The following is a 57,671-nucleotide window of genomic DNA, read 5'->3' as shown; positions in this document are numbered from 1 at the left end:
AAATTGTGCAGAAATCCTTCTGTCTTTTTAAGTAAGCTCTTTCTTTCACAGTATATTTAGGTATGTTGTATTTTTCAAATAAATTTTTAATGTTCCACCAATCAATATTTAATTTGCGGCCTATTTCTTCAAAAGATAGTAATTCTTCTCGATATAATTTAATCATATCTTCGAGATCATCTTCGTAATAGTCGGGCTTTGATCTAAAATCTTCGCCACCCCACTTAGGTTTTCCGGTTTGCATCGAATCAGAAACATAAATAATTACACACTCGCTTTGACAAGCGTATCAATAGCCTCTTTGCCAAAGTCTTTTTCCCCACCACGCGCCAGACTATAAGCCTCATCTACAAAAAGAATGCCACCCATAGCCTTTTTCACTAGTTCTCTAGTCTTCTAAGCCGTATGACCAATATTCTCTCCTACCAGATCCGCACGCTCTGCCTCTATAAAATGACCTTTACTCAATACTCCCATCCGTTGGAACATTTTTGCGACGATTCTTGCTACGGTTGTCTTCCCTGTTCCGGGATTACCTTTATAGATCATATGATACACTTGGGACCCCGCTTGCAGACCTGCTTCAGAACGCATCTGAGTCACTTGAAGCAAAGCAAAAATCTCATAGACCAGATCTTTAATATTGTCCAGCCCAATTAACTGGTCCAGTTCCTTTTGTATCTCTGCAAATACACCTTGCTGATGAACAATCGCCTTGGATGTGACCGCCGTATCAGCCTCAGGGATCGCTTGGGAAATCACCGGAGGTTCTGCACTACGAAGAATGACATTGATTTGTCTCGAAGGTCTATCTTCAGAACGGCCGCTTGTGGCCATAACACGCCCTTGCATGCGGCATCACCTCTTTTTAGAGTAAAAGAACTACTACTGTTAAGAGTGTATTCTATCTTAGGGCAGGTTATTAGAAGTTTTCCGTCAGTTTCCATTTGGTATAAGCAAGGATTTCCCGGCATCTATAATAGAATTGATTAATGACCTTGGATTCAATAAGCGATACTTGAGGATGTGTGTAATTCAAGTATGTAGCGATCTCTAAAGCTCTACGACCGTGAAACGTGTGTGTGATGATGATAGCTGTCTTGAATTGATGTGATTTCATAATCTGTTGACTATATTGTAAATTTTCTACTGTACTTGTAGAGCGATCTTCTAAGAGAACCCGCGCCGCCGGAACTCCTTTACTCTTCAGAAAATTAGCCATCCCCTGCGCTTCACTTACTGTATTCCCTGTATCATACCCTCCCGACACAATGAAATAGGTGAACGATCCCCGGTTATATTCATACAGCGCTTGATTCAGTCGTTCTGCTAGCCCGGGACTGGGTTGGTCTCCCCACAGCGCAGCTCCCAACACAATACCTACATCTGCTTTTTGTGGTATTTCAGAGGACGAAGGGATACTTTGCAGTCGATAGGCGACGAACCCGCACCACACTAGACCTAATATGATTAGTACGCCAATCCCAGATAATAAGCGAAATACGTTGCGATCACGAATCCGAAGGTTCATCGGTTACCTCCAAAAACCCATTTTTCCGATGTTCTAAAGACATCATGAAAAAGGGAAAGGTATGAGCATCTATGGCATGCAATACATCACGGGTAGTGGCCGAAGCCATCTCATAATCTCGAGCGGTAATTAAGCGCTGGTGGAGTGCATCATCTAGTTCATCTTGATCTAGCAGGAATACTTCACCATTCCTGAGTACCACAATATCAAGATAAAGATCATCAAACCAAGGCACGCCCTGATCGGTAATCCCTTGATTTTTACACACATCGATATACCACTCTATGATTTCCTTCTTATCATCAAACATAGCTGTCACAATATAGTGGGAGTTTTTGGGGTAGTATTGTAACCAGGAATATCCCTTATCTGCAATACGGAAGGTGTGTCCACCATAAGTTTTCCAAAGGGGTTCCCTTAATGCGTAAATGCTGTAAAGCGTAATATATCCCGTAAAAGCCTCACTCTCCACATACTTGGAAGTGAAATTCCTGCGGGTGACCCGGCGCCAATTGGCTCGGTCTCCAAATTTTCTTTTCATGAAAAATTACCCTCTCACTTTCATGTTATGTTCAGCTTACCATATTTTTTTAAGACACTCAAAATGAATGATTCACGGAGCAAACGTTGGCAAAGCTTTGAGCGTAAGGGATGAATCTATTTCAAATGGCAAAAAGACTGCTTTCACCGTCAGTTTTCCTGACAGCGATGCAGTCTTTTGCTGGGCGTTTAGGGTGAGGGAGTCGTTGTGGCCCCAATACCTTGCGTAGACTTCCCGGTAGTAGTTCCACCATTATCGGTGGTTCCACCAGGAGCTAGTGCACTCGGATCTTTAGGGGTAGTAGGTTCAGTTCCAGTTCCTTGACTATTTCCGGATCCATTGCTACCACTATTCCCCTGACCACCATTGGTGTTTCCACTGTTCCCATTTCCATTGGTGTTTCCTTGATTGTTATTACCGTTGTTGTTATTTCCTTGATTATTATTTCCGTTGTTATTTCCATTGTTGTTTCCTTGATTGTTGTTTCCATTGTCGGTATTTCCGTTATCTGTGTTCCCATTACCGTTGTTGCCGTTGTTATCGTTGTTTCCATTATTATCTTCATTTCCATTACCAGGTTCCGTTGTTCCTGTTCCGTTATCTCCGCCTTCAGGAGGTGTAGGATCTGGTTGTGGCTCTGGCTCCGTAACTGGAGGTTGCTTCACTAAAGTAGACACAGCAGCGGTTCCTGACCGCTCACTCTCAACCCCAGAATTCGTATCGAAGAACGTCACGGCGTACACATAATTAGCATTAGGAAGAACTGTAACATCTTCAGCAGAGGTCGATCCTGTAATTAATAACTGAGTAAAGTCAGCTTCTGAAGCTTCTTTACGATAGACGCGGTATTGAATTCCAGGTGTGTCTACCCCTGTCCAAGATAGTGCAACTGTCCCTGTGTTTTCATTAAATGTTCCTGAAAGACCAGTTACGGTCTTCGACGGTTCTTGAGGTTTCACTTGGGGTTCATCTTGAACTCCCTTAGGCACCGGGAACGGCTTCACAGGTACATTCTTCAATGCTTCATTCATAATTGTTGCGAATAAAGCTGCAGATTGACCACTACTTCCTTTAAGAAGATGATCTTTATCGACTTTGTCATATCCCATCCACACAGAAGCAGTCCACTCTGGTGTGTACCCTACAAACCAAGCATCTCGATTTCGGCTACTGTTCAGCCCTTTAATCCCGTGTTGAGTTGTACCCGTCTTTCCTGCTACGGGACGTGAATTGTCCAGCTTGGCCCGCTTACCTGTGCCACTGTTTACGACTTGTTCCATCATTTGTGTCATGTCATAAGCTGTTTTATCTTTCAATACTTTTTCTGATTTGGATGCATTATAGGTATATACCTCTTGGCCATCTGGACCTACAATACTCTTTATTGAATAGGCCTCATTATAGGACCCTCCGTTAGCGAATACACTGTAAGCTTCAGCCATCTCCAGTACATTTGTACCTTTTGTTAGTCCACCCAACGCTATGGCTAAATTCTGATCGCTAGGGTCCATAGTGATACCCATACGCTTCGCGTATTCAACACCTGTCTTTACGCCGACTTGATTCAACAGCCACACCGCAGGAATATTCGCGGATTCTTCAAGTGCAGATTGCATACTAATCGTCTTCGAATATCCGTGTAAGTTCTTCGGACAATAACTGCCGAAACATTGGGATTCATTGCTAAGCATAGAATTTTTGCTGAATTTGCCCGTATCCAGTGCTGGTGCATAATCTGCAATGGGCTTAAATGCTGAACCTGGTTGTCTGCGCGCTTCTACACGGCTGTACCCCTTACGCTCATAGTCACGTCCTCCGAGCAATGCAATCAAACTTCCGTTCTCATGATTCATAATGACCACAGATGCCTGAACTTGTTGGTCGTCCTTACTCTTCTCAAAATTATCATCATCTGCGAAAGCTTTTTCTACAGCGGTCTGAGCCTGTTTGTCCATGGTCGTATAGATCTTATATCCACCACGGTTTATCTGATCCTCGGACAGTCCCGTCTTATCCTCAGCCTCTTTCAATACATAATCTTTAAAAGCTAGGTACGCCTGACTCTTAGTAGGTGGAGTAAAGTCATAATCGACTTTCTTAGCCTCATCCCGCTGAGCTTCTGTAATATAACCCTGTTCAGACATCAGATCGAGTACTACGCCTCGGCGTTTCTTCGATAACTCTGGATTCGTTACAGGATTATAAGCGGATGGCCCCTTGGGTAAAGCAGCCAATGTGGCAATTTGCCAAACTTCTAGCTTTTTCAAATTACTTATGCCAAAATAACGAATCGATGCAGCTTTAATGCCATAGGAGCCTTGACCAAAGTAAATACGATTCAAGTACATCGTCAAAATCTGATCTTTCGTGTTGTTATTTTCGAGTGCCATGGCAATGGACACTTCGGTGGCTTTTCGGAAAAAAGTCTTATCTCTTGATAAGAAAATGTTCTTAGCCAATTGTTGGGTAATGGTGCTTCCGCCTTCGACCTTGGAGCGAGCAACGACATCCTTCACCGCTGCACGGCCGATCGACCACAGGTCAACCCCAGCGTGTTCATAAAATCGCTTGTCTTCCGTTGCTACAAAAGCTTCCTTCACAAGCTTAGGAATATCTTCGCTCTTTGCAGGTTCACTTTTCGTAATCGAAATTTCGCCCATCAAATTTGCCGAACGATCATATACCTTGGACGTCTCATAGATGGTCAGTTTATCTTGATTCTCGCTTAGAATCTTTTCACCATTAATGGAGATAAAAATGTACCCGCCGATGGCGCAAATTACGGCAAAGGCCATGGTGAAAAATAAGGTCCAGAGTACCTTTTTCGTCGTAACTTTTTTCTTTTTCTTCACAGGCGTGGGTTTATTCGTCTTCTTGTCCCCAGAAGGGGTCTGTGACCTTGAAAGCCTTGGTGATTTATTGTCTGTCGACATGGTTCTGTCCGACTCCCTTCAGATCTGTCTCTTCTCTATCTACGAATATCAAAAGAAAGAACAACCCTACGAATCAGGTTGTTCCCTCCTTCATCCTTATTACATTAAACGTTCATCTTTAATAAAAGTTTCAACATGAGGCTCTAGCCTTCCGTTGGGGGTTCCTGCATAAGCGACACGTTACGTTGCGGTTGAAATGTAGAAATCGCATGCTTGTACACCATTTGCTGACGTCCGTCACTATCAATAACGATGGTAAAGTTATCAAAGGCTTTGATTGTTCCACGAATCTGGAATCCGTTAGTTAAAAATACCGTTACAGGTATGTTTTCTTTGCGGAGTTGATTCAGAAATGTATCTTGGATGTTAATGGACTTGTTCATTTTTGCGGTACCCCCAATGAGTATCAATTAGTGTTCTAAACATTATAGTTCAAGATCAGGTATGAACTCTCCTTCTATTATAGCACGGATCTTCAGCAAATTCTCCGCGAAATCTTCATCACGGGTAACATCAATCCACTTAATATCATGCATATGTCGGAACCAAGACAACTGACGCTTGGCGAAATGCCGAGTATCTCGCTTGAGCTTAACTACAGCTTCTTCCATCGGAATCCCGTCTAGCAGGTGTTCTGCAATTTCCTTGTATCCTAATCCTTGCATAGATACCATCCCACGACTACAACCCGCGGATATCAATGATTCCACTTCTTCAACCAAACCTTGATTCATCATCTGATCGATTCGCGCTTCAATTCGGTTATATAGCAATTGACGGTCCATTGTCAAACCTATGATACATAGATCATATGGAGATTCCTTTTTCTGGGCAGCAAGCTGAGCCGACAAAGTAGTCCCTGTTAGGTGATAAATCTCTAATGCCCGAATAATACGCCGTTGATCATTGGGATGCAGACGTAATGCCGAAATAGGATCTATATTTTTTAATTTATCATGAAGAGCCTCATTACCAAATTGCTCAGCATAATCAAACTCTGCTTCCCGAAACGCTTCATCTGCCCCCGCCTCAGTGAACTGAAATTCGTAACAGACGGATTCTACATATAAGCCCGTGCCCCCTACGATAAAGGGAAGATGTCCCCTAGATGTAATTTGCGGAATCAATTCTCGGCAATACTCTTGAAACATCGCCACCGAAAAAGCTTCCTCAGGATTCAATATGTCGATGAGATGATGCGGAACCCCTTCCATGTCTTGTTCGTCAATCTTAGCAGTACCGATATCCATGCCTCTATATACCTGCATCGAATCTCCGGAAATAATCTCACAGGAGTATAATTTCGCCAAGGTTGTACTTAGCTTAGTTTTCCCTACGGCAGTAGGTCCAACCAAGACTAAAAGTTGTGGTTTCTCTTTAGTTGTCAAAGCGCGATCACTCCATAAGCAATTTTAGTATGGGATCTTTCATATACAGAGAATCCTAACCTGCTGAACTCTCCACTATCTCTTTTCTCCTTTAGTATAACCGTCTTGCGGGCAACTCTACAGGCTTCAGAGATCGAAAGTTCCATTAAGCTCTCTCCATTGGCAAATATGCGCATAGGAGATATGGAAGAAGATTCCATTACGGGATCGCGGAACATAGGGTCAAAATAAACAATATCCACACTTTTATCCGGAAGGGCTCGGAGTACATCCAAATGATTGGCATGCTGCACTTCAATCCGCCGGAGTGCTTCATCAAACTCTTTTACCCCAGAAGTGTAGGTCTTCAAACCCTCTTTCAATAATCCGTAGAGCGGCAAGGAACTTTCCACAGCAGTCACTCGACCTTCTTTCCCTGCGGCCAAAGAAAATACAATCGAATCGGACCCAAGGCCCGCTGTGCAATCTATAATCTGATCTCCCGCACTCACCTTAGCGATGTGTAACATTACATCTGACTCTCCTTTGAGGAGGCGTTTGGCTCGAACGAAAGACATACTCGGATGAAAGGCCATAGACGCATGGTCTGAAGTAATCAAGCGAATTCCTTGTTCCAAAATGACGAAGATAGCATCCGTCTGTTGTTGTGCAGCAAGTCTTGTAAGCGAAGTCCGGTTCCTGCGTACATAAGGAATGCCTAGTTCTACAGCCAGATGCTCAGCACGCCTCACTGCATCAGGAGCTTCGTGATCACCGGTTGTAATTATCAAATGTGTAACCCTCCGATCACATGACTCGTTTGAACATTTTTTCTAAATCGTAAGTTGAAAAGGAGACCACAATTGGTCGTCCATGGGGACAAGTGTAGGGCTGCTTAGAAGCGGAAAGCCGCTGAAGTAAAGTGGTAGCTTCTTCACTTGTTAGCTTTTGATTCGCTTTAATTGAAGCTTTGCAAGAACAAAGTATAGAAGAACGCTCTCTTAATTTGGCTAAATCTATCGCTCGTTCACTGAGCACCCAATCCGCCATCTCCTCCACAATAGAAGCTTCATCCCCTTCAGGGAACCAATAAGGATGAGATACAACGCGGAATGTGCCCCCGCCAAAATGTTCAAGAATGACTCCAGCGGTCTCGAACCAGTTAAGGCGAGTCTTCAGCTTCTCTGCATCTGCCGATGTGAATTCAAGTGTAATAGGAAAAAGCAACTCCTGCGATGCATCCGCTGGATTACCAAACTTCTCATAGTAATACTCATAATTAATTCGTTCATGAGCTGCATGTTGATCAATCAAAAACAAACTTTCTTGATTCTGTGCAATAAGATAAGTCCCGTGGTGCTGTCCTACATAATAAAGCTCAGGAAATGCAGGTAACTGCGCCTGCTGTCCTGCCGCTCCATATAGTGTCTCTGCCGGTATCACTGGATTGGGAATAGATCTTAGGTTAGAGTACATCGCTGAACCTTGGGCAGCCAAGGATGGTGGGCGTGCTGGGTTAGCATTTCGAAGAATGGATTCGTACCCCTTATCTTGCTGATTGTCTTGTTCTGCAGTTGGTTCTGTTCTTCGCTCACCTTGATTCGATGCAGCAGTGTGCGAGGTTCGTAGCAACGTAGTTGTATTTGGGATTTGTTCTGCTGGCATTCCAGCAGGATCAACGGATGGAATGTGCTGAGAGCCCAAAGAATTGTTAGATTTATTATTTTCATTAGTTTCAGTATTTTCATTTGTTACCATTGATTCATTGGTTTGAGTAAGCTTCAAATGAGAGAGATTTGAATCGTGTTTTGTTTTATCCTTCGCCTCAGGTCTGTACTTTGCACCATTATCTTCTCTAATGTGGTCTTGGGTAACTATCGGCACACTCAGAATAGACGAGCCTACATTCTCTTGCGGAGTACCTCCATTATTAAAATGAAACTGTTCTTGAATTAACGACGTGCTGTTTCCGCGCGTAGCGGATTGTTTCACTACATGAGGAATAAGTACTTGCTCTGCAAGCGCCCCACGAATACTCTCCTCTAAGAAGCTGTACAGCTCCTGTTCTTTGCTAAAGCGTACTTCGAGTTTGGCTGGATGGACATTCACATCGACTAGCGAAGGGTGCATGGACAACTGGAGAACAGCCAAAGGATACCGATTAATTGGTAACAATGTATGATACGCCCTTAACATTGCAGCTTGCAATCCAGCACTCCGAATATATCTTCCGTTCACAATCGTAGAAATGGCACTTCGATTCGATCTTGTTACATCAGGGCGAGCAATATATCCTTCGATCCGGTAGTCCAGATTCTCGGCTTCTATACGAATCATAGACTTGGCCGATTGAGTGCCATAGATGGAAGCAATGACTTGCAGCAAGTCGCCATTCCCTGGACTTTGTAGAAGAGAATTTCCATTGTGCTTTAAAGTAAATGCAATATTCGGATGCGCCAAAGCCTGCCGATACATCACATCTGAAATGTGACCTAGTTCCGTCTGAATAGTCTTCATATATTTCAGCCTTGCCGGCGTATTATAGAATAGCTCTCTGACCTGAATGTCTGTACCTAGTGGTGCAGTCGTCTCTTCGTTCTGCTTTAGTGATCCACCTTCGATCACAACCGTTCTACCCAGATTATGTTCTCCATGAGCGGAAATGAGTTCAACTTTAGCTACGGATGCGATGCTCGGAAGAGCCTCTCCGCGGAAGCCTAATGTACGAATTTGAAACAGGTCTCGGCTGCTGGAAAGCTTGCTTGTAGCATGTCGGTAAAAAGCAGTCTCGCAGTCATCCGGTTCCATCCCCATACCATTGTCTGTAACCCGTATTAACTGCAACCCACCCTCTTCTGTGGTCACTTCAATTTTTTTAGCGCCAGCATCTACCGCATTTTCTACTAATTCTTTGACGACGGATGCTGGTCGCTCCACCACTTCTCCTGCAGCGATCTGATTGGCAATATGATCGTCTAATATTTGAATTTGGCCCACGTACATCCCTCGCCCTCTTGAATTTATAGGTTAGATATCTTTCGCTTTCATTTTGAGTTCGTTAATAAGCTGCATTGCTTGTATCGGCGTCATATTCATGAGATCGGCTTGATGAATCATACTCATAATTTGTTTGGTTGCCTTGAGTAAAGTGTTCTGTTTCTCTTGTTGACAAGGCTCTTCTCCAAAGATTGAAAGCTGCACAACTTCCGCCCCTGACTCCGATCGATCCAGCTTTACGTCGCTAGAGATAGATTCCAGTTGCGAAACCGAAAAATCAGGTTCAGAAGAATCAGTATTTTGATAATCTGAGGACGGATGACCCTGCACTACCGCAAACTTTTGCTTTCCTGCAGCTTCTCTGTTCTTGATGCCTAAGTCAAAACCATAGTCAGATTCTATGTCCGTTTGCACCGAGTTGCTAAGGGTTATAGGCCCTTCTAGAGCACGCCCAGCCGCTGCAAGCGATACCCCTTGCTCTACTTCTTGTAGTAGATCATAGGCACGGTTAATAATACCGCTAGGTAGTCCAGCTAATCTCGCACAATAAATTCCATAACTTGTACTGGCAGCCCCTGGAATGAGCTTACGCAAAAAATGGACCTTATCCCCGCTCTCTTGCACAGCCATCGAATAGTTGCGTAGAGAAGACAAGCTGCTGTCCAAATGAGCTAGTTCATGGAAATGAGTGGATACCAGCGCTTTACAACCAATCTCATCGTGTACATATTCGATTACAGCTTGCGCAATCGACATGCCTTCTGTTGTCGAGGTTCCTCGTCCAAGTTCATCGATAATAATAAGACTCCGAACAGAAGCTTTCTCTGTCATTAGCTGAATATCGGCCATCTCTACCATGAAGGTACTTTGACCACCAATTAAATCATCCGCTGCACCAATCCGTGTAAAAATTCGGTCAATCAGAGGAATCTCTGCATGGGCCGCAGGTACAAAGCAACCGATTTGTGCCAAGATGACGATTAATGCTACCTGACGCATATACGTACTTTTGCCAGCCATGTTCGGTCCAGTAATAAGTAAGATACTAGCGTCTTCTTTGCTCAGATTCGTACCGTTCGCAATGAAACCTGTTCCTTCCATTACTGTCTCCACTACCGGATGACGTCCCTGTTCAACTACGAGATCATATCCATCCGTTAGCTTAGGCCTTACGAAGTTACCATCAGCACTTACAGCCGCTAAGGCGCGATAGACATCGATCTCAGCAATATATTCTGCGAGCTTTTGTAGTCGTGTAATTTGGTGATTCAATTGGTCTCTAAGTTCAGCGAATAAGGTATACTCTAGATCAACCATTTTCTCAGCGGCCTCTAGAATGAGTGCTTCCTTTTCTTTGAGCTCTGGTGTTACATATCTCTCGGCATTTGCCAGCGTCTGCTTCCGTTCGTATCGACCTTCAGGAAGCGAAGCCAGATTAGACTTCGTAATCTCTATATAATAGCCAAATATTTTGTTGTAACCGATCTTCAAAGATTTGATTCCGGTAGCGATACGCTCTTGGCTCTCCAGCTCTGCGATCCAGCGCTTCCCGTTCACACCCGCTTCGCGCAATGTGTCCAGATATTCATGATAACCCGCTTTGATGATTCCCCCATCTCGCACTGAAATTGGAGGCTCGTCTTCTATGGATGCATCAATTAAAGAGGCCAGATCTTGGCAATCATCCAATGCCTGTCCAATATGCTGAAGCGTAGTCGAACCTGAATCCAGACATAAATTTTTGAGGGAAGGAATTTGAAGTAGCGACTTCTTCAGAGCGATAAGATCCCGTCCATTTGCGCTTCCAAAGGCAATTCTGCCTACCAGCCTCTCCAAATCATAGATATCTTTGAGCAATACTTTGAGATCTTCACGTAATATGTAGGCTCCATGAAGTTGACCTACCGCTTCCAGCCGATCCTCAATTCGGGCCCGCTGGAGCAGCGGCTTATCGATCCATCTGCGCAGCATCCGTGATCCCATCGAGGTCTCTGTACGGTCAAGCAATGACAAGAGCGAACCTTTCTTAGAGCGTTCTCTCACAGTCTCTACTAGTTCAAGATTTCTACGGGTGAACGGGTCCAAAATCATATAATGATTGGGCTCATACACAGATATGCGCGTTAGTTGGCCCAGAGATCGCTTCTGTGTCTCTGACAAGTACCCCATCATTAAAGCCACAACATGACGCCGCTGCTCTTCAAGCCGGATCCATACGGCCTCGCCGAACTGCTTCCTAGCAAGCTCGTCTTTAGCTTTTTCCCACACAGTATAGACCGCTTGTACCCCTAAGTTAGCCGATTCCAGTTTCACAAATTCTAGCAAATCCGCATCGCCTAACACTTCAGCAGGACTGTACAGTGCAATCTCATCTCGCAGCCACTCACGGCTAGACGGTGATGATGTCACGTACAATTCCCCGGTAGAAAGATCACAGGTAGTAACCGCCATGATCCCCTCTTGCTCCGTCACACACAGAATGTAATTGTTAGCTTTCTCGCCAACGATCTTGCCATCCATGACTGTTCCCGGAGTAATGACTCTTACAATCTCACGGCGCACGATCCCCTTGGCTTCAGATGGATCTTCAACTTGTTCACAGATTGCGACTTTGAAGCCTTTTTCGATAAGCCTTTGTATATAATTATCCGCAGAATGATAGGGAACCCCGCACATTGGAATTTTATCCGCTGCACCCCCATCCCTTGCTGTAAGCGTAATCTCAAGTTCCTTCGAAGCTCGCTTCGCATCTTCAAAGAACATTTCATAAAAATCGCCTAGACGAAAAAATAGGAACGCGTCCTTCGCGCCCTCTTTAACTTTCAAATATTGTTCAATCATCGGCGTGTATTTAGCCATGACGTAACCTCCAACCCTTTTTCTACAGAATTCTATTATAGCAGAAAGAGGTGGATGCTTACGAGAGGGGGCCTAGATTCCAAAGAGCACGAATGTCTTTGCTTTCATCCCATGTTTTCCCCAGACGTACGGTCTCTAAAAAGGGTTCTAAGTATTTCTGATGTTCTATATAATCCGGCAAAGCACGAATCTCCCGATCCAAAGGAGCAAAAGCCTCGTTCAGCCTACGTTTGTTCCCTACATAGAATGCCTCATGGATGAGTCCTTGCTCCAAGGGACGTTGCTTAAGAATCCAATAATTGTTAGCAATACAAGTGGCCAAAGAAAGTGCGCCTTTGGTTACCCGCGGGGAGATGAGAAAACTCGGTAGTGTTCTATATTCAAATCCTCCATGACTTTGTCTGCGAAAATCGCCTAGAAAACCGTAACGAGGTCTTCTGAACCTACCTCGCTCATCTTCTATTAATGCCATTGGCAGAGCTAAGTAGTTATCTAGTGCTCGAAGTAAGTCTGAGGTTAAGGGTATGCCACTAAAATGAATATGTCCTCCTAAAGAGAACCCTTTGACCGGCATGGAACCGGCGAGCCATGTCCACTCTGCAGTCTGGGGAATCTGCCTTGCAGCAGCGCGAAGGGCATCCATTAGATGGATCACCAATTCTCTTGGACTGCTTGCAGGAAGGGGCCTTACCTCTGCTATAGGATAAATCGTGCGTTCGGAAGTACGAACCGCGTCACAACCTACAACACCTCCATGTTCCAAATATTTTGAAGCACTAATAATTTTTCCTTTTCCACGATCAACCACCAAAAACTCAGGGTCCATGCCAAGTAACATGGTCGATGGATGTTCACCTTGGAGCCATGCCAGCTCATTTTTTGCAAACCTTGCGAAGGATTCCAATGAATTTGTAGCTTCTGCTTTTGGGAGCGCAGAAATTGACGTAACCGTGAAGCCTGATCCCCCTAGCGAAGTAAGCACAACTTCCCCAAAATCGAGTCCTACTGTATAAAGAGCTCGAATCGCTATCCGCTCCAATCTTTTTTCCAAGGATGAGGAGATTAAGGGTTTTTCGTGATGATGAGTCTGCATGACTAAATGGCTCCCACTTAACTGCTCAATATCTACAGTTTTCAAATGAAATACTCGCACTAAGAAGCTCCGCACAAAACTAGACTTGGCTGGATGCCGCTCCATAAGATTGGCCCTAAGTCCTGCCCGCCGAAGCCTGCTTTCCACTTTCGCCAAGTGATCCAGCTTCATAGTGGCTTCGTGCGGATTGAGGATGATAACGCCAACTGCAGACCGCCTTCTAGTTGTCACGAACCCATCTGCTTGAACGGCTGTCATTGACCTGCGGAAGGGTTCACTACCTCTGTCTGGTTGAACATAAAGTTGATACTTCATTCGCTTGTCTCCCTCCTTCATCCTTGCAGTGCATCTGTGCTGCGGACAACCTTATCCAATTAAAACAAAAAAAAGAGGGCTTCCGCCCTCGTCGCTGCTCAGGCAGCCGCATAGTATACAGTATGAATTAGAGCTCATCATCCAGAAGATCAGGATCTAAATCCTCATAATCCCCGTTATCTCCGAAGTCAAAATCTTTGTCTTCGAAGTCGTTCCCACCCGGTACGACCAGCACGTTGATCTTGGTCTCAGCCACCAATTCAACAGCGAATTCGCGTTCAACTCGAATCAGAACACTGCCGTCTCCTGCAACACTGGCTTCGACTGTGCTAGGTTCCTGCGTCGCATCCGCAGAGACTTCCACCGTCGAAGACCGGTGCCGGGAATCTAAATAGGTAAGCGGCACATTTTCTACATAAGATACTTTTTCTTTCGCCACAGAAGTCTGTGAGTTTTTGTCGTACGAGTACCAGATGTTGATATCGTAAGTCCCAATAACTTCAATTCCGTCACCAGCAGCAACCGCCTCGTATTGGTGGTTAATGATCCAAGCCCCCAATATACTTGTCGGATTATTAGGCGGAGTCACGGTATGTGTTACGGTAGAGAACTTACGACCTTTGCCGCAGATCGCTTTCGTAATAATCTCTCTACTTTGATATTTCGATGACATTGTTTGAACCTCCTCCATACAATCATTCACTATCAAGTGTATGCAAGACATAGGCGAATGTTGATTACTTGGAGGCGTATATTTTTATATTTTTGCAAAAGTCCTTACGGACACTAGCTTTACTCACTCGGGACAACCCGCTCCACAATCGGATGACCGAACGCATTTTTGCTTTTTCGGGACGTTTGCAGATATAGACTCAGCTCTCGAAGCAGTTGTAAAATGGCAGATCGCACTTCGAATTCTTCGCGGCTGTGGGGCAGTTCCATCCGGGCATATTCCTTTTCTAGCTCCCCTAACATCTGCTCTGTGTTCCCCGTATAAATCTCTATCGTGACATCATGGGAGAGCTGATCGAACAAGACGGCCGCACTCTCTCCTTGAGGCATTTTCTGATAGACCTGAGAGATAAGCTGAAGCATACTTTCAATCCGGTGCAATTGCTCTTTCCTCATATAAAAATAGATCGTCCACGCTTCATTTGGGGAAATCAGCTGGTTATCTAAGGCTCGCTTCGCTGTGGATAATCCCGATTCAATCATTTCATTTGCTTGCGTAATTTCCTTCCCATCCCAGGCAAACGCCGGATTTCGTAATTGACAGGCAATACGGCTGAATATATCCGCAAATAGTCCATCTACGTTCCTTCTAATCTCGGTGAGCTTGTCCTCTTCTTTAGGCATATAGATCAGGTTCACCAGCATGGCACTACCTAGACCAATCAACAGCAGCATAACTTGCGTGAACATAATATTGAAGCTTAGCTCCGTGCCACCATAGACGCGGAATACAACGACAGAACTCGTAACGATACCTTCTTTGAAATTGGCTTTGGAGATGAGAGGGAAACCTACCAAAATATAGACGGCTAGCACCCAGATATGAAATCCAAATACATAAAATAGCACAAAGGACAATGACAACCCAAGTATAGAGGCAAAAAATCGAGAACTCACCGTAGTGATACTTCGCTTTCTCGTCACATCTACCCCTAAAATAGCGAGTAGCCCCGCAGACAACGGAGCCGAAATACCCAGCATATGGGCGATGAAGATAGATAGCACAGTTGCTACGGCAGTTTTAATTACTCTGAAGCCCATAATACACCTTCCATCTGTTAAAAATTCTGCTGTATCCTTATTTATCCTAAAGCATTTCCTGAAAAGCAACAAATCTCTCATCTCATGGCATACTAAAAAGGGAGCCCTAGCGCTCCCGAATTAATTTGCGTTCGATGTATACCACGAATTGATACATTCCTGTGGCAGCTAATGCGATTAAGACAAGACTTGCCAGCACTAACGTAAAGTTGAACACTTGGAAACCATAGATGATCAGATACCCAAGTCCAACTTTAGCTACTAAAAATTCACCCACGATAACCCCTACCCAAGCCATACCCACATTGACCTTGAGCGTAGATACAATAGCAGGAAATGAAGCGGGAAAAATGACGCTCCGAAAAACATCTCTCCGGCTCCCTCCAAAAGTACGAACGACCTTCACTAAGTTCGGGTCCACTTCGTGAAAAGCGCTATTGACAACTAGCGTTGTGATAATGACTGTAATCGATAACGTTGTCATGACGATCGCTGTGAATCCTCCGCCAAACAGCACGATGAATATAGGACCCAGTGCAACCTTGGGCATGCTGTTAAAGACAACCATATAAGGGTCCAAGACCTTAGAAAGGAATGGCGACCACCAAATAAGTATGGCTAGTAAGGTACCCACCAGCGTCCCGAGCAGGAAACCTACGGCCGTCTCGGTTAACGTCATCCATAAATGAGGCCATAGCTCTCCGCTGAGCATATCCTTCCCAATTTGCATGAATATTTTGGTGGGGTAGCTAAAGATCAGTACATCGATCCATTTGAAACGACCCGCAATTTCCCATATGAGCAGAAAGGTTAGCAAAATAGACATCTGCGTAGTGAGTACAATTCGTCTCTTCTTCTTCAATTGACGCCTGTGTTGCTGATGGATCATCTTCAGCCATGCTTGCTTCTCTTCTGGCCGCAGATGTCCTGAGTATTCAGCGGATGCTCCGGCTTTATTCATGTGAGCGTTCATTCCTTTCGCTCCGTGGCTTCAAGCTCTTTCCATATATGATGAAATAACTCATTGAAGCCTTCCTGTTCTCTTGCATAAAAGGGCTGAGATTCCCGGATATGCTCTGGCACTTCGAACGTTTTAGCGATGCGTCCCGGACTAGAGGCGAGGACAATCACTCGGTCGCTCACAGCAATCGCTTCGCCCAAATCATGCGTAACCAGCACGGCCGTTTTACGCTGAGCTTTCAGCGTCTCCGCAACCAAATCTTCAAGTTGAAGCTTCGTCTGATAGTCTAGTGCAGAAAAAGGCTCATCTAATAGCAGAAGCTGTGGCTCAGTTGCAAGGGTTCGAACAAGGGCCACGCGTTGACGCATTCCGCCTGAGAGTTGCGATGGATACAAGTCCATCGTCGCCCCAAGCCCCATACCTTCTAACAGATGAATCACGGTTTGCTTGCGCTCCTCTGTCAACGACTTCTGAAGTTCCAGACCAATTAGAGCATTGCTAAGTATCGTCCGCCAAGGGAACAAATAATCTTGCTGGAGCATATAACCTACCTCGGCATCAGGTCCGCTCACAGGACGTCCATGCAGCAAGACCTGACCTTTGGATGGAATCAACAACCCTGCCATCATGGAGAGGAGGGTCGTCTTCCCGCAACCACTGGGTCCAACAAGACTAATGAACTCCCCCGGATAGACGGAGAGATTCATCGATGCAATCGCAAGTGTGGCTTCGCGATCAGAGACGTAGACATGTTCAACTCCTTTTAATTCCATAACTGCATTCATTGGCACGCCTCCTCTCGGAGCTTAATGGGATTGCAACGCCTTGGTCGCGTAAGTGTTATCTACTAGCTGGGTTACGGGAATTCGCTGCTTAAGCTCTCCGGCTGAACTCATCACATTCAGTAAGTTATTCCATGAATCTTCGGAAAGAACTGGACTATCCGCATACGTACCTTGCTCTTTATAGCGCTTAATAGAACTGACGAGTATAGCTTGATCTGTATCTTTGAAAAAAGGTGCCACGGTCTTCGCAATCTCTTCTGGCGTATGGTCTTTCACCCATACCTGTGCTTTGCGAATCGCATTGGTGAACTTCTGCACCTGTTCACTATGTTCAGTCAAATAACTCTTTTTTGTCATATAGACCGTGTAAGGTAATTTACCACTTTCTGTTCCAAAGGAAGCGATCACATGGCCTTGACCTGTCTTTTCCAAAATGGAGGCTTGAGGTTCGAAGAGCTGCACATAATCCCCAGTTCCCGAGATGAAGGCAGCGGGAATATTAGCAAAATCAACATTCTGAATCAGCTCCAAGTCTTTATGAGGATCGATGCCGAACTTTTTAAGCGTGAATTCCCCGGCCATCTGGGGCATCCCGCCCTTTCTTTGGCCTAGGAACTCCGAACCTTTCAGCGAATCCCATTTGAAGTTTTGTACTTCCTTCCGTGCAACCAAGAATGTCCCGTCCGTCTGCGTAAGATCTGCGAAGCTAATCACAGGATCATCGGAACCTTGCTGAGATACATAGATGGATGTCTCTGCTCCTACCAGCGCAATATCGATGGCACCCGACAATAAGGCAGTCATCGTCTTGTCTCCCCCAGCTGTTGTGCGAAGCTCTACATCTAGTCCTTCATTTTTAAAATATCCATTAGCTAGCGCCACATACTGCGGTGCATAGAACACAGAACGAGTCACTTCGCCCAACTCGATTTTGGTTGATCCGCCGCTTCTCGTACATCCACTTAGCAAGACACTTAATATTATGATGGCAATGAGCCAAGCCGATGTGTATTTTCGCATATCTTTTCCTCCCCTGAGCTGGTTCCACTCCTGTTACGCTCCGTCTGCTGTAAGCTGTAAATATCCAGCCCATAGTCCACTGTATGCTCACCTCTATCAAAAGGTTAAAAGCAGATAATTTGCAACCATTTTCATGCTCAAGTTTAAGCTTGTTTCGAAACCTTACTAGGACCAAATCAATATTAGGAAGAGGTTGAAGGTGCCCAGAGTGTTCTTAATACAAAAAGGCCAAGTGGCAATATCCACCTGACCTTTGAACTACAATATTATGTTGTGATAGTCTATAAAATTAACTGGTAAAAAAGCCATCTAGCCTGCTGTGAGCACACCATTCTCCAAGTTTAATACTCGATCACATAAAGGAAGTACGCGTTCGTCATGAGTAACCATCACAGCGGCTTTCCCCTCTTTCTTGACTAGTGTGGCTAACATCTCCACGACATCATGGCCTCTGGAACCATCCAGACTTGCAGTAGGTTCATCCGCAAACATTACGGCTGGATCATTCATCCAAGCCCTCGCGATAGCCACCCGTTGACGCTCTCCCCCAGATAATTTATCTGGATAGTATTTGCTGCGCTCGGATAGACCCAGTCTTTGTAAAAGTTCCTGTGTGCGAATGGCCGCATCTTTATTGTCCATCCCAGCAAGTTTGCCTACTAACATCAATTGTTCTTGTACCCGCAGGTAAGGTATAAGATTTGCGCTCTGAAAAATAAAACCAATCTGCTGAAGGCGCAGCTTGGTCAGCTCCTGCTCACCTAGTCCACTAAGATCGATCCCATCTACATACACTTTGCCTTGTGTAGGGGTAAGAAGCGCTCCCGCTATAGATAAAAAGGTGCTTTTACCCGACCCAGATGGCCCAATAATCGCTACTAGTTCTCCAGGTTCTACCTGCAAAGATACTTTATTCAGAACGGTAAGACTAGACTCTCCGTCACCATATTTGTGTGTGATCTGATCGAGTACGAGTTTGGCTGAAGTCATGCGGCAACCCTCCCAATGGCATCTAAAGCGTCTGTTTTAGCTACTTTTAAGACCGAAATAATTGAACCGAGTAAGGCCATAGCCACGAACAAAGCTCCGGTGTAGAACATCGTCGTCCCACTTAGTTGAAATGGCATAGATGCAGGAAGCAGCATACCCACTCCTTTGACGGCTAATATTCCTAAAAGCAAGCTGGATAGTGTCAAGAACATTACTTGTCCAATCACACTACCTGCCAAATATTTAGTTGGCGTACCAATCGCTTTAAGCATACCAAACTGGCTGGTCTTCTGAATCGTAATGATGTAGAAGAATACGGCAAGAACGAATCCTGAAATGACGAATAAGAAACTGATCATCATGAGCAAGGAACCTTGCTCTTCTTTATATCCTGGGATCGCAGAAATCGCGGCTTTTTTCGTAATGACATCCACACTCTGCACCTTTGACTTCACTTGATCCACAAGAGCTTTATCACCTTGGATTGCTACTACATTCACATGATTAAGTGTACCTGCATTTTTACTTGTGATGAATTGCTGTCTCCATTCTTTCCACCCATCAGGACTCATGAATATTACAGGTGTATGGCTATATGATTCATTGTTAACAAATCCGCCCACCGTCCATGTAGTTCCCGTCATTGTATCCCTAAGCTGACTACCCAGCTTCACACCAGAGTCTTCCAGCTTCTGATCTACAAGAACGGAGCCCGACTTAAGATCAGCAAAAGCTTGGCCACTGATCTTCTCTGGTGCCAAGAAGCTTCCTTTATCCACGCTAAACATCGTAACATCTAGCTTTTGGTCACTACCCTCTGCTGTAACATTGGTCATTTGAAGGTTCAGTGATGCGGCCTTATCTTGGCCTACAATTTGCTGTGCTTCTTGGAGAGCATTCTCACTTAAATCTGAACGACTAAAGCGGGAATCCGATCCTTTTTGGAGCATAAAATAATCAGCCTGCATATTCTCAACCGATGATGCATTGGCATAAGCTAATCCCCGCGCAAGCCCCGTTACGAACAATACTAAGAATGACACTAATAGGAGCATCGTCATAATTAGAGCATATCGCGTCTTTGCAAATCTCATTTCTCGAAGTGCCAGATACATATTGTTTCCCTCCTCTGTATATTCACAGTATAGGGAGCCAACATGAACAATGGATGAACAACAAATTACATCTGCCTAATTCGGTTTGAGCATCGGCAGTTTTATGATAAAGGTCGTGCCATACCCCACTCTGCTCTTCACTTCTATGGTCCCTTCGTGCAGCTGTATAATTTTTTTTACAATAGATAGACCCAGTCCCGCACTGCCCGATGCTCTTTCACGGGATGCATCTCCTTTGTAGAAGCGGTCGAACAAGCGCTTTTGCTGTTCTTCATCTATTCCTTCCCCTGTATCCGCAACTTCAATAATACTCATTCGCTCAGCTTCTGACCCATTTATACGAATTGAGCGACCTTCCGGGATGTACTTCACGGCATTGGATAATAAGTTGGTCCAGACCTGAGAAAGAAGAACTTCATCTCCACAAACGCACATATCTTCTGGAATTTCTATGGTGATCGATAGGCTTTTTTCACTAAGCTGCCACTCTAGGGCCTGAACAATTTGTCTAAGCTGAGGTCTAAGCTTAAAAGATTTCATCACGAGCTGATGAGCCGCTTGATCTAGGGAAGAGAGCTGTAGAAGCTGCTTACTAAGTAGTGATAAATGTCGAGCTTCTTCCGTAATAATAGAAGCATAGTGGCTATATTCATCTGGGGTAATTTCGGGCCGGTTCAACGCTTGAGCAAACCCTTGAATGGATGTAAGCGGCGATTGTATTTCATGAGAGACGTTCGATACGAACTCCTGCCTCGATTGTTCGACACGTTCTAAATCCTTACTCATGATGGTGAAATTAGCAGCCAGCTGACCAATTTCATCTCTTCTACGGCCAGGCAGTGCCAGATTATATTGGCCTTGTGCAATTCGCTTCGTTGCCTCCGTCAATTTGGTTATCGGCTTCACAAGATACCGTGTACTCAGGAGGAAGAACAAAATACTGAACAGCACCGCAAATCCAAGAATCAGTGCGAAGAAGATCCTCAGTTCACCGAATTGAAGCAAAACATCAGGACGAATGAAAAGGGCATAGGCTTTGCCTTCTAACATTAGAGGAACACCAATCGTGTTGCTTAGTCGGTTATCAAAAAATCCAGTCACAAACAGCTTGTTAGGAAACTGGCCTACGCCGTGATAAATGGTCCCTTTAAGCACTTGCTGGATAGCTTCTGCGGTCAAGTCTCTTTCTCTGAAAGCTCCTCCATAATATTGCTCATGTCGCAAGCCATCTGTCATGAATATCTCATACCCCGAATCTGCAACACTCTTTAAGTACGGTTCCGCCACATTTTGATGCTGCTCCGCAAATGTCTGAATACTCCCCGCAACTTTCACCAGTTTCTCGTCATTGAAAGGCTTGAGCTTGACATGATAATAAATGTTCGAGAGTAGAAAACCAAGAAGACTACTTACAATCACCGTTGCGACTGTGATCCAAAAAACCCGGCTATACAAAGATTTCATACGTGCATAACCTCCAGCTTGTACCCTACTCCGCGGATCGTCTGAATCGCAAAATCTGCTTGATACGCCGAGAAACGCTGCCTTAGTCTCTTAATATGCACATCTACTGTGCGTTCATCTCCTTCATAGTCCTCTCCCCAGATTAGACGAATCAATTCTTCTCTTGTAAAAAGACGACTTGGATATTCCGCCAACTGCGTTAATAACTCAAACTCCTTCAAGGGAAGAAGAATCACCGATGAACCCTCTGTAATCTCATAATTGTTGCGGTCGATCGTCAATCTTCCCAAATGAATAATTGCACTTGCGGCGACCTGATACCTGCGAAATAGAGCCTTGATTCGGTATACGAGTTCTTCGGGCTCAAATGGCTTCGTTACATAATCATCCGTCCCTCGCTTGTAGCCTTGTTCTTTGTCCGGTAGCTGATCTTTGGCAGTCAATAATATGATAGGGAGATCGTAATTTTCCCTTATGTATTCGCACAGTTCCAGACCGTTCATTCCCGGCATCATTATATCGATAACTGCTAAATCTACAGGATTCACTTTAAGTATTTCGGTCGCTTCCAGTCCATCTTTTGCTTCGATGACCTTATAGTTCTCACGTGTCAACACATGCCTTAGCAGTGTACGAATGTGTAGATCATCGTCTGCGATTAGAATCCGCCTCACTTCCTACCCCTTCTTTCTCATGCTTATTAAGATTAGTATATCCTACTAAGAAAAGGAGCAGGACCTTGGCTTATGCCAAATTCCTGCTCCTGCCTTCCTTCTGCATCTTTATACTTACAGATCGTAGATGGCTTTGTATTTCTGTTCCAGATATTCGGCAAGATAATCAGGATTGAGATCTTCACCTGTCACTTCTTTAATAATTTCTTGTGGTTTGCGGCTTTTACCATACTTATAGATTTTATCAGTAAGCCATTCCTTAATCGGAGCGAAATTACCCGCCGCGATGAGTTCATCCAGATTCGGGAATTGTTTATTCAGCGTATGGGCAATCTGAGCCGCATACATATTACCAAGTGAATAGGAAGGGAAGTAGCCGAAGCTTCCGCCCGACCAGTGAACATCTTGTAACACGCCCACCCCATCGTTAGGAGGAGCAATTCCTAGATAACTTTCATATTTCTCATTCCATACTTTAGGTAGATCGTCCACACTTAGGTTGTCGTTGAAAAGTTGTTTTTCAATCTCATAGCGAATAATAACATGAAGGTTATACGTCAGTTCGTCCGCTTCAATCCGAATCAGAGAATTCTCCACACGGTTCACTGCGCGGTGGAAGTCTTCTAGCTTCACATCACCCAGCTGTTCTGGGAAATGACGCTGTAGATCACCATAATAACGATCCCAGAATGGACGACTACGTCCAATGACATTTTCCCAAAAGCGAGACTGCGATTCATGGATGCCCATCGAAGTTCCTTGTTGCAGTGGCGTTCCGGCCAGTTTCGGATCTACATTTTGTTCATACAGAGCATGCCCGCCTTCATGAAGGGAGCTAAAAATAGCACTCGTTACGTCGTCCTGAAGATATTTGGTCGTGATGCGGGCATCTCCAAGATTAAGTGTGGTCTGAAAAGGATGCTCACTTTCATCAATCCGCCCTGCATCAAAGTCATATCCGATTTGTTCCAACAAGAAAATGCTGAATTTCTTCTGCTGCTCCTTATCGAACAATTGATCTAGGAACTTCGTCTGCGGTTGATGTTCTGAAGCACGAATCGATTCTGCTAGTGGAACTAGTCGGTCCCGAAGCTGTGCAAATACTTGATCGAGCTTTACTGTTGTAAGATCCGGTTCATACATATGTAACAACGTATCATACCGAGTAGCGCGGGGACCCCAATAATCAATGAATTCTTGCAATTTAGCTACGATCTTCGTCAGGTAAGGAGCGAAGCCTGCAAAGTCAGCACGGTGCTTAAAGTCTTCCCACAACGTCTCGGACTGTGTCGTCAACACAACGAACTCTTCGTATTTCTCGGCAGGAATTTTGATGCTCCGATCATATTCTTCTTGCACGTCCTGCACGATGCGACGATTCACATCATCCAGTTGAGCTAGAACATCAGGCTGATTAAGAATTGATAAATATTGGCCCATTTCTTCGGATGTTGCAAGTTTAAAAGCCTCAGTAGATAGCAGTCCGATCGTCTCCGAACGGGATTCCGCAGCTTTCTTAGGCGCCCCCGTGCGAAGGTCCCAAGCCATCAATCCTACCGCTTCATAATAGTTTCTAATCTTTTTATTTAATGCTGTAAATGAATCTAAAGTCTGTTCAACTGCTTGTGCCATTCATTTCACCTCATTCTACAATTTGGGTGCTCCTCTTGATGATACTTATTACAATACGTATAATCAACTTTTGAGGCTAGTTTTTATTTATTCTTCTAAAGAAAGGGGTCCTATTTCATGAACGTCGTATTAGATGATCATGCCGTTCGCATATTTACAGCTAAGATTGGAGATTCACCCGGCCAAATTCGGCTGCTCTACGATACCGAAGGCTGCGGATGTGATGGCATTACTTCATTCCAGATTGTCAGTCAGCCGCAACCACATGATCAGCCTATTCAGAATGATATCTTTTCTTTTTGGGTAGATGGACAGCGGGCCATTTATTATGAAGAGAACCTTAGAATTAAAGGTGATCCTCTAGACAGTTCTTTCCGCCTTGAAGGGGATTCCCAGGTCTATAGTAGAAATGTTAAGATTGTTGACGCACGTTAAATTAAATGCATGTTAATTTCGAGGAGGATATCGGACGATGGATAAAATTATGGAGATTCTAGATTACAACAAGGGTTTTGTTGAGCAAAGAGATTATGAGTCTTATATCACCGACAAATTTCCAGATAAAAAGCTTGCTATTGTGACCTGTATGGATACTCGCTTGGTAGAGCTTCTTCCTAAAGCGATGAACCTTAAAAATGGGGATGCCAAAATCATCAAAAATGCGGGCGCCATCATTTCCCAACCATTCGGAAGTGTTATGCGTAGTGTCCTTGTAGCCATTTATGAATTAGGTGCGGAAGAAGTAATTGTTGTCGGTCATCTTGGTTGCGGTATGTCCACCATTAATTCAGACCGAATGATTGAATCGATGCATAAACGTGGAATTTCCCCCGAAGTATTCTCTACATTAGAGAATTCCGGCATTAAGCTCAAACGCTGGTTGCGTGGATTCAACACCGAGAGAGAAGGTGTAATCCAGACCGTTGAAATCATTAAAAACCATCCTCTACTTCCACCTAATCTGCCCGTACACGGTATGATTATCGATTCAACTACAGGCGCATTAGACCTAGTTGTGGACGGGCGTGAGTAGGAGATATCTGGCAAAACTATGATGATATGTAATGGCACAAGGCTCTTGGAGCTTTGTGCTTTTTTGTTGTTTTTGTAGAATTGAGTTGGGTTGGGTTGGGTTGGGTTGGGTTGGGTTGGGTTGGGTTGGGTTGGGTTGGGTTGCTTATCGATAATTTCTGGGGAACAGCTAGATTACAGTGGATTATTTTAGTTGATTTAAGATTCATATGAGCATATGAAGGATGAGACGAGTGTTCTATTGTCAGACTCTAACAAAATTCAGAACTCGTGATTAGAATTGTTATATATTTTACTATAATTCCGATAGCTACCAATTAACATAGAAAAGATGACTTCTGAGGAATTCAGAAATCATCTTTTTGCAAGTTAAGTATGAGTGTCTCTTTTAAACTACCCTTAAAACCCGGACAATCCAATTAACGAATTAAGGTCGTGTTCATATTATAGGATACATAGAGAGGATGCACAGTGAACGTTATATTTTTAAAGACACGTTTTATATTTTAATTCATAACTCACTTGAATAGTAGCATGTTAACTAACATGCCAAGCCAGTTCATCTTTTAAAGCTTCCAGCGTCGTTAAAGGTGCGTGGCAGGCAAAATTCTCACAAATATATACCGTAGCCTGGTCTTGAATTGCTGGTTTGTCTTCCAAATGAGGCAAGATCATGCGTAGATCCGCCCCTTGCTTCCCCTGATAGTTCACAATCAGCGCAGCTCCGGGTAAATAAGCAATTTGCACTGCACTTATCATTTCATGCAGCATCGGATCTTCAGCTCGGCCACTAATTACAATTTCTTTGCTTCCTTGGACTTGGTGAAGTACCCCCTGCAAGTACATCGAGTAACCTGTAGGATATTTACTTACTGTTCCTCCAAAAGCCTCTAATAACTTACCACCTACGATCTGAAGATCAGCATCCTGTGTAATTGCTGCCAAGCGATTCAATTGTACAGCCAATACGGAGTTCCCCGAAGGCAAGGCACCATCATAAATTTCTTTGCTCTGGGTTAGCAGTTGTTCTCCATCACGACCACTGAAGTAAAAAGCTCCATCTTGCTCATCATAAAACAAGCGGAATAGATTATCTTTTAATTCCAACACCCGCTTCAAATGAAGGGCTTGACCTGTAGCCTCAAACAATTCTAAACAGCCCCAAAGTAAGTAGGCATAATCATCTACATAAGCCTCATAAGCCGCCTCACCTTCCCGAAATCTCGCAAGTAGACGTCCATCCTCCCGACGGAGATGCTGCCAAAGGAACTCCGCGGCTCGTGCTGCGGCATTAGCATATACAGGTTTTTGTAGAGTTTTACCAGCTCTAGCTAGAGCCGCAAGCATTAATCCATTCCAAGCCGTGAGTATTTTATCATCCTTAGAAGGGTGAACTCGCTGTTCACGATACGCCCACAATTTAGTGCGGCATTCTTCGAGAAGCGTCTCAAGTCCTAGTAAAGACAACCCCCGCTCAGCAGCCACCTCTTCAAGCGATGGATGAATGAGATTGGGAATGTTCTTACTCTCGAAGTTGCCCTCTGGCGTAATATCATAGATGTGACAGTACGTGTGCATATCTTCCAGATCCAATACCTGCTCTATTTCTTCTCGGGTGAACACATAGAATTTGCCTTCTTCCCCTTCCGAATCCGCATCTTCCGCTGAATAAAACGCCCCTTCCGGTGAAATCATATCGCGCAGTACATAAGTGAAAATAGTCTCCGCAATCTCAGCGAACTTCTGCTCTCCCGTCGCTTGATACCCGTCTAGGTAAGCAATCGCTAGCAATGCATTATCATAGAGCATTTTCTCAAAATGGGGCACAAGCCACTGCTCATCCGTCGAATATCGCGCAAACCCAAATCCGACGTGATCGTAAATACCCCCGCGGTACATCGAATCGAGCGTATGTACAGCCATTCGAGTAGCCTCCGCGTGATTATAGGCTCGTCCATAGGCTAACAAAAGAGATAAATTATGCGGACTCGGGAACTTCGGTGCAGATCCAAAGCCACCATATACCGAATCGTAGCGCTTGATGAACTGCTCATAGGCTTCGTGCAGTAACCCCTCATGTACTTCGCCAGTGTGTGACGTTAGCGTATGTTGCTTCACTTCTTCCATCAGTTCGGTGCTTAGATCGACGATTCCCTGCTGATCCTTTTGCCAGCGGTCTCGAATTTGCTCCAGCATATCCATGAGCCCCATCCGCCCTAAGATGCTCCGCCTTGGAAAATACGTCCCCGCATAAAACGGCTGCTGGTCTGGCGTGAGCAACACATTTAAGGGCCATCCCCCCTGCCCTGTTAACGTCTGGCAGACGGCCATATACAGATTATCGATATCTGGACGCTCTTCCCGGTCCACTTTAATGGACACAAAGTTGTCGTTGAGTAGCTTCGCTACCTCTTCATTTTCAAATGATTCCCGCTCCATGACGTGGCACCAATGGCAGGTACGTGTGAATCTACAACTAGCTATACCCAATAGATAAGAGGATCGGCTTGTTGTCGCGCTTCGCGACTTCAAAAGCTTCTTCGGACCAAGGGAACCAGTTAAAATACTGCGACTATTCCTTGGCTAATTTATTGGTTCTTTTTGAGTTGTTGTGGAGCATCAACACTTTTCAATGGGATTTGGGTAAAGTATTGCTTAGGGTTAGTTTACCCAATTGGTGGTGGTAGAATTCTTTCAGAAGATAAAAAGTAGTTTCATTCAGATATTGGGATAGAATTCAACTAACTCACTTTCAAACTCGGAAATTGATTGATAACGTCGATTCCGTCTATCCATTGCCCTCAAAATCACTTTTTCACAAGTGACATGAACATATTTTATTTTTTTAGGAAGTTTACTGGTCAACAAATAAAACAAAAGTGCTCCGAGTGAATATATATCAGAGAGATTTGTAGAGTCCGCTAAACTATTTAGCTGTTCAGGATCAGTAAAATCCTCATGACCATAACCATGTTTTGATTTACCTGTATGTAAAGTATGGGACTCTGGATCTTTAGCTAACCCAAAATCAGCAATTTTCACTTCTAATTTTTCTCCCATCTCATAAATTAAAATATTTTTAGGAGCTAAATCACGGTGATATTTCTTTTTCCCATGAAGATACTTCACTCCCGATACAATACTTTTAAATATTTTAATGCGCTGCTCCTCAGAAGCGTTAGGATTATTCTTCAACCATTTGTCTAGTGAATAATTCGCTAATGGCATAGTAAACCAAAAAGGAGAACCTAACAAATGGATTTTCTCAACTGTGACTATGTTCTCATGATGTAGTTTTTCTGAAAGAAGTTTCACTTCTCTTTTAAAACGTAATATATATTCCGTTCCATCATTTTTGTAAGCTCGCTTAAAATGACTGCTTGGGAATAACACTTTACAAGCAACAATTTTATTTGTATACGGGTCAAATACTTTATAAACTACAGCAAAAGATCCCCTACCAAGTTCCTCTAAAACTATAAATTCAAATTGCTGCCTCACATATTCTATTTTCAATATATTCTTTCTTAATTTTATAATCTCTTTATCTAAATCGTTAGAAATAAACAATTGTGCCTCACAATAATTTTCCTTTATAAGTTTTTCCTTCAATACAGTAAAGGTCAATAAAAAACTCTCGAAAATAGAATTTTGAACTCCAATAAGTTTTAGAATAGTTTTAACGTTATCATCCATATTATTAATAGAAAGCAATATTTCGTTATGGTTAATATTACAAACCTCGAGGTTAGATATCCAAGTTATTATTGCTTGAAAGTCTTCGAGAGGTGAAATCATTATTAAAGGCGAGTCTAAGTTTCCATTGAGGTCAGGGAGAAGTATCGAATCCAGTTCTTTCAAAGTCAAACCAGTTAAAAATAATACATCGTCCTTATAGAGACTTAATACCTTAGGTTTATTCCAAATTTGATTTGATAAATAGCGTAAAGGTATTTTTTGTTCAGACTCCTCCAAACTAATGTAGTAAGCACATATTAAGATAATAGACTTATATTTTTTAAAGGAATTTCGATCGGCAATTGATACATCATTTTGATCTTTGATCTCGACATCTTTTATCCATTTCAATATATTTTCTTTTAATGGATTTTTAGTTTTATATATCAACCTATCTATCATGTTTGTTAATTTAAGTAACTCCACATTGAAGTCTGGCACCTCATTAGATAAATCCTCCAGTGCTCTAGGGTCAAGTTTTATAATTTTAGGAAGCCATTCAATACTTTTTCGAGGCTTTTGATTTTTAAAGATTACTTGTATGACCCCATCAATCAAAAGAATTTCTAGAGCATCATTTAAATCCTGCCATGAATAAGTTTGAAGAACTTGATTAACAAATGGATCATATTGCTTTGTACCTTTTGAGAGCAACTTAATTATATAATTCAATAACTCTTTTTTACCATGAGGTTTATTTAAAGTATTATCTATACCATGGTAATTTTGTCCGTTCGCCAACATTTCTACCGGAAAACGATAGTCTTTATATGCTTTACTTACTTCCAATCCAGCATGATTTTCGTCAATTTTGAAGATACGATTTAAAATCATGATATATCCACCTCTTTGCTACCTTCTAATTGATTGCTTATTAAAAACTTCTCCTAGCATGTTTTTTTAATATAAGGGGGTTTGCAAATTGTTTGTCCGGCTCACGAGCGCTACAAGTAAAAGCATGATCTATCCAATCAATAGTTTTTAATGACTCTCCTTGTTGATGTGTAATAAAATACTGGATATCGGTAATTTGTAAAAGTTGTCCGATTTCATTGCCACGGTCATCATCCACTCGGGCTTTTGGTTCATCCAAGAACATGATTGGCGCTGTTCGCCCGTTACTATTGTCACTTATGGCTGCTAACAAAATCATTAAGCTGGTACTGGCTTTTTGACCTGAACTGAGATCTGGGCCGTCGATTGCAACTGGCTCCTTCCCATCGTAACCAATAAACAAATGAATCTCCCAGGTTTCAGGTTCAGGTGTGATTTCGACCAATCTTCCTTTAGTTGAAGCTTTTAGCAAATCTGCTAAGTTTTCAAACTCAGAAATATACTCTTTCATAATCTCTTTTATATGACCACGGAATTGAAACAGTAAATCATTGCAAGTACGTTCTAACTCATTTCTATCTTCTTTCAGTCCTTGTAAATTCCGTATTAGTAACTCCACCTGTCCTTCCTGAGCTTCAACTAAACGGACAACTTCATCATTTATTGAAGAATCATAAAGTTCTACCTTTTCCTGACGTAGCGCATTTAACCTCTGCTGAATCTCCTTTGATGTAAGAAAATTTCCTAGTTTATCTCTAAAAGCACTTCCCTGTACCTCATAAAAAATAAATGCAACATCGTCGTCGCTTAGCCCAAGTGCCTTCACTTGTGACAATGCTTGTTGTACAAGTGAAGCAAGAGAATTCAATCTAGTTTGTAAAACATCATGTTTCATAGAAAGTTCATTCATCTTTTGTAATGCCTGAGTCTTTTGTTCATTAAATACCGATTGTTCTATCCCTGCATTACGCTCTTTTTTTCGGATTTCCTCTTTTTTCTCTTTGGCCTGGTCTTTTTGCTTTATTGCTTCCTCAATCAAATCTGATAGCATTTTTGATTCATCTAGAATCAAATGATAAGAACTCTCCATCTCAGGTAACTTTGCCAACAGCTCTTGATTTATAATAGCTGTGTTTACTTCATCTAATTCACTTTGACACTTATGAATATCTCCCTCTAGTTTTTTGAAAATCTCTTCTTGAATTGATAATAGTTCTTTGGTTCTTTTTTTCTCTTCTTCGATGGCTAATTTCCCACAACAAAGGCTGTGATACTTAAGATGAATCGCTCCATCACCATCTTGAAGGAGACCTTCGATTGTAACACTCTCTATGCCCTTAGCTTGCAGTGCATGGCCTTCTTCTACCGTTTCAACTAGATACACTTGGCTCAAGTTTTTCAAAAAGCCCTCGATCTTTTCTTGGTGGCTGATGTTGATGGCTGAGCGAATACTCGGATAAGGGACAACTTTTCTCACCAAAAAATCTTTCCCTTTGTTTGGTAAAGAAACACGAGCACCGTATCTAGCCCTTTGTTGTAGTTTTTTTGTAGGAAGATAATTCTCTGGTTCCACAATGATACGAAAACGATTATTTCCAATATAAGCCTCAATTGCTTCTTGCCATTTACTCATCTCCGGATTCACATTGATAGCATCAGCGAGCATTATGAATGGGATTTTATTCTTTTCAAGAATTTCTCGGAATTTTCTAGCATCTTCTCTGTAAGGTAGGAAATCTTTTTCTAGATCAGAGAGCTTTTGCTTCAGTTCAAAAAGTTTAATCCTTACTTGAGAAAAATCTATCTTCTTCTGATCCAAGCTCTCTACAAGAACATCATTTAGTTGTACTAAATAATCAATACTTTGGGGTTCAATGAGTTTCAACTCATTAATTTGTTCGACAAGAGTCTTAATATTAGTGTCTTTCACTCTTTTTTCGCTAGTGTGATGGGTAATATCATGATTAGCTTGCTCCTCAAACTTATCCCATCGATTATACTCCGTGTTCAGTTGTTCGATTTCTTTTTCCTTAAACTTTACTTGTACACTTAACTCATTTACTTTGTCAGTTTCAAGTTTAACATTGTCAATAACCTGAATTATTTCCTCATTTGTTGCCTTCAATGTATTCTGAGATTCAAAATATTCGAGCTTAATGAGTTTAAGTTCGATTTCCTTCACTTCTTTTTCTTTAGTCTGATAGAGGCGGAACTTTTGCGCTTTTTGCTTGGTTTCTTCAAATCGAGATTGTGCCTGTTCCATTTCTTCCTCTGCTCGTTCAATGGATATCTCTTGTACGCTTAATCTTTCTTTACTCTCATCGTAGCGTTTTTTATAATCCTTTGTACCTTTAAGATCAAAGATTAAATGGAAAATCTCACGAGGAGATGAGTTTACAACTTCCCTGATGGTATCAGGGCTCATTGCCATCAGATTCCGAAACTCTTTAGTCACTCCTAGACACTGCTCTAAAGTTTGAAGATATTTACTTACATTTAGTGCTGCTTCGCTGTAAGCTTTAGTATTCGTTTGAAGATCTACAAGATCGTTAAATTCACCATCAAAGATATAATAATCTCTCTGCCATGAATTTTGATCATTTTTATAAATTCTACAACATGCTGTAACTTCATCCTTGAATTTTCTAGCCGATTCAAAAGGGCGTAAACCATTAACAGGTAAGTTATAAAATGCTACTCTCACTACGGCCCAATTACTATTCTTTACATAGAATGAAAATGTTCGTTTGCTTTCAAAATGACTTGCGCCTAACATTAATCGAAGACCATCCCAAATTGTAGTTTTCCCATGGCCTGATGGCCCAATAAAAGCATTAACTTTTCCATGAACCTTATACGGTTCTTTTGTCATGGGAAGGTATCCCCAATATACAGTAGAGAAGTCTTTAATCAATATAACTCCTCCTCATTATTAGTGATCTCTTCTTCCTCGATTTTCTTAATAAAATTCAAACTGTCAGTAAATCCTTGAATCACATAATCGCATATATCCATCAACATATCGTTATGTAGCATGTACATACTAGGACCAACAGTTATTTTTGATTTACCTTTTTCTAAAAGGATATAATGATGCCTTTTTAGAGGTTTAAGCAAGGTTTCAATTGTTTTTCGTGGGCTTTGTTTTCCTTGTTGAAATTTAGCCCCATAGTTGTATACAATTTCATCAATCGTCAAACTCAGTTCACTTTCGGGATCAATATGATGCAGTTCTTTAGGAAGGACTAATTTGGTATAAATTACAGTAAGAAGCGCCATGTGCCTTCTGTCTAACCCTTTGATTTTCTTATGAAAATAATCAAACGAGGCTGAATCATATTCTTTTTTTAATCTTATGATATACCAATCTGTCCCTGGTGGATTAAGAAGTTCATATCCCATTAGAGATAGATACATTTGAACATCTCTAAAGAGCCGAATATCTTTTTCAATTGTCCCAATTTCTTTTTTTGAAACCCAACCATAGTGAAACATTGAGCAAATTCTTTGTGCCTCAGGATTAATAATGAACTCCTTATTCCGATCCATTTTCATCTCTCCAAACATAACACTCTGTTGTAATTTCTACAGGGCCTTCTGGTAACTCTTTATAAGAATCGTTTACTTTCAGTTTGAATACTTCTTTTTTCACAATCTCAGGATCATGGATACTTAATTCACGCGTCAGTTTAAGAAGTTGACCGGTCTTATACATAGCTTGCCCAAAGCTATGTATATCTTGAAAGAGTATTTCATCCATAGGTGCTACTTCTTTTAATTTCATTTTCACTACAAGCTCCTGATAAAAAAGTTCTAGAGGATTTTGAATTCGATCTAAAAATACTTCTTCTTCAATAATATCCACGGGTTTAGGGGGTGGCGTTGCTATAATCCCCTCTTTTTCATTTTGAAAAAACGATCTGGTCCTACTATCTATGATTTCTTCTCTTAATTGGTATACATGTTTTGGTGCCGAAAAGTTTTTTTCTGAAAAACTCGCTAAAATTTCTTGTGGCGCATCAAGAAGAGCCGCTTCTATCATTTCAGGAGAAATGAATTCGCCCAACCCTTTTTGACTTTCTCTTTGAAATTGAATGGCTATGGAAAGAATTTGCGTAGTCAAATTTAAAAGATTGCTTGTCAAATCAAAAAATTCATCATATTTCTCTCTTCCAAAAAATTTTCGATTGCTATTAAGTTTTTTTTGTGTGTCACTAATAACTTTTATTATCCCATGAGTATGTTTCCCGATTTCGAGAACTTCACGCCGCGAATTCTTTTGAATTACTCTATGAAGATAGTCTTTCCAGACTGCCAATTCTCGGAAGCCCATATTCTTAATTGATTCTGTTTGCTCTTCATTCATATTAAATTCATCAGCAAACTCTGCTAGCATAACAGTGGTTTTTATTTGCTCTTCCATTGAAAGATTTTCCTTAGCAAAGGACAGAAACATAGAAGATAAGAAAGACCTTACTTTACCTGGGATCTCATAATCAAATCCATCAAATACGATCCAACCTTTTTCTAAAAGTTCTTTGATCACTTTATCCCGATTCTTCTTGCTAATATAGCTTAAATAGTTTTGAGCATCTTCAATTGAAAATCGGCCAGCCTCGCTGGCTAATGTTTTTGCTCCTGCTAAAATTAGTGTTATCATTTGAGAATTTCTCAATTTAAATATATCGAATAATCTAAGATGCTTTTCGATGTTTTTGACCATTAGAATATCCTTATGAGATAAATCATAATCATTTTTCAATTCCTCAAAACTGTGACTATCAGAATTAAACATATTTTCAGATTCTTTGAGAAATTCTTCCAAATCGACCCTCTTTTCATAGAGTGTTTTTTTATGAAAAATTATATTTTTCCACTAACTTTGGGTTTGTTATAATTAAAAGTAATAATTAATAGGACGACTACCTCTTTTTCACGCTAAAATGATGGTGTAACAATTCTCTAGGCACTTTTAAAGCTCAAATCCTACTAAGATGAATTATTTAGGTATATTGTACCATATAAAAAGAGACATCTGGAATATTTTCCAGAGGCCTCCAATATTTATTCTCTATTCAAATCACTTATAACAAACCGTCAACTCCACCCTATTCCCTTCCCAATCATACACAATCCGCTACACCAGCTTCTTCAACGCCCGATTCTTCTCTTCACTTGTCACCGCAGCGCTCCACAACTCCCTAAACTCACCTATCCGCTCATATATCTGCTCCACAGTCGGGTAATTCCCTTCATCTACTACAACCTTCCGCAAATTCTTCAACTCTTCCTCCAACTTCTGTATCTGCCTTGATCGAACAGCCTTTCGCTCTAAAAACACTTGCTTCGTTATCATGTCCTCTTCATACGATTCATGCAGCTTGTCCAGCGCCCGCTTCTGTTTTTTCAACTCCTGCTCTTTGACCTCGATAATGACCTGTGTATCATTGTACCTACTTCCATGCAATTCAATCTCACGTAAAATGTTTGGATCTACATGAATAATCCGGTCATACAAAGCATTGAAGAAGTCAGCATCCATTACCTTGCCCCGCTGTTCACATTTGCTTCCATCTTTGTATTGATGATAGCACAATGCACTCCAGTGCTGCCCCTGCTTCTTGTTCTCTCCCACTCGGAATCTCATCCTTGAACCGCATTTTTCACAGTAAAGTAAGCCTGATAATGGAAAAATGTTACGTCTTGAATTTGGATTCAGCATGCGATTCTTAAGCAGCCGCTCCATAATTGCTTCATGTTCTTCCGGTGTTTTCAGCTTTTCATGTGTTCCCATGACTTTAATCCGCTCTTCTTCGGGAACCAATTCCACCTGTCCACGCTTGGAACGGGTTTTGCCATATGTGATGAAGCCCAAATGGATTTCGCTTGCCAGCAACCGTTGAACCGTAATATTTGACCAGCCTTGTTCTTTCCATCCGGCTTAATGTTGTATGGCGTGGGTATCTTGTTATCCGTCAACCAAATGGCGATATGACCAAGGTTTATTCCATTCAAATACTTCTCAACAATCGCTCGATAAATTGGACGCTTTGTTTCATCCACCAATACCGACCTTTTGTTCTTATCATAATAGTATGGAAACGGTGGCTTTCCATTTGTCCACATGCCTTTCTTCGCTCCTGCCTCTTTCCCCTGCTTCATTCTTCGCTTAATCGTTTTGTACTCTATTCGGGCAAAAATAGACATGAAATCAAATGATACATCGTCATTGTCTATTTCTAGATCGTATATCTTGTTTGGTGTGATAATGACCGTTTCTGAGTTTAAGAATGTATCTTTAATGAGCGCCCAATCCTTATTTTCTCCACGCCCTAAACGGTCAATATCCATGACCACTACCCCATCATAGAGCTTGTCTTCAACATGTCGAAGTAACTTCTGCATTTCCTTACGGGACTCTATCTTTTCACCAGAGGCCACTTCTTCATATAGCCTGTAGGTCCAATTTCGATTCTCGACCAAGGCGAGAAGGGTATCCCTATGCTTCGAGAGAACGTCTTCAAATTCACCATCATCCCGTGATTTTCTTAAATAAACGGCTACGTGTTTAATTGTTTTGCTTTCCATAATAGCTTCTACTCCAAACGTGTTAAATTTTTGCCGCCATCCAAGTAGAATGTTGAGCATTTTTGATGACACATCATCGAATATGACAACTGTAAAATTTTGGAGGCGTAATTCATGAATAAATGTGAATATGTAATCAAAGAAGTTAATCAGCCATCTGGCAAAGCGTTGCGGCAATTTCATGAGCATGTGATCGAGATATTGAGCCAAACTGTCCAAGTAGAGGCCGAGATAGACATACCTCTCCCCAAAGTGCATCATTCTACGCAAGACAGTCAGAAAAATTAACAAAATAAAAACAAGCCGGAGCACATGACCCATCCATGCTCCGGCTTGTTCTATTTGAGGTTATTTTGAATGAATTCTCGCTCCGACTTTTTCAGATACCTTAGTGAGTTCTCAAAGGAATACAAATAGATGGAGCGAAGCATCCTCAGCTTTTCTACTGAGCCATCCGCAATCACTTGTTTCATGGCAGGAATCATTTGGCTGTTCGTTATTCCAAATTTTCCTGGATTTACAATATCTTCAATGGCAAGTGGCGGCTCTTCTTTGCCATCATTTAGTTCTTGCTGCAACTCTTGTGTATTTTCTTCATTTAATATTACTTCCTGCTGTGACGTATCTTTTTGCTGATGTTTGCCATCATCTAGGTCAGCCACGCTCTCTTATTCTTCATGAATAATTGGTTTTTCCTTTAAGTTCTCATTAGCTACCTCAGTTGGAGTTGGTTCTTCCTGAACCGAGACCTCCTCACCCTGTTGAGCTTGTTCTTGTCCTGTATCTTCATGAACTTGAATATCTTCTGCCTCCATACTTGTCTGATCATTTTCACTTTGAAGCTGTTCTGACATCGTTTGTTCACCTTCCTGTTTAACCTGAGTATTTCCACGGCTATTTCTGCCTGAAACCCTATTCTTATTTGCCATCGCTCTAACTCCTATAAATTGGTATTTTTCATGAGTCGATCTTATCAACATGCTTGACCCACGTACACCATTTCTTCCGCTTAATATAGTAACTATTTTGCTATGTATCTTCATTTAAAAGGTAAAACAAAGCCCATAGTGAATTTCTACACTACAGGCTCATAAAGCTTGATTTAAATGAAGTTATAATGAATACTTTACGACAGGTTTCCCCAATCCCTAATGATTGTCCAAAGGTTCTTCCTTGTCCAGGTTGCAATTTGCTCCGGAATAAATGACTCTGCGGTTACCTCAAATTGGATGACTTGTTCTGGACTCAAACTCAGTAAATTTGGTTTTGGCTCGCTATCCAAGTCCCACATATGATATTTGTAAAATTTGATCTTTGCTCGTTCATTAGGTGACAAATCCAGCGGCGCACATCGTCTACTCCGTTCCTCTCCACTTCTGGTTGTAAACGTAACTCGTAGTAACCTTTTTCGCTGAATGGCATCTGCAAACATTAGCAGTATTTGTTTATCCATAATTAACACTTCCTGAACACGTTATTTCCACTTCTGCGGCTCAGTTTAAGCATATATCTTGTTGAGCAGAACATAACCTGATGGAATAGCTTAACATGAAAGTGTAAGATTCATTGAACAAAGAATTAACACTTTGACCACTTCAAGGCTATTCTTAGAAAAAAGCTATTCATCAAAATCAGTTTCCGCCCATACCTGCTCCCGACCAATCATCTGATCTCCTTTAAATAATGTTGTCCTTCCTTTTGTAAGCGTTCTCCACATTGTTTGCAGGAAAACCGTTCTTTACCAACCTACATGTTTAAACCAGATACTTTCATTGCTCGTACAAGTTTATTCCCACAAGAACAAGTTGCAACCCATACATACTTTACTTGTCCCGGATAAATGTTCGTTCCTTTGGCATTGATTTGCTTCATTAGTAAAACGCCTCCTTCATATGCTACTGAAAATGAAAAAGACGTTAACCAGATGTATTACATCCGTTAACGTCTTCATAGGTTAAGATTGAAATAAACATTATCTAGCTCTTGTCGAGTGATTCCTATGTATGCCAGAGTGACACTCGGTGCTGAATGGTTGAGCAGCTTTTGAATACGAGTAATATCTACACCACTTTGGTAAGCATGAAAGGCAAACGACTATCTCAAGGTATGTGTTCCAACGGCTTCTTTGATGCCAACACGGCTTGCCCCTTCACTCAGCATCCGGTAAGTATGTACTCGGCTAATTGGATTCCCACCTTTGCGCCTGGCAAACAGCGCTCCTGACTTATGACCTGTTGCTTTTACATATTCCTGAATTGCTTTTTTACAGGTATCTGACAAGGGAAAATCTTTTCTTTTACCTGTCTTCTGCTCTCGAAGGCTGATCCGATCTTGATTGTTCACCTCTTCCACCTGAAGCTTGAGCAAATCAGATATTCGCAATCCTGAGTTAATGCCAAGCACAAACAACAGATAGTCTCGGATATTCTGCCCTCGCAGATACTTCTTCAAAGCATCAATCTGTTTCTTACTACGGATAGGTTCTACAAATTCCATACCAAACACCTCTTAAACTTAATGTAACTAACTATATAATAATTAAATATTGTGTTACTTTGTATAAATCGCTTTCTTTCAATAAATAAACTATTATGAGGAACTAAATCTCGATGACTAATTTTAACACCAAAATATACTCTACTATTTGCTCACAAAGAGCCGCTGCTCCTTCGTAATTGTTCATTGGGCAATTATATTGTTGCATATAGTTATTTCCAAAACATAGATCTTCATTTATACAAATCTTAATTCTTTAAATACTAGAAATAGTCCTCATAGAAAATCTTAAGATTCTTTCTAATGAGAACATGTGGAGAGAATTAATATAAATAAATTGACCCTAATATAAAAATTTTATATAATAATTGTAAATATTTGTTATTTAAGGAGGGCTTTACTTGTCTGATTGGCTCAATTCTTATGATCATTTAGAAATTGACACCTTAGTAAATATGATAAATATGGCTTATGCTTTTGAAAATTGGGAAAAAGTAATTTCTTTATCTGAGCAATTACTTAAATCTATTACTATAAATGTAACAGATGATTTTAAAACTAAAAATTATATTTTAATGGAGAAACCAATAATATATTACTTTGGATACAGTCATTTAATGAAAGGATTAGGTTTACAAAAACAAAACGCCTTAACTAGAGCTAGAGAGTGCGTGTCACAATACTCTGATCTTAGTTGGGTAAGCAACGGACAAAATAATCAATATTACATTGAACAATTTAAAATGGCGGCAAAAGCAAATTTAATTACTCTAGATCTGTTAACAGGTAACAAAGAAAGACTTCCGGAGTATTTAGATTTTTTGTTTAACAATCCAATTGAAATTTTGCCCGGTTTAATTACAATTTTAGAGGCTGCTCTTTCGAATAACTATAGTATCGAAAGTGAAATCGATCAGTTGGTTCCTTTAATGACAGGAATAAATATCGAACAATCTTTTGAAATTAGTCAATATTTGTCTATTCATTATTTGATATCGATATATTTTTGTAGAAATAAAAATTACTCTAAAGCAATAAAATATGCATTACATACTATTTCCATCTCTGATAGACTTAATAATGATATGTATTTCAAAAAATCCATATTGTTATATGAGCAAATGAAGATCTATGCAACATCTGCTCAAATCGAGGAATTTTCAACAGAACTTAAACTAATGTTTAGAGGAGAGATGGATAATGAAGAACGCTTTGATCTATGTGGTATTGTTAGGAGCTCTTAATACTATTTTACTTACAGATATCGTTTCTGTTCAACCTCCAATTATCACAACTTTAAATCATGGTGTGGGTATTAAATAGAAAGAGGCTGATTATCTTTCGATAATCAGCCTCTTTCTATTTAATATGAATTATTACAAAAGATATAAATTACTTACCCAGTGGAACCTCAATAACTTCATTATAATTCTTCAAGTAATCTATATCCTTTATTTGAAGACTTTCAGGCATAGTTGCTCCCTTGAAAAATAACAATGTTTGCGGAAGTTGATTTTTACCTTCTTCTTGTCCCGTGTTCTTTTGCTTAAATTCGGTTAAAGGTATTATGTCTGTCTGCGTTACAAGAGATATCCCATTAAACACAACTTTTTCGTCATCTGCTATGACAACCTCGACTCCTTCTGGGGTCGTGGATACTTGTTTTACTACTAGCTTCTGTCCATGCACATTGAAAATTTTCTTTGCGCTCTGCAAAGAGATATTCTGATTCACTACTTGATTTCCAACAAATGTTTTGAGTTCTAATGTCAATGTCTTTAATGGAGTGGGGAGTGCTGGAAAGGATATATTAAATTCATTTACATCATTGGATAGATGAGTGTTTGAACTTCCAGATTTAATGACTTTTCCATTTGCTTTTAACTCTATTCCTGCTAAAGTAGATATCTTATCAAAATTCTCAACCTTAAAATTACCCTTGACTACAGTAAGTGTGGGGGTAGCTGATATTGAATCAAAGGTAAATGTCCCTTTATCCAACACAAAGGTCTTATTCAAGTATTGTTCCATTACTGATCGCAAAGCTTGGTTAGGATTGTAAGGAAAAGATATATCCCACTCTTTCCGGCCACCATTCATAAGATCTTGATAGAAATGCAATGATAATTCTTTAGAGAAAGGGCTAACGCTATCAAATTGGGTTATTCCCTTTATTTCTTTTTGTCCATTATAGTAATCACTGGATTCGCCAGAAATAAATTTTGAATCTGTTAAAAATCCACTGATTCTTGTAGGTAAATAGAAGCTATTATGAATGGGGATCTTAACTCCCTTAGGATTGTGAATTGTATAATATAATGTCAATTGGTTCGCATCCGATATTACCCCATTAATAACAAGATCAATTCCATCCTCAAGTGGATACGTTTGTTCAATAGTTTGACCTAGACCTTGCTCATTTAATTGCTGAAGTGCATCACTTCCATAGTTCGTGAATCCAAGAATTTGTCTCCCATAATAAGCAAAAGCATTGTAATTATTCCCTGTAATAACGACAACTAACATGAGTACAGCTGCAATCTTCCATAGAGTTGGGATGCAAGGCACTCGTCTTGAATGTGCTCCTTGCAGAGCATGTCTTAATCTTGATTCCAATTCTTCAGGTGCCTTCATAGTGTCTATAATCTTCTTCTGTTCAGCTAATTTCTCCTCCACTTCATTCATGTTCATCCCCCCTAGCAAACAGTCTCAATTTCTTTAAGCCTTCGGACACTCTCGATTTCACCGTACCAATGGACACTTGTGTGATTGCTGCAATCGTCTGATAGTTGAGGTCATGAAGATACTTTAGTTGTATCGCCTCTTTTTGATGATCACTGATATGTAGCAGCAGTGCTTGAATATCCATATGTTGATCTCGATTAGAGTACGGATCACTTGTGCGTGTTAGAGACTCAGCAATCTCAATAGTTTCAATTGCTTGGAAGTCCTCTACAAGAACGATTCTTTTTTGTTTATGGAGTAAGCTTTTGCAGCTATTTACCAAGATCGTTTTACTCCAACTATAAAAAGCTTCCTCTGAGTGAAGTTGATGAATTTTTTCATATACTTTGACGATCATATCGTCCATCACATCCATGGCATCATGTGTATTTCCCATGTAAGTCATTGCCAACCTAAAATACACATCTTGTTCTAACATTATTAATTGAAGTAATGCTTCTTTATTCCCCCTTTTCGCTTTTTTTACTAGTCGTACTACATTCATAGTGTCACCTCTCTCTCTTATAAGAGTCTTTAGCCTCTTAAAAGGTTCATTTATGTTCCCATAAATAGGTATCCATTTTTGTTATCAATACTAACAAAGGTCAACCTTTACCATGTCAAGGTAATATTTTAATGAAAAATTTGAATCTAAAGTATAATTTGAATTGTTCAATTAAATATAAATTAAAAAACGCACGCCGATAGAATATCGACATACGCCTTTTGATATCTTTTGAGTTTTGATGAATAATCACATTCCCACTATTCATTCAGCAATTTCTTCCAGTTTATTTCTAAAAAATTCCCGTTTTTATCTAGAGGAACAACTTCTGAGATGAAGTGGTTTTTCAGTGAATTTTTGAAGCTATTTTCTGCTTCAAGGAAAATTTGCTTAGCCAATTCTCCATATTGAGCAACTAGTGTTTCAGAATGGAACATGGTGTATATCACATCATAATTTACTTGTTCTAAAAAGCTATCTTGACTTTCGATAACTACAAAAAGGTCATAAAAGCTAATTTCTTTCACGCTTTTATTTAAAGAATATCCCCCATTTTTTGAAGCTTCGGATGTAATAATCTCAGCATCTTTTAATTTTTTTGCAATTTTTTGTAGATAAGTATGCGATACTTTCATCCGATTGCTGAGTTCTATAGATTTCAAGTTCACCCCTTCTGGTAGTTCAGCTAACATAACCACAATAGCTATAGATTGTATGTATGCATTGCTCAATTTCAATGAAATCACCCCTTTTATTGACTTTATATATCTATGGATATAATATATATGTGGATATACAATATCCATGGATACTATATAACTTCAATTACTATACCACATTCAAGAGGTGAATTTGATGCATGCATTGACTCCTTAGTAGAGAGAAGTCTCTCACCTGCCCTTCATAGCAGCAGCATATAATCATCTTATTCTGGAGAAAGTAAATAATCCATGAGCTATTCCATTTAAACGCTGCGAATTTGCAAGTACATTTTATAATTATAGGAGGAAATTTCGATGTCGATTAACAATAACGAAGTACGACATGAAGTTTTTGATGCTCAAAGAAAATTGGTTGCTCATATGACATCTAAATCATGGAAAGAAGTCCCTCACGTATCTTATGTGTATGAACCTGACATTACTAATTTCTACTCCGAATACAAAAAACTCAATAAAGAAGTGAAGATCACCTTCAATACAATTATGTTGAAGACCATAGCGGAGGGCTTGGTGGCTGCACCTGAACTGAACGCACATTTGGAGTACAATGATACAACTAGAGAAGGACGGCTTATATATCACGATCATATCCACGCTTCAGTTCCTTGGCAAATGTCCAATGGATCTATGGTTCCTCTCATTATCCGCAATACGAATGAGTTGTCATTAGTCGACATCGCTCAATACACATTACGTCTGGATGAGAAAGTTAAAAATACGGATATGCTCAAACTGATTCGTTTTGTTACCGGTCAAGCATCACAAGCAGATCAACTCCAAACTTTAGAACATGCTGTTACGCTTACAAAGGAAGATATTGTTGGAGGAACCGTGACCATATCTAATATTGGCTCATTGTATAGAGAGCAAAAGGGACATTTAGTATTGCTTGATATTATACCTCCGGAGATTTTTGTCGTTGGTATAGGAGCAGTTCAGGATAAACCCGGCGTCTATGTTGATGGACAGGGTGAGCAGAAAATCGGCATAAGAAAAGTGTTATCTCTATGTCTCGCCTTTGACCATCGCGCTGTAGATTTCAGTTCACTTGTACCTTTTCTCAAAAAACTTGATGATATCTTTGCAAATCCACATATTATACATGAATGGTAGTAATACGCGTAATAATTAGCAGATTAATGATAAGCAACTAATTCCCCCATAAAATTATTATTTTTGCAACAACTAAAGGATAAGGTATTAATTCGGATTTTAATAACAATAAACAAATTTACGAGATTACCCAAAAAACCTGCTTATCATATCAAGCAGGTTTTTTGCAAATTCAACAAACTTTCCCCAAAAGTGATATTAGCTTCTTCCAGCAACTTTAGGTAGATGGGTGAAATGACTATACAGACGAAGATGAGAAGACCACTGCATTGATGGTTTGGATATATAGGTATAGGTATAGGTATAGGTATAGGTATAGGTATAGGTAAGATTAGGGTAAAATTTATCTAGCCACAAGTGCTATCATTAGCTCTCATCCATAAGCTACCTCTTCAACGGCCCCGAGCTCACAATACCATACCGATAGAGCAGCTTTCGGCCAAGCCACCCCACCAAACGGTCGGTAGAAAACCCCATGAGACCAAGGCTGATAAGACCTACAAAAATCCAATCTGTTCTGAAAAAGAGTCGGGAGTTCCAGATTAGAAAACCAACGCCTTCGTTAGCCGCAATCATTTCCGCGCCGATGATGGCCATATAGGAGGTGCCCATGGCAAGACGAATGCCTGTGAAGATGAAAGGGGTCGTTGCCGGGATGATAACATGCAGTAGAATCTGCCACTCGGAAGCTCCCATACTACGAGCCGAACGAATTTTATCCTCTTCTACAGAGAGTACTCCGGTGAACGTGTTCATCACCACAATGAATAGCGTAGCGTACATAATGAGAGCGATTTTAGACTGTTCCCCAATGCCAAACCACACTAGGAACAGGGTGATGAAGGCAATCGGCGGAATAAAACGAATAAAATTCAAAAATGGTTCCGCGAACACTCTGATGGCTGGCAAGGTCCCAATCGCTAGACCGATTGGAATAGCAAGCAGACTTCCTAACGTCCATCCTACAAATACACGATAAAAACTAATCCCAATATATTGAACCAGTGATCCATCACTTAACAGCTCCTGCGCCCCTTTCCACGTATCTATGGGTCCGGGAACGATTTCGGGTCCATAAGCGAGCGCAGCTAGTTGCCAGATCGCAAGCCCCGCGACCCATAATAGGACAAGGATTGCCCACTTTTTCCTTAACATATTCATAGGTGTCCCCCTAGCGATTCATCAAAATGGGATTGAATTTGCTGATCTAATCTAAGGAAATCGGAACTTGTAACATCTCTTGGATATGAGAACGGAACTTCATAGATATCTGTAATTTGGGAAGCTGGTCCTGCCGACATTACCGCAATCCGCTGACCTAATAGAAGCGCTTCCTGAATGTCATGGGTTACAAAAATTACTGTTTTATGGGTCTGTCTCCAAATGGTACTCAGTTCCTTTTGCATCGATCGACGGGTCATGGCATCTAGTGCTCCAAACGGCTCATCCATAAGTAGGATGGCTGGATCATTGGATAATACGCGCGCTAGTTGTACCCTTTGTTTCATCCCACCTGATAATTCTCTAGGGAATTTATCTTCGTGTCCCGCTAAATTCACCATAGCAAGGTAATGATCAGATATCTCTTGTCGTTTCTTCCTTGGGGTTCGCTTCATTTTCAATCCAAACTCCACATTCTCTCGTACCGTAAGCCATGGGAACAAAGAAGAATCAGCCTGCTGGAACACGACCGCCCGATCTTTACCGGGTCGATCTACTTCACGTCCGCCTATAGTAAGCTGACCTCCCGACTTTGCGACGAAGCCGGCGATCATATTAAGCAAAGTTGATTTTCCGCATCCACTGGGCCCCAGCAGGACTAGAAATTCTCCATCCCTGATGACTAAATCGACATCTTTAATAATGTAATGTATGTTACCAGCTTTAGGTTCTTCATAGCTTTTGTTGAGCTGATGAATGTTGATTGTATTCAGCGGGGATACCAGGGACACTGTACTCATCTCCTCTACTTCTGATAGGTAACGCGGTCAGGCAGCGCGCTTGTAACAGCATCTAGACTAATTTTAGTCTTGAGATCAAAATCTTTCTTAATAATGCCGTGCTCGACCATGTATTTCTTTTGCTTGGATAAGCTGTCTACAGACTGCTGTGTAAATCCTACTTCCCACACGTTTTTAGGCAAATCTTTTAACGTAGCTTCTTTAGGCTGTTTGACTTCCTTATACAGAAGGTCAGCTACCTCTTGAGGATGAGCTTGAATATATGCAGAAGATTCATCTATGGCTTGGATAAAACCAGAGACCGCATTGGGATGTTCTTTAATTAAGCTGTTCGGCGCTATCAGTGCTCCTCCAATTCTAACCGGGGTTTTTGACATATCCGTTAACTCGTGTACTCCGCGAATCCCTTGGAATCGGCTAGTTAAAGCAGACCCGAACACCCATACCGCATCGACTTCTCCTTTTTTCAGTGCGACATAAGACTCATCGAAAGCCCCTTGGCCCACAAGTGTCGTATTCTTGATATCCACATGATGTTCCGCTAAAAAAACATCCCACAGATAGGGTATAAACGTTCCTCTTAGCGAGCTAAGCTTTTTGCCTTGCAGATCTTCCGGCTTCTGGATCTCATCTCTGACATAGAGCTTCCACTCTGAAGCATTGAGATCCGTATTCGAACCTGTAGCCGCAATGATGGAGTAATCTCCTTTACTCGCCGCATTCAGTACTGGAAAATCTGCACCATATGCGATATCCGTCTGCTTAATAAAGAGGGAATTGATTCCCTCAGCAGGGGTGCCAAACGTGACAATCTGAGCATCGATGCCATGCTTGGCGAACAATCCTTGATGGATGGCTACTCGAAAGACCGGGTTAGAGGAAATATCGGCTATTTTAATCGGAATCGCTCCTGCTTTGGCATCCGCCACTTTTCCAGTAGAATTCCCGCATGCAGCGAGCATAGAAGATAGGACAAATAATACGGTAAGAAGAATAAATAAGGACTTACGTTCAGCTTTTAACATGGTCTTAACCCCTTTATCATTGAAATTATTGAGGATGGAAAAGAAGTCTATTTCGCCTCGCTTGGCCTCTCATCACTGCGAGCAACACACAGCGCTCCTTCTTCGAACGTCACTGTTCCTTCAATCGTCACAATGGAGTCCGAGCCTTTAGCCGCTGCACCCGGTACACGAAATTCTGCTACATTCAGGGCTGCGATCTCTTCTTCAACCGGCTTCTCTAATTGCGGAATCCACTCATACGGCACGCGGTAAGCACGGTAGACCATGTTGGACTTACGTTTGTTTTTGTACGGAGAAATATATTCCCACACCAGTTCATGCGCCTTCGTCACTTCAAATACACGTCCGTCCGCTCCTTCTGTTATCAAGGTGTTGCCATTGGGCAATCGCTGAGCAGAACTAATATAAGGACTATAGAATCGATAGGAGTCAAGTGGAGCTTGGAATCCAGCTTCGGTTGGCGTATACTGCCACGCAATCTCTAGCGTAACGGGATTGATTTCTAAAATTCGGGAGTGATCGCGTAAAGCGTTCTTTTGTCCATAAGGAGAAGACGGGTTAGGCTGACCATATCCACCCCATCCCCCATTATCGAACACCAACAGATTTCCTTCTCCAGGCAAGCCTTTGGGAATAATGTGAGCATGATGTTGACCGATAATCCAGCCTAAGTGCTTCACCTCAGGAAGAGAGTAATCCGGCCCGAGCTTCCAGACGATCTTGCCCGTTTTCTTATCCGTAATCGCGATGATATTCGACTCTCGCGCATCCCAGATAATGTTGTCCGGATGGAACCGCTCATCTCCAGCATCATGGAACTTGTTAGGCCCTACAGCCGAAATGGAGTTAATATGCATCCAATCTCCGCCCGTGTCGTTGCCAAAGTGTCGGCCATTCGGGTCACGGAACAAGACATTTTTGGCACTCTCATCAAAGCCTAGTTCATCAAAATGATCACTAACTGCCCATTCCCAGACGATATTCCCCGCATAATCCACTTCAATTATTGTGTCATCCAACAGCACCTTATCGGAAATCTCCGGTTTGTGAACGTTCTTGTGTGCTAGAATCAACGTGTTTCCGCCGTCTGTTCTAGGTTCTTGATCCGGGGCATAATAGCCTACGGGATTCCCCTCGCGCTGAAAATCATGATGAGCTCTAGCCATCCACTGCGCTTCGTGTCCCGGATCTTCGATATACTCATATTTATCAAATTTCCAGACGATGTTACCCTCCCAGTCCACCTGCACCAGATTGGCTTCATCTTGGAATCCATATTTCGGATCTCGCTCCGCCGTGCTCCCAAACACAAATCCTCCGGGTAAAATTTTGTTCGGAAATCCACGCAATCCCTTCCACAAATGAACTTCCTTGCCGCTCATATCAATTAATAATGCTCCAAGCTCTGCTGCTTGAAAAATGGTATACCCGCTCCATGCTTTCTCTGGTAGATACACCGTAGTTCCCGTTGGATAAATTGTAGGATGTCCCATGACATTCACTCCTCAATAAGTTTTGTGTACTAATTAATAACTTAGGAAATTTCGATGTTCGTGTAGCTCAGATTGCGACGTAGGCTTAGCCTCTTCTTGTTTCTTCGCATTGTCTTCGGCTAAGGATAATAAAGTTGATGAAAAATGTTCTAATTGCTGGATTAGACGCTGGTATAGATGCTTCTGCTCCTCAAGCTCCTCTGCGGAGAAGCCCTCGAACAGAAGCGTGATACAGCGGATTCCAATGTTACGATTACGCTCCATCATGGCTTTGCCTTCTTGCGTAATATCTAAAAGAACACTTCTACGATCTTCCGGCAAACGTCTGCGGACGGCGAAACCTTTAGCTTCTAACTTATCGCACAGCGCTGTGATGGCTCCGGAAGTAAAATCTAATTGCTCAGCTAACATACTTAACTTCTGCTCGCCATCGCGAAGAATTTTACTTAAGATCAATAGACCTGGAAGTGCAATTCCTTCCACCGTCACCTTATCTCGTTCCTTCACGAATTTCCGAACGGTTGCGCGAAACAATGAATCGATCTCTTCAAGTAATAACCACTCGTTCGATGTAGTCATAAGCTCCTTTCCTAGTCCAAAAGAAGACAAAAAAGACCTCAGAATCGTTCTACTTGTGAACGCATCTGGGCCTTTGGCTGTCCAATCGGCATATGTAATTAGTTTAGTGTTCATTTAATGAGTGTTAAATAATTTAATAAACTTATATTAATCTTATAATTCATATCAGTCAAGTGGGTATTAATAAAAATTTGAAATTTTATTATATATGCTTATATTTCCTATCATCAAAATATCAAACTCAAAACAAATAAAGTATCATATTAAAAAGCCCCCCTAATATAAGGGAGCTTCTTTAGTGAACAATTTAATTAATCCATAATATCTTCAATGGTTGAACCTAAAGTTCCTGCTTACTCTCCATTTACCACATAATCGCTTCCACTCCATTGAAGAATATATTTCCCCTCAGGTATGCCCTTTTCATAACCTTCATTATAATCTCTCCAATCCAATGTACTATTCCCTTGGATCTTCTTAGAGAAATAGATTTGACCGGAATCTCTATGAGTTAAGCTCACACTCACGGGGTGACTACTATAATTTTTCATTAAAATTTTAAACTGTTGGATGCCTTTATTAACATTAAATTCCTTATGAACAACAGAACCTCCCTTAACGATTTCACCGATGTTGGGATTGTAACTTTTAAGGTTAGACTTTGCTTGAGATGTTGTGATAATAGTTGGCTTAATTTTAGTTGTTGCTACAATATCAGGTGCTGCATTTTTATTATTGTTTGGTAAATTACATGCAACGATTGTTGTCAATGAGGCGACCCATAAGACTATCATAAAAACACTGTTTTTCTTCATCAAGAACCTCCATTTTGAATATCTATGGTTTAGTAACATGAATCCTTCCGATGAATCCAATTCCTAGATCGTACTCCTTGCCTTGCATCTGCGGATCTATAGACCATGCTTTAGCTAGTTGAATTACACTTTCTTCATTAGGTAAGAGTGGATCATCGACATCTAATTCTGTATACAACAATCCATGATGAATCTCTTCGGGTGTCAGCTTTCCTTCGTTAAGTAATGTTTCTCCAGCCTCTCCTACAAAACAATATGCTCTCTTAATCTGACCCTCCACAGCTTTTATCCATGCATGATATTCCACTACTCGATGTGTACCAAAATAAAATGCTTGACCATATTTTTCACTTAAGCGCTTCGTTGTTTCTATGGGATTATGTTTACTATCAACACTTATATCAGGCATTCGTGAATTTACGATCATTATCCAACCTTTTATGGCAGGAGAGAGAAAATAATACCCTTGATTTGCCGCTTTAATTCCTGTCTCCCAGTTCGAAAGCTGTACCTCCTCAAGTTTGAGAAATTCTATAACATCTATAACATCGGTCGTACTAATTGCATACCATTGATTATTGTATCCAAAACCAATAGGGAAATCAGGAACATCGCTCACTGTTAAAACCTCGTTGTTCTTCAGTAGACTAGGGTGTATTTCAATGGACGCTGTATTCAAGGAGTCACTATGTCGTTTGCTAGTCCATAGAATTAGTATGAAAACTAACAAAAGTAGTACTATTAATAAACATGTGAGTAAGGGGGAAGTTCAACATATTTATACCGCCATTTCTCTTATCATTGCGAAATTGTTCATAATTAGGTCTTATGATATAGAATAATGATTGTTGGCTCTACCATAGTCCTCATATCTTTGATTTTATAACTTATACCCCGCATAAATGCATGCAACTATGCACAAATGCTAGCGCTAAAACAGTTAACTGGAATAAATAGCTTTGACTCTATCGTTCACTCCCTATTAGCATTTATTCATACTTGATAATTCAATTTACAATTTACATATGCGTATTAATTGACGCTTATTTTTTTCTTATTTGTTATCCATTCCTTGAATGTATTATTCTCCTCTTCACTCATTCTGTTTTTTCTAAGTATAGCTACCTCTTTTATATATTTTTTGTTGAAATCTATGTAATAAGTATTTTTTGACGATTGTACTCTAGTAATCAAATTCCAGTCATACACTTGATCTTCACTTTGATTATTATAATTAAAAATTATATGATCTTCAGTAAATGTGATGTTACAACTATTACTTTTTAAAACTTGATATTGAATAATTCCTGAAAGCATGATTACAAAGCCTATTAATATTAAAAAAGACACTAAATACAATGTGAAAACCAACATATCATTACTAAAATTATATATCTGGTCAACTCCAAGATATATGAGAAGAATTGCTAATATATATTTAAATATACTTTTTCGCATAACATTTCTTAACTTAGCTTCTAAGATAAATTGAAGTGTAAACTTAAAGCTTTTCGTAATTTGATTTTTCATTTTTAACCCTCTCTATGCTGTTATTTGTCCACTACATATGAATTGGTCGGACACATCTTACGCATATCTCTTTAACTTTTCTTCGTATATTTCATAATTCTCTTCATCAAAGCAGACGAATTGAACATGCAGCATCGATTTATTTCTTCTTATAAAATCTATTACGGATTGGATTGCTATATTAGCTGCTTCAACCTTAGGGTAGCTGTAAATTCCAGTACTAATATTCGGAATGGAAATACTTCTTATATGATTATTTTGTGCTAGTTTCATACAATTCATATAACAATCTTTTAGTTTCTCAGCTTCATTGTTCTTGCCACCTTTCCACACGGGCCCAACTGTATGAATCACATATTTTGCTTTCAAGTTTCCTCCTGTTGTAATTACAGCCTCACCCACAGGACAATTTCCTTGTTTATTTCTAATTTTAATACATTCATCCAGTATTGCCTTTCCTCCAACACGATGAATAGCTCCATCCACTCCCCCACCACCAAGCAAACTTGTATTTGCAGCATTGACTATACAATCTAATTGAGACTTCGTAATATTTCCTTTAATAACTTCAATAATCGTTTGGTTTATCTTTTTGTCCATGACTACACCTCTTTAATTTTAATTCTCACATTTAGATTACAGGTCATATTGCCTATTAACCGCTTCGATTCCATTTTAATAACTTATAACTTAGAAAGAGTCGATTATCTGCCTGACTCATTTCCTGGAAAGTACTTCTGGCAGACCAAGGGTATATTTTCAAATCTTAACTTCACTCGTTACAGACAGTTTGGGAAAAGCCTTATATTTAGAAATATTAAATAATAATCATTATTCTCTAATGTCTTGCCATCCATATCATTTATGAGCATTGGAAAAAATAATTCTGGTTTCCCATTATTTTAGAATGTGCGACTCTTCGTTTCTAATTATTCGTGTCTAGAGACATTTCGCATAACGCTTATTCATTTTTAACTTTCATGTGACTTAAAACGTTACTTTCGGATCGCTAGACTATTCAGTTGAACTTGCAGCTGGATTCCACTCATAAAATTGACGATCATATGAAAATATCGGAGTAAGTCTTCCCTCATGATTTTACTGAGAACATAATATGACTAAGGGTCTTACACGGTCATCCTTCACACAGAGTTTGGAGATCTGTAGCTAAAATCAGTTCTTCATTACGATTTCTTATTCACTAATTACATTTACGAGCTTAAGAGATGAATAACACTTTATGTAGTAGATCATATTTTGTAAGTATAACTTTCAATTTCCCCTTAAAAATTTTCAAAAGCTTATTTTAGACAATGTAATTGATCTAATTTAACCCCGATCATATCCATAACGTATCAAAAATTATCTTCGCCAATTCAGTCTCTGTTGTTAAATCAGTAATGTTTTTAGTGTTAATTGTCCTGATTAAAGTTTCTTCTATTTTCAAAAGAGTATTTCTCTCTTAATGTATTATTCATTTATATATTCCCCATCTTTTCCTATATAAAGCTGCATATTGATATCTTACTGGCCCATTGTGCATGATACTAAAATCTATTTTATAATCCTCTTTAGCGATGTCTATCATTTTGTTTTTCCATATTTCCATATTCCCTGTTCTACTTGCTACTAAAGGAGCGAAGTGTAGTAGTTTCTTCTTTTGTTCTTTTGTTTTCACATACTTATCATTTTCAATTATTTTCTCATCTTTAATCATATTAACGAAATCATCTGGATTTCTATCATGTTTAAATTTATCACAAGGACGACAAGCTGAAACGATATTGCCTGGCACCTGCAATTTTGGGATAAAATGCTCAAATACTATTTGATCGATTGGAACTAAACTCAGATTTGCCATGCAATAATAATAAGAAAACAATCCTTGATTTAGACTGTCTCGAAATCTGATATCTGTTAAATTGGCAGCTATCCAATAGTTATATTTAGAGTTCCCAATATCTTTTCTTTTTGAGTTACTCTCTGCCTTTTTCAGTTGATATCTAAATTCCTCAGGACTAGCTATGCAGATTGCAACAATAAAATCACAAATATAATCCGGATATATAGATTTCAATTCCATAATTTTTTCAATCATATCAAACCTCTTCTACTGATTTCTTTTATTTATTATTAAGATATACGTATTGAAATTGGTCTCTGAAATTTTCTCTGTTCCTCTAGAGAATGACAGGCTTTTCTATTCTGAAGGAACATTGTGATCTAAAAAAACTCAATATTATGTATCTATTCAGCATGTCATCTCTACATGATGATAGCTCCAACTGGTATTATAACCCATAATTATAAATCTGGCCCTTCTATCTTTCATATGATTACGTATTTCTTCATTGATTCCTACTAAAATTGATTCCTCGTTGAAAGGGTTATTTGTTTTAATAAATATTTTACTACTCAGCTATAAAGCATTAAAGGTCCTTTACATAGCTAGTTTAACAGGAATTCTCTCCCTTATTATTCCTTAGTTTTGGTGCAATCTTCTAATTTTGAGGCAATAAATAGTGTGAAAATACTTGCCCATTTACCTTCAACATAGGATAATTATAAAAATATAAATTAAATGTAGGTGAAATTTAGAACATGCAATTGTTCATATAAAGGAGGAAACGACATGTCTACGGAACAACAAAAGCATACAAATCTTGACGAGGCTACACAATATGTTCACGAAGTCTATGAGACTGTTACAACAAGAAATCCTGGAGAGCACGAATTCCACCAAGCGGTCAAAGAAATTTTAGATTCCTTGGTTCCTGTACTCGCTAAGCATCCAAAGTATCGTAACAACAGCATTCTTGAAAGAATCGTAGAGCCCGAAAGATTGATTAGTTTTCGCGTTCCATGGACGGATGACCATGGCAAAGTACAGGTGAATCGCGGCTTCCGTGTGCAATTTAACAGTGCGATCGGTCCTTATAAAGGCGGTCTTCGTTTCCATCCCTCTGTTAATGCCAGCATTATTAAATTTTTAGGCTTCGAACAAATCTTCAAAAACTCATTAACAGGGCAGCCCATCGGCGGAGGTAAAGGCGGTTCCGATTTCGATCCGAAAGGTAAATCGGATCATGAAGTTATGAAATTCACCCAAAGCTTCATGACTGAACTTTCCAAATACATCGGGCCTGACACCGATGTTCCTGCGGGAGATATTGGCGTAGGTGCACGGGAAATTGGCTATATGTTCGGACAATACAAACGTCTGCGTGGCGGTAATGAACCAGGCATCCTTACAGGCAAAGGCCTAAATTACGGGGGTAGCTTGGCTCGTACGGAGGCAACCGGCTATGGTCTCGTGTACTTTACACAAGAAATGCTTGCTTCGAGAGACGAAACATTTGAAGGAAAAACCGTAGTAGTCTCTGGGTCTGGAAATGTATCCATCTATGCCATTCAGAAGGCACAAGAGTTAGGCGCAAAAGTAGTAGCCGCAAGTGACTCTAACGGCTATATCTATGACCGCAACGGCATTCATCTTGAAACTTTGCAAAGATTAAAAGAAGTAGAACGCAAAAGAATCAAAGAATATGTTAACGAGCATCCCGGCGCTGAGTATTATGAGGATTGTAGTGGTATTTGGACCATTCCTTGTGATATTGCCCTGCCTTGTGCAACGCAGAATGAAATTGATGAAGAAGCGGCCAAACTCTTGGTTGCGAATGGAGTGAAATACGTCGCTGAAGGAGCTAACATGCCTTCTACACTCGAAGCCATTGAGGTCTACCTTGGAAATGATGTCTATTTTGGGCCTGCAAAAGCAGCAAATGCTGGTGGCGTAGCCGTATCCGCGTTAGAAATGGCTCAAAATAGTGCTAGACTAGCTTGGTCTTTTGAGAAAGTCGATGCTAAGTTACATGTAATTATGAAGAATATTTACAACAACAGTGTAAAGGCTGCTGAAGAATACGGCCACCCTGGTAACCTCTTAGTTGGTTCTAACATCGCTGGCTTCATTAAGGTTGCTGACACAATGATTGCTCATGGTGTGGTGTAAGCTTTTCTTCACAACTCAAAATCTAAATATTTAAGCTAAATATATGAGGGTTACTGTTCAAATCAGAATATTCTGATCTTGAGCGGCAGCCCTTTTTATATATGCACGTTCTTTTGTTCTTTATTGGATAATAATAATAGTTCATTTAACTTAGTAGCTTAAGACTAAAATATTTTTTAGAATATTTTCTCATTTTACTCAGATACTACAATTAAAAAGGAGGCTTGATCATGTCAAAGGAAAGTGTAGTAAAAGAGTTGAATGAATTTCTAAAGGGTCAGTATATGGGAATTCATTCGTACGAACACTTTATAGAAAAATTAGAAGATCCGAGGATTAAGAAAGAGTTTCAAAATATTCAACAGGATCATAAACGTCATGCACAACTTATTGCTGAGCGAATTCAGAACTTAGGTGGTGTTCCTGTTGATGATGAGGGATGGATTGGTTCTGTTCAAGGGTTTTTCAGCAGCTTAACTGCTCCCCATACAACGAAGGAAATTATTCAAGTGGTTGCCGAAGGTGAGGATAAATACGGCATACATCGGTCTGCGGAAATGGTTAAAGGAGATCTTGACCCGGAGAGTCTTCAGTTGATTCAACATATTTTGGATCACGACAAGAAACATATCGATCTTCTCAAAAGTCTGGAATCTAGTGTATAACAACCCTTTACTACACTCAATATTAGCATTTGTTTCATAAGGAATATACAAACTGTGGTAAGACTATGGAATTCTTGGCTAGAAAACTACCTAAATGAAGCGATGTCAACATTTTAATGTAAACAAAAAGGTTCATGGATAAAAGTCCTCCTAACGGAAGGGCTTTTTCCTATTTCTCTATTTACAATTCTAAATAATTAATACCTTAACTCCATTACTCACCGAAATTGTCTACAAAAAACGCTTTCTACATTAGAATTAATTTCAGACTTAACTTTGCGACTTTCTATATTTACCAGCCTTTCGTCATGCGTGCCCACATTCCATCGCGATTACTTGTTATGTAAATTACTTTATATTATGATTGCATGTCTTTGAGTTCATACTCCCTTATAAACACCTCCATCATAGACCCTTCTATCTCTGTCCAAACCAAACAAAGAGACATTTCAATTCCACTGCTATCGTCTTTGGATTTTATAATCAGAATATGGATGAACAGCTCTTTGATATACCCTTCAGATTACTCTGCCTCTGATACAAATCATGAAGAAGTTCAAATTCATTTCTATGGACATACATTACTTTCATTACTGTAATAATAAATGCGTATGAAATTAAAGTTTTACATTTATTAGCACTTTATCATTATGATGAATTTCTTATCATCTTTAACTAACAAATGGCTTTCATAATCAAAAGTGAACTTACCTTAAGGAGGGAATTAATAATATGAATCACCGTTTTCTAAAGTTTGCAGCCGTGGCTATTGTACTTGGGGGAATCCTCCCAACCCTGCCTGCAAGAGCAGCTACCGTACCTAGTGATGCTGTAGTGCAGTTGAAATTTGAAGGCAACACGACGGATACTTCGAGCAGCAGCACCCCTGTGACGGTAACAGGCAGCCCCACTTATGTAGCGGGAAAATCAGGACAGGCCATTCAATTTAGTCAAGCAGGGCAATACTTGGATCTCGGGAAAACGGCTGCCACTACATTTGGGGGCACAACGGATTACTCCGTCTCTTTCTGGTTACAAGCCGATAGCCCCGTTAGTGGAGATGCGGTGGTTATTGGGAACAAGAACTGGGCTAGTGGAGCTAATCCAGGCTGGGTTATCGCGCTGCAAGCCAATGGATCTATCAAGTGGAATTATACACCCGCTGGCCAATCCCGCTCGGATGCTTATATCCCAGGAGCTGCCGATGGAGGATGGCACTTGGTTACAGTAACTCAAGATCGGGATGGTAATGCGAATCTTTATAAAGACGGGACACTTGCTGCAAGTGCGTCCATTGCAACCAAAACGGGCACGATTGATACCTCGTTCAGCACTCGTATTGCTCAAGATAGCACAGGAACTTACAGTTCACCACTGAAAGCCAAGTTAGATGAATTACAAATTTACAAGCGTGTCCTTACTTCTGATGAAGTTCTGGCTCAATACAATGCGATTCCTCAGCCTCCGAGTGGTTCTAAGCGCAAAGTACTTGTAATTGGCATCGATGGAACACGTCCCGATGCTATACAAGCCGCGGATGCACCAAATATTGATGCTCTCGCTGCCGGGGGAGCATATAGCTGGAATGCACAAGCGAATACGAATTACACATGGAGTGCGACAGGTTGGTCCACTATGCATACTGGCGTATGGTATACCAAGCATGGTGTAAAAGACAACACTTGGGCAGGGAGTCAGTTCGGAACGTATCCTTCGTTAATGAAGCGTGCGGAACAATACAAACCTACACTCAACACCGCGTCTATTGTGAATTGGGCACCGATTAATA

51 protein-coding genes and 2 pseudogenes (2 of these 53 running past the window's edge) are annotated in these 57,671 nt (G+C 40.7%); 7 read left to right on the top strand and 46 right to left on the bottom strand.

The window, feature by feature from the left end:
* From J2Z69_RS03525 to J2Z69_RS03425, 21 genes and pseudogenes are all read right to left on the bottom strand, one after another.
* Positions 1-244, bottom strand: partial view of a hypothetical protein gene (locus J2Z69_RS03525; protein WP_209859171.1) — the 5' portion only. 137 nt of this gene lie to the left of the window's left edge; the window shows 244 of its 381 coding nt (coding positions 1-244); it begins with the start codon at positions 242-244; its stop codon lies beyond the left edge, outside the window.
* A 29-nt stretch (positions 245-273) separates the two neighbouring features.
* A pseudogene (locus tag J2Z69_RS03520) lies at positions 274-852 on the bottom strand (AAA family ATPase); the annotation flags it as partial.
* A gap of 70 nt (positions 853-922) precedes the next feature.
* Positions 923-1,531, bottom strand: a complete 609-nt coding sequence (locus J2Z69_RS03515) for a YdcF family protein (protein ID WP_209859168.1) — start codon at positions 1,529-1,531, stop codon at positions 923-925.
* Positions 1,512-2,072, bottom strand: coding sequence for a ribonuclease FAU-1 family protein (locus J2Z69_RS03510; RefSeq protein ID WP_209859166.1), 561 nt, complete (start codon positions 2,070-2,072; stop codon positions 1,512-1,514). The genes J2Z69_RS03515 and J2Z69_RS03510 overlap by 20 nt, the downstream gene beginning before the upstream one ends.
* Before the next feature lie 188 nt (positions 2,073-2,260).
* Positions 2,261-5,005, bottom strand: a complete 2,745-nt coding sequence (locus J2Z69_RS03505) for a transglycosylase domain-containing protein (RefSeq protein ID WP_209859164.1) — start codon at positions 5,003-5,005, stop codon at positions 2,261-2,263.
* 143 nt (positions 5,006-5,148) lie between these two features.
* A complete protein-coding gene (gene hfq, locus J2Z69_RS03500) occupies positions 5,149-5,388 on the bottom strand; it encodes an RNA chaperone Hfq (RefSeq protein ID WP_209859162.1) in 240 nt (79 codons plus the stop codon).
* 42 nt (positions 5,389-5,430) lie between these two features.
* On the bottom strand, positions 5,431-6,393 hold the full coding sequence (miaA, locus tag J2Z69_RS03495) for a tRNA (adenosine(37)-N6)-dimethylallyltransferase MiaA (protein ID WP_209859160.1): 963 nt from the start codon (positions 6,391-6,393) through the stop codon (positions 5,431-5,433).
* Positions 6,390-7,163, bottom strand: coding sequence for a class I SAM-dependent methyltransferase (locus tag J2Z69_RS03490; protein ID WP_209859158.1), 774 nt, complete (start codon positions 7,161-7,163; stop codon positions 6,390-6,392). The genes miaA and J2Z69_RS03490 overlap by 4 nt, the downstream gene beginning before the upstream one ends.
* A gap of 16 nt (positions 7,164-7,179) precedes the next feature.
* A complete protein-coding gene (mutL, locus tag J2Z69_RS03485; protein ID WP_245338934.1) occupies positions 7,180-9,375 on the bottom strand; it encodes a DNA mismatch repair endonuclease MutL in 2,196 nt (731 codons plus the stop codon).
* A gap of 24 nt (positions 9,376-9,399) precedes the next feature.
* A complete protein-coding gene (mutS, locus tag J2Z69_RS03480; RefSeq protein ID WP_209859154.1) occupies positions 9,400-12,228 on the bottom strand; it encodes a DNA mismatch repair protein MutS in 2,829 nt (942 codons plus the stop codon).
* 58 nt (positions 12,229-12,286) lie between these two features.
* On the bottom strand, positions 12,287-13,636 hold the full coding sequence (locus tag J2Z69_RS03475) for a putative amidoligase domain-containing protein (protein ID WP_209859152.1): 1,350 nt from the start codon (positions 13,634-13,636) through the stop codon (positions 12,287-12,289).
* 127 nt (positions 13,637-13,763) lie between these two features.
* Positions 13,764-14,309: an outer spore coat protein CotE gene (gene cotE / locus J2Z69_RS03470; RefSeq protein WP_209859150.1), complete on the bottom strand. Its 546-nt coding sequence runs from the start codon at positions 14,307-14,309 to the stop codon at positions 13,764-13,766.
* 119 nt (positions 14,310-14,428) lie between these two features.
* Entirely contained in the window at positions 14,429-15,409 is a 981-nt protein-coding gene (locus J2Z69_RS03465) for an aromatic acid exporter family protein (protein ID WP_209859148.1), read from the bottom strand.
* Positions 15,410-15,515: 106 nt separating this feature from the next.
* The gene (locus J2Z69_RS03460; RefSeq protein ID WP_425354980.1) at positions 15,516-16,298 is read right to left on the bottom strand and encodes an ABC transporter permease; all 783 of its coding nucleotides are present in this window, start codon (positions 16,296-16,298) and stop codon (positions 15,516-15,518) included.
* A gap of 80 nt (positions 16,299-16,378) precedes the next feature.
* The gene (locus tag J2Z69_RS03455) at positions 16,379-17,155 is read right to left on the bottom strand and encodes an ABC transporter ATP-binding protein (RefSeq protein WP_209859144.1); all 777 of its coding nucleotides are present in this window, start codon (positions 17,153-17,155) and stop codon (positions 16,379-16,381) included.
* A 21-nt stretch (positions 17,156-17,176) separates the two neighbouring features.
* Positions 17,177-18,175 (bottom strand): ABC transporter substrate-binding protein, encoded by a 999-nt coding sequence (locus J2Z69_RS03450; protein ID WP_209859142.1) that lies wholly within the window; start codon positions 18,173-18,175, stop codon positions 17,177-17,179.
* 309 nt (positions 18,176-18,484) lie between these two features.
* Positions 18,485-19,165, bottom strand: a complete 681-nt coding sequence (locus tag J2Z69_RS03445) for an ABC transporter ATP-binding protein (protein ID WP_209859140.1) — start codon at positions 19,163-19,165, stop codon at positions 18,485-18,487.
* Positions 19,162-20,280 carry an ABC transporter permease gene (locus J2Z69_RS03440; RefSeq protein WP_209859138.1) on the bottom strand — a complete coding sequence of 373 codons (1,119 nt, stop codon included), beginning with the start codon at positions 20,278-20,280 and terminating at the stop codon, positions 19,162-19,164. The genes J2Z69_RS03445 and J2Z69_RS03440 overlap by 4 nt, the downstream gene beginning before the upstream one ends.
* Before the next feature lie 75 nt (positions 20,281-20,355).
* Complete coding sequence (locus tag J2Z69_RS03435) at positions 20,356-21,744, bottom strand: sensor histidine kinase (RefSeq protein ID WP_209859136.1); 1,389 nt, start codon at positions 21,742-21,744, stop codon at positions 20,356-20,358.
* Complete coding sequence (locus tag J2Z69_RS03430; protein WP_209859134.1) at positions 21,741-22,418, bottom strand: response regulator transcription factor; 678 nt, start codon at positions 22,416-22,418, stop codon at positions 21,741-21,743. Before J2Z69_RS03430 ends, J2Z69_RS03435 begins: the two co-directional genes overlap by 4 nt.
* Positions 22,419-22,532: 114 nt before the next feature.
* Positions 22,533-24,050, bottom strand: coding sequence for a carboxypeptidase M32 (locus J2Z69_RS03425; RefSeq protein WP_209859132.1), 1,518 nt, complete (start codon positions 24,048-24,050; stop codon positions 22,533-22,535).
* A gap of 117 nt (positions 24,051-24,167) precedes the next feature.
* Between J2Z69_RS03425 and J2Z69_RS03420 the strand changes: the two genes are divergently transcribed.
* Together J2Z69_RS03420 and J2Z69_RS03415 are read left to right on the top strand one after the other, a co-directional pair.
* The gene (locus J2Z69_RS03420; RefSeq protein ID WP_209859130.1) at positions 24,168-24,485 is read left to right on the top strand and encodes an iron-sulfur cluster biosynthesis family protein; all 318 of its coding nucleotides are present in this window, start codon (positions 24,168-24,170) and stop codon (positions 24,483-24,485) included.
* A 37-nt stretch (positions 24,486-24,522) separates the two neighbouring features.
* Positions 24,523-25,083, top strand: a complete 561-nt coding sequence (locus J2Z69_RS03415) for a beta-class carbonic anhydrase (protein ID WP_209859128.1) — start codon at positions 24,523-24,525, stop codon at positions 25,081-25,083.
* Positions 25,084-25,619: 536 nt separating this feature from the next.
* On the opposite strand, the pseudogene J2Z69_RS03410 reads toward J2Z69_RS03415, so the two are convergent.
* The 12 genes and pseudogenes from J2Z69_RS03410 to J2Z69_RS03355 all read right to left on the bottom strand — a co-directional run bounded on the left by J2Z69_RS03410 (position 25,620) and on the right by J2Z69_RS03355 (position 38,738).
* Positions 25,620-27,702, bottom strand: a pseudogene (locus J2Z69_RS03410) (thioredoxin domain-containing protein).
* 98 nt (positions 27,703-27,800) lie between these two features.
* Positions 27,801-29,654 carry a serine/threonine-protein kinase gene (locus tag J2Z69_RS03400; RefSeq protein WP_209859125.1) on the bottom strand — a complete coding sequence of 618 codons (1,854 nt, stop codon included), beginning with the start codon at positions 29,652-29,654 and terminating at the stop codon, positions 27,801-27,803.
* A 40-nt stretch (positions 29,655-29,694) separates the two neighbouring features.
* A complete protein-coding gene (locus tag J2Z69_RS03395; protein ID WP_209859124.1) occupies positions 29,695-32,568 on the bottom strand; it encodes an AAA family ATPase in 2,874 nt (957 codons plus the stop codon).
* Positions 32,565-33,203 (bottom strand): hypothetical protein, encoded by a 639-nt coding sequence (locus J2Z69_RS03390; RefSeq protein WP_209859123.1) that lies wholly within the window; start codon positions 33,201-33,203, stop codon positions 32,565-32,567. Before J2Z69_RS03390 ends, J2Z69_RS03395 begins: the two co-directional genes overlap by 4 nt.
* On the bottom strand, positions 33,190-34,479 hold the full coding sequence (locus J2Z69_RS03385) for a hypothetical protein (protein ID WP_209859122.1): 1,290 nt from the start codon (positions 34,477-34,479) through the stop codon (positions 33,190-33,192). The genes J2Z69_RS03390 and J2Z69_RS03385 overlap by 14 nt, the downstream gene beginning before the upstream one ends.
* 312 nt (positions 34,480-34,791) lie before the next feature.
* Positions 34,792-35,529 (bottom strand): recombinase zinc ribbon domain-containing protein, encoded by a 738-nt coding sequence (locus J2Z69_RS03380; RefSeq protein WP_342591548.1) that lies wholly within the window; start codon positions 35,527-35,529, stop codon positions 34,792-34,794.
* Positions 35,427-36,461 carry a recombinase family protein gene (locus tag J2Z69_RS03375; RefSeq protein ID WP_209859120.1) on the bottom strand — a complete coding sequence of 345 codons (1,035 nt, stop codon included), beginning with the start codon at positions 36,459-36,461 and terminating at the stop codon, positions 35,427-35,429. The genes J2Z69_RS03380 and J2Z69_RS03375 overlap by 103 nt, the downstream gene beginning before the upstream one ends.
* 119 nt (positions 36,462-36,580) lie before the next feature.
* Positions 36,581-36,904 carry a hypothetical protein gene (locus J2Z69_RS03370; RefSeq protein WP_209859118.1) on the bottom strand — a complete coding sequence of 108 codons (324 nt, stop codon included), beginning with the start codon at positions 36,902-36,904 and terminating at the stop codon, positions 36,581-36,583.
* A 6-nt stretch (positions 36,905-36,910) separates the two neighbouring features.
* Positions 36,911-37,171 (bottom strand): hypothetical protein, encoded by a 261-nt coding sequence (locus tag J2Z69_RS03365; RefSeq protein ID WP_209859116.1) that lies wholly within the window; start codon positions 37,169-37,171, stop codon positions 36,911-36,913.
* Positions 37,172-37,368: 197 nt separating this feature from the next.
* The gene (locus J2Z69_RS03360) at positions 37,369-37,695 is read right to left on the bottom strand and encodes a hypothetical protein (protein WP_209859114.1); all 327 of its coding nucleotides are present in this window, start codon (positions 37,693-37,695) and stop codon (positions 37,369-37,371) included.
* Between the two features lie 293 nt (positions 37,696-37,988).
* Complete coding sequence (locus J2Z69_RS19245) at positions 37,989-38,114, bottom strand: hypothetical protein (RefSeq protein WP_281069363.1); 126 nt, start codon at positions 38,112-38,114, stop codon at positions 37,989-37,991.
* 222 nt (positions 38,115-38,336) lie between these two features.
* Positions 38,337-38,738: a tyrosine-type recombinase/integrase gene (locus J2Z69_RS03355; protein WP_245338932.1), complete on the bottom strand. Its 402-nt coding sequence runs from the start codon at positions 38,736-38,738 to the stop codon at positions 38,337-38,339.
* Positions 38,739-39,139: 401 nt separating this feature from the next.
* Here J2Z69_RS03355 and J2Z69_RS03350 point away from each other — a divergent pair, with 401 nt between their 5' ends.
* Positions 39,140-39,982, top strand: coding sequence for a hypothetical protein (locus J2Z69_RS03350; protein ID WP_209859113.1), 843 nt, complete (start codon positions 39,140-39,142; stop codon positions 39,980-39,982).
* 148 nt (positions 39,983-40,130) lie between these two features.
* On the opposite strand, the gene J2Z69_RS03345 is transcribed toward J2Z69_RS03350, so the two are convergent.
* From J2Z69_RS03345 to J2Z69_RS03335, 3 genes are all read right to left on the bottom strand, one after another.
* Positions 40,131-41,423, bottom strand: coding sequence for a DUF4179 domain-containing protein (locus J2Z69_RS03345; protein ID WP_209859112.1), 1,293 nt, complete (start codon positions 41,421-41,423; stop codon positions 40,131-40,133).
* Positions 41,416-41,967: a sigma-70 family RNA polymerase sigma factor gene (locus J2Z69_RS03340; RefSeq protein WP_209859111.1), complete on the bottom strand. Its 552-nt coding sequence runs from the start codon at positions 41,965-41,967 to the stop codon at positions 41,416-41,418. The genes J2Z69_RS03345 and J2Z69_RS03340 overlap by 8 nt, the downstream gene beginning before the upstream one ends.
* 260 nt (positions 41,968-42,227) lie before the next feature.
* Positions 42,228-42,704: an RrF2 family transcriptional regulator gene (locus tag J2Z69_RS03335; RefSeq protein ID WP_209859110.1), complete on the bottom strand. Its 477-nt coding sequence runs from the start codon at positions 42,702-42,704 to the stop codon at positions 42,228-42,230.
* A gap of 279 nt (positions 42,705-42,983) precedes the next feature.
* Between J2Z69_RS03335 and J2Z69_RS03330 the strand changes: the two genes are divergently transcribed.
* Positions 42,984-43,802 carry a 2-oxo acid dehydrogenase subunit E2 gene (locus J2Z69_RS03330; protein WP_209859109.1) on the top strand — a complete coding sequence of 273 codons (819 nt, stop codon included), beginning with the start codon at positions 42,984-42,986 and terminating at the stop codon, positions 43,800-43,802.
* A gap of 384 nt (positions 43,803-44,186) precedes the next feature.
* On the opposite strand, the gene J2Z69_RS03325 is transcribed toward J2Z69_RS03330, so the two are convergent.
* The 10 genes from J2Z69_RS03325 to J2Z69_RS03280 form a co-directional block, all read right to left on the bottom strand.
* A complete protein-coding gene (locus J2Z69_RS03325) occupies positions 44,187-44,963 on the bottom strand; it encodes an ABC transporter permease (RefSeq protein WP_209859108.1) in 777 nt (258 codons plus the stop codon).
* The gene (locus tag J2Z69_RS03320; RefSeq protein WP_209859107.1) at positions 44,960-45,763 is read right to left on the bottom strand and encodes an ABC transporter ATP-binding protein; all 804 of its coding nucleotides are present in this window, start codon (positions 45,761-45,763) and stop codon (positions 44,960-44,962) included. Before J2Z69_RS03320 ends, J2Z69_RS03325 begins: the two co-directional genes overlap by 4 nt.
* Positions 45,764-45,768: 5 nt before the next feature.
* On the bottom strand, positions 45,769-46,788 hold the full coding sequence (locus J2Z69_RS03315) for an ABC transporter substrate-binding protein (RefSeq protein WP_209859106.1): 1,020 nt from the start codon (positions 46,786-46,788) through the stop codon (positions 45,769-45,771).
* A gap of 47 nt (positions 46,789-46,835) precedes the next feature.
* Positions 46,836-48,281, bottom strand: a complete 1,446-nt coding sequence (locus tag J2Z69_RS03310) for an aryl-sulfate sulfotransferase (protein WP_209859105.1) — start codon at positions 48,279-48,281, stop codon at positions 46,836-46,838.
* Between the two features lie 33 nt (positions 48,282-48,314).
* Positions 48,315-48,974 carry a MarR family winged helix-turn-helix transcriptional regulator gene (locus J2Z69_RS03305; RefSeq protein ID WP_245338931.1) on the bottom strand — a complete coding sequence of 220 codons (660 nt, stop codon included), beginning with the start codon at positions 48,972-48,974 and terminating at the stop codon, positions 48,315-48,317.
* 239 nt (positions 48,975-49,213) lie between these two features.
* The gene (locus J2Z69_RS03300; RefSeq protein ID WP_209859103.1) at positions 49,214-49,675 is read right to left on the bottom strand and encodes a hypothetical protein; all 462 of its coding nucleotides are present in this window, start codon (positions 49,673-49,675) and stop codon (positions 49,214-49,216) included.
* Between the two features lie 22 nt (positions 49,676-49,697).
* The gene (locus J2Z69_RS03295) at positions 49,698-50,294 is read right to left on the bottom strand and encodes a hypothetical protein (RefSeq protein WP_209859102.1); all 597 of its coding nucleotides are present in this window, start codon (positions 50,292-50,294) and stop codon (positions 49,698-49,700) included.
* A gap of 413 nt (positions 50,295-50,707) precedes the next feature.
* The gene (locus tag J2Z69_RS03290; protein ID WP_209859101.1) at positions 50,708-51,205 is read right to left on the bottom strand and encodes a hypothetical protein; all 498 of its coding nucleotides are present in this window, start codon (positions 51,203-51,205) and stop codon (positions 50,708-50,710) included.
* Positions 51,206-51,262: 57 nt separating this feature from the next.
* Positions 51,263-51,805, bottom strand: coding sequence for an O-acetyl-ADP-ribose deacetylase (locus tag J2Z69_RS03285; protein ID WP_209859100.1), 543 nt, complete (start codon positions 51,803-51,805; stop codon positions 51,263-51,265).
* An 874-nt stretch (positions 51,806-52,679) separates the two neighbouring features.
* Entirely contained in the window at positions 52,680-53,303 is a 624-nt protein-coding gene (locus J2Z69_RS03280) for a hypothetical protein (protein WP_209859099.1), read from the bottom strand.
* A 534-nt stretch (positions 53,304-53,837) separates the two neighbouring features.
* On the opposite strand from J2Z69_RS03280, the gene gdhA reads away from it, so the two are divergent.
* From gdhA to J2Z69_RS19095, 3 genes are all read left to right on the top strand, one after another.
* The gene (gdhA, locus tag J2Z69_RS03275) at positions 53,838-55,217 is read left to right on the top strand and encodes an NADP-specific glutamate dehydrogenase (RefSeq protein WP_209859098.1); all 1,380 of its coding nucleotides are present in this window, start codon (positions 53,838-53,840) and stop codon (positions 55,215-55,217) included.
* A 230-nt stretch (positions 55,218-55,447) separates the two neighbouring features.
* Positions 55,448-55,882 carry a ferritin-like domain-containing protein gene (locus J2Z69_RS03270; protein ID WP_209859097.1) on the top strand — a complete coding sequence of 145 codons (435 nt, stop codon included), beginning with the start codon at positions 55,448-55,450 and terminating at the stop codon, positions 55,880-55,882.
* Positions 55,883-56,614: 732 nt separating this feature from the next.
* A protein-coding gene (locus J2Z69_RS19095) for an alkaline phosphatase family protein (RefSeq protein ID WP_245338930.1) crosses the window boundary here: on the top strand, positions 56,615-57,671 show its 5' portion. It continues 488 nt past the right edge of the window; 1,057 of the gene's 1,545 nt are visible here — the first part of the coding sequence; the start codon lies at positions 56,615-56,617; the stop codon falls past the right edge of the window.

It is taken from the genome of Paenibacillus shirakamiensis (assembly GCF_017874255.1).
GTDB classification, from domain to species: Bacteria; Bacillota; Bacilli; order Paenibacillales; family Paenibacillaceae; genus Fontibacillus; species Fontibacillus shirakamiensis.
The sequence above is the reverse complement of the archived record's forward strand: the minus strand, read 5'-3'. Positions and strand labels throughout refer to the sequence as shown.

Bases quoted from the DNA above. Each gene is read 5' to 3' on its own strand.
- J2Z69_RS03515 (WP_209859168.1), bottom strand. From the start codon at position 1,531: ATGAACCTTCGGATTCGTGATCGCAACGTATTTCGCTTATTATCTGGG.
- J2Z69_RS03510 (WP_209859166.1), bottom strand. From the start codon at position 2,072: ATGAAAAGAAAATTTGGAGACCGAGCCAATTGGCGCCGGGTCACCCGC.
- J2Z69_RS03505 (WP_209859164.1), bottom strand. From the start codon at position 5,005: ATGTCGACAGACAATAAATCACCAAGGCTTTCAAGGTCACAGACCCCT.
- hfq (WP_209859162.1), bottom strand. From the start codon at position 5,388: ATGAACAAGTCCATTAACATCCAAGATACATTTCTGAATCAACTCCGC.
- mutL (WP_245338934.1), bottom strand. From the start codon at position 9,375: ATGTACGTGGGCCAAATTCAAATATTAGACGATCATATTGCCAATCAG.
- mutS (WP_209859154.1), bottom strand. From the start codon at position 12,228: ATGGCTAAATACACGCCGATGATTGAACAATATTTGAAAGTTAAAGAG.
- J2Z69_RS03475 (WP_209859152.1), bottom strand. From the start codon at position 13,636: ATGAAGTATCAACTTTATGTTCAACCAGACAGAGGTAGTGAACCCTTC.
- cotE (WP_209859150.1), bottom strand. From the start codon at position 14,309: ATGTCATCGAAATATCAAAGTAGAGAGATTATTACGAAAGCGATCTGC.
- J2Z69_RS03465 (WP_209859148.1), bottom strand. From the start codon at position 15,409: ATGGGCTTCAGAGTAATTAAAACTGCCGTAGCAACTGTGCTATCTATC.
- J2Z69_RS03460 (WP_425354980.1), bottom strand. From the start codon at position 16,298: ATGATCCATCAGCAACACAGGCGTCAATTGAAGAAGAAGAGACGAATT.
- J2Z69_RS03455 (WP_209859144.1), bottom strand. From the start codon at position 17,155: ATGAATGCAGTTATGGAATTAAAAGGAGTTGAACATGTCTACGTCTCT.
- J2Z69_RS03450 (WP_209859142.1), bottom strand. From the start codon at position 18,175: ATGCGAAAATACACATCGGCTTGGCTCATTGCCATCATAATATTAAGT.
- J2Z69_RS03445 (WP_209859140.1), bottom strand. From the start codon at position 19,165: ATGACTTCAGCCAAACTCGTACTCGATCAGATCACACACAAATATGGT.
- J2Z69_RS03440 (WP_209859138.1), bottom strand. From the start codon at position 20,280: ATGTATCTGGCACTTCGAGAAATGAGATTTGCAAAGACGCGATATGCT.
- J2Z69_RS03435 (WP_209859136.1), bottom strand. From the start codon at position 21,744: ATGAAATCTTTGTATAGCCGGGTTTTTTGGATCACAGTCGCAACGGTG.
- J2Z69_RS03425 (WP_209859132.1), bottom strand. From the start codon at position 24,050: ATGGCACAAGCAGTTGAACAGACTTTAGATTCATTTACAGCATTAAAT.
- J2Z69_RS03420 (WP_209859130.1), top strand. From the start codon at position 24,168: ATGAACGTCGTATTAGATGATCATGCCGTTCGCATATTTACAGCTAAG.
- J2Z69_RS03415 (WP_209859128.1), top strand. From the start codon at position 24,523: ATGGATAAAATTATGGAGATTCTAGATTACAACAAGGGTTTTGTTGAG.
- J2Z69_RS03400 (WP_209859125.1), bottom strand. From the start codon at position 29,654: ATGATTTTAAATCGTATCTTCAAAATTGACGAAAATCATGCTGGATTG.
- J2Z69_RS03390 (WP_209859123.1), bottom strand. From the start codon at position 33,203: ATGGATCGGAATAAGGAGTTCATTATTAATCCTGAGGCACAAAGAATT.
- J2Z69_RS03365 (WP_209859116.1), bottom strand. From the start codon at position 37,171: ATGGCAAATAAGAATAGGGTTTCAGGCAGAAATAGCCGTGGAAATACT.
- J2Z69_RS03360 (WP_209859114.1), bottom strand. From the start codon at position 37,695: ATGGATAAACAAATACTGCTAATGTTTGCAGATGCCATTCAGCGAAAA.
- J2Z69_RS19245 (WP_281069363.1), bottom strand. From the start codon at position 38,114: ATGAAGCAAATCAATGCCAAAGGAACGAACATTTATCCGGGACAAGTA.
- J2Z69_RS03355 (WP_245338932.1), bottom strand. From the start codon at position 38,738: ATGGAATTTGTAGAACCTATCCGTAGTAAGAAACAGATTGATGCTTTG.
- J2Z69_RS03345 (WP_209859112.1), bottom strand. From the start codon at position 41,423: ATGAATGAAGTGGAGGAGAAATTAGCTGAACAGAAGAAGATTATAGAC.
- J2Z69_RS03340 (WP_209859111.1), bottom strand. From the start codon at position 41,967: ATGAATGTAGTACGACTAGTAAAAAAAGCGAAAAGGGGGAATAAAGAA.
- J2Z69_RS03330 (WP_209859109.1), top strand. From the start codon at position 42,984: ATGTCGATTAACAATAACGAAGTACGACATGAAGTTTTTGATGCTCAA.
- J2Z69_RS03325 (WP_209859108.1), bottom strand. From the start codon at position 44,963: ATGAATATGTTAAGGAAAAAGTGGGCAATCCTTGTCCTATTATGGGTC.
- J2Z69_RS03320 (WP_209859107.1), bottom strand. From the start codon at position 45,763: ATGAGTACAGTGTCCCTGGTATCCCCGCTGAATACAATCAACATTCAT.
- J2Z69_RS03315 (WP_209859106.1), bottom strand. From the start codon at position 46,788: ATGTTAAAAGCTGAACGTAAGTCCTTATTTATTCTTCTTACCGTATTA.
- J2Z69_RS03310 (WP_209859105.1), bottom strand. From the start codon at position 48,281: ATGGGACATCCTACAATTTATCCAACGGGAACTACGGTGTATCTACCA.
- J2Z69_RS03305 (WP_245338931.1), bottom strand. From the start codon at position 48,974: ATGAACACTAAACTAATTACATATGCCGATTGGACAGCCAAAGGCCCA.
- J2Z69_RS03300 (WP_209859103.1), bottom strand. From the start codon at position 49,675: ATGAAGAAAAACAGTGTTTTTATGATAGTCTTATGGGTCGCCTCATTG.
- J2Z69_RS03290 (WP_209859101.1), bottom strand. From the start codon at position 51,205: ATGAAAAATCAAATTACGAAAAGCTTTAAGTTTACACTTCAATTTATC.
- J2Z69_RS03285 (WP_209859100.1), bottom strand. From the start codon at position 51,805: ATGGACAAAAAGATAAACCAAACGATTATTGAAGTTATTAAAGGAAAT.
- J2Z69_RS03280 (WP_209859099.1), bottom strand. From the start codon at position 53,303: ATGATTGAAAAAATTATGGAATTGAAATCTATATATCCGGATTATATT.
- gdhA (WP_209859098.1), top strand. From the start codon at position 53,838: ATGTCTACGGAACAACAAAAGCATACAAATCTTGACGAGGCTACACAA.
- J2Z69_RS03270 (WP_209859097.1), top strand. From the start codon at position 55,448: ATGTCAAAGGAAAGTGTAGTAAAAGAGTTGAATGAATTTCTAAAGGGT.